Origin of the sequence: Actinosynnema sp. NPDC091369 (assembly GCF_044757065.1) — a bacterium.
In the GTDB taxonomy this organism is placed as follows: Bacteria; Actinomycetota; Actinomycetes; order Mycobacteriales; family Pseudonocardiaceae; genus Actinosynnema.
Genome location: NZ_JBIVUG010000007.1, coordinates 324,769 through 369,528 on the forward strand (window position 1 = coordinate 324,769; position 44,760 = coordinate 369,528).

Annotated in this window: 35 protein-coding genes (1 of these 35 only partly in view); 16 read left to right on the forward strand and 19 right to left on the reverse strand. The window is 73.4% G+C overall.

Features of this window, described 5'->3' with window-relative positions; all coding sequences use genetic code 11:
* Together ACIQMJ_RS27515 and ACIQMJ_RS27520 are read right to left on the reverse strand one after the other, a co-directional pair.
* Window positions 1-904, reverse strand: partial view of a C40 family peptidase gene (locus ACIQMJ_RS27515; RefSeq protein WP_499763881.1) — the 5' portion only. 617 nt of this gene lie to the left of the window's left edge; 904 of the gene's 1,521 nt are visible here — the first part of the coding sequence; it begins with the start codon at window positions 902-904; the stop codon falls past the left edge of the window.
* Between the two features lie 716 nt (window positions 905-1,620).
* Window positions 1,621-3,042: a hypothetical protein gene (locus ACIQMJ_RS27520; RefSeq protein WP_499763882.1), complete on the reverse strand. Its 1,422-nt coding sequence runs from the start codon at window positions 3,040-3,042 to the stop codon at window positions 1,621-1,623.
* 266 nt (window positions 3,043-3,308) lie between these two features.
* Between ACIQMJ_RS27520 and ACIQMJ_RS27525 the strand changes: the two genes are divergently transcribed.
* The 5 genes from ACIQMJ_RS27525 to ACIQMJ_RS27545 all read left to right on the forward strand — a co-directional run bounded on the left by ACIQMJ_RS27525 (window position 3,309) and on the right by ACIQMJ_RS27545 (window position 12,792).
* Window positions 3,309-6,623 (forward strand): AfsR/SARP family transcriptional regulator, encoded by a 3,315-nt coding sequence (locus ACIQMJ_RS27525; protein ID WP_499763883.1) that lies wholly within the window; start codon window positions 3,309-3,311, stop codon window positions 6,621-6,623.
* Window positions 6,624-6,638: 15 nt separating this feature from the next.
* On the forward strand, window positions 6,639-8,909 hold the full coding sequence (locus ACIQMJ_RS27530; RefSeq protein ID WP_499763884.1) for an alpha-N-acetylglucosaminidase: 2,271 nt from the start codon (window positions 6,639-6,641) through the stop codon (window positions 8,907-8,909).
* A 230-nt stretch (window positions 8,910-9,139) separates the two neighbouring features.
* Window positions 9,140-10,618, forward strand: a complete 1,479-nt coding sequence (locus tag ACIQMJ_RS27535; protein ID WP_499763885.1) for a hypothetical protein — start codon at window positions 9,140-9,142, stop codon at window positions 10,616-10,618.
* The gene (locus ACIQMJ_RS27540; RefSeq protein WP_499763886.1) at window positions 10,615-11,121 is read left to right on the forward strand and encodes an arsenate reductase/protein-tyrosine-phosphatase family protein; all 507 of its coding nucleotides are present in this window, start codon (window positions 10,615-10,617) and stop codon (window positions 11,119-11,121) included. Before ACIQMJ_RS27535 ends, ACIQMJ_RS27540 begins: the two co-directional genes overlap by 4 nt.
* Before the next feature lie 87 nt (window positions 11,122-11,208).
* Window positions 11,209-12,792, forward strand: a complete 1,584-nt coding sequence (locus ACIQMJ_RS27545) for a serine/threonine-protein kinase (RefSeq protein ID WP_499763887.1) — start codon at window positions 11,209-11,211, stop codon at window positions 12,790-12,792.
* Between the two features lie 9 nt (window positions 12,793-12,801).
* Here ACIQMJ_RS27545 and ACIQMJ_RS27550 read toward each other — a convergent pair whose 3' ends face one another.
* The 3 genes from ACIQMJ_RS27550 to ACIQMJ_RS27560 all read right to left on the reverse strand — a co-directional run bounded on the left by ACIQMJ_RS27550 (window position 12,802) and on the right by ACIQMJ_RS27560 (window position 15,714).
* Window positions 12,802-13,134 carry an ATP-binding protein gene (locus ACIQMJ_RS27550; protein WP_499763888.1) on the reverse strand — a complete coding sequence of 111 codons (333 nt, stop codon included), beginning with the start codon at window positions 13,132-13,134 and terminating at the stop codon, window positions 12,802-12,804.
* A gap of 232 nt (window positions 13,135-13,366) precedes the next feature.
* Window positions 13,367-15,040, reverse strand: coding sequence for a sigma-70 family RNA polymerase sigma factor (locus tag ACIQMJ_RS27555; RefSeq protein ID WP_499763889.1), 1,674 nt, complete (start codon window positions 15,038-15,040; stop codon window positions 13,367-13,369).
* Window positions 15,041-15,516: 476 nt separating this feature from the next.
* Window positions 15,517-15,714, reverse strand: coding sequence for a hypothetical protein (locus ACIQMJ_RS27560; protein ID WP_499763890.1), 198 nt, complete (start codon window positions 15,712-15,714; stop codon window positions 15,517-15,519).
* A gap of 30 nt (window positions 15,715-15,744) precedes the next feature.
* Between ACIQMJ_RS27560 and ACIQMJ_RS27565 the strand changes: the two genes are divergently transcribed.
* Together ACIQMJ_RS27565 and ACIQMJ_RS27570 are read left to right on the forward strand one after the other, a co-directional pair.
* Complete coding sequence (locus tag ACIQMJ_RS27565; protein WP_499763891.1) at window positions 15,745-16,326, forward strand: substrate-binding domain-containing protein; 582 nt, start codon at window positions 15,745-15,747, stop codon at window positions 16,324-16,326.
* 472 nt (window positions 16,327-16,798) lie between these two features.
* Window positions 16,799-19,051 (forward strand): M4 family metallopeptidase, encoded by a 2,253-nt coding sequence (locus ACIQMJ_RS27570; RefSeq protein WP_499763926.1) that lies wholly within the window; start codon window positions 16,799-16,801, stop codon window positions 19,049-19,051.
* Between the two features lie 51 nt (window positions 19,052-19,102).
* Here the strand turns inward: ACIQMJ_RS27570 and ACIQMJ_RS27575 are convergent, their stop codons facing one another.
* Window positions 19,103-20,260: a trans-sulfuration enzyme family protein gene (locus tag ACIQMJ_RS27575; RefSeq protein ID WP_499763892.1), complete on the reverse strand. Its 1,158-nt coding sequence runs from the start codon at window positions 20,258-20,260 to the stop codon at window positions 19,103-19,105.
* 63 nt (window positions 20,261-20,323) lie between these two features.
* Between ACIQMJ_RS27575 and ACIQMJ_RS27580 the strand changes: the two genes are divergently transcribed.
* A complete protein-coding gene (locus ACIQMJ_RS27580; RefSeq protein ID WP_499763893.1) occupies window positions 20,324-21,724 on the forward strand; it encodes an aminotransferase-like domain-containing protein in 1,401 nt (466 codons plus the stop codon).
* A gap of 16 nt (window positions 21,725-21,740) precedes the next feature.
* Here the strand turns inward: ACIQMJ_RS27580 and ACIQMJ_RS27585 are convergent, their stop codons facing one another.
* The 5 genes from ACIQMJ_RS27585 to ACIQMJ_RS27605 form a co-directional block, all read right to left on the reverse strand.
* Window positions 21,741-22,574 carry an inositol monophosphatase family protein gene (locus ACIQMJ_RS27585; RefSeq protein WP_499763894.1) on the reverse strand — a complete coding sequence of 278 codons (834 nt, stop codon included), beginning with the start codon at window positions 22,572-22,574 and terminating at the stop codon, window positions 21,741-21,743.
* A gap of 73 nt (window positions 22,575-22,647) precedes the next feature.
* The gene (locus tag ACIQMJ_RS27590; protein WP_499763895.1) at window positions 22,648-22,890 is read right to left on the reverse strand and encodes a heavy-metal-associated domain-containing protein; all 243 of its coding nucleotides are present in this window, start codon (window positions 22,888-22,890) and stop codon (window positions 22,648-22,650) included.
* 104 nt (window positions 22,891-22,994) lie between these two features.
* Complete coding sequence (locus tag ACIQMJ_RS27595; RefSeq protein ID WP_499763896.1) at window positions 22,995-23,600, reverse strand: response regulator transcription factor; 606 nt, start codon at window positions 23,598-23,600, stop codon at window positions 22,995-22,997.
* Window positions 23,597-24,730 (reverse strand): sensor histidine kinase, encoded by a 1,134-nt coding sequence (locus ACIQMJ_RS27600; protein WP_499763897.1) that lies wholly within the window; start codon window positions 24,728-24,730, stop codon window positions 23,597-23,599. The genes ACIQMJ_RS27595 and ACIQMJ_RS27600 overlap by 4 nt, the downstream gene beginning before the upstream one ends.
* Complete coding sequence (locus tag ACIQMJ_RS27605) at window positions 24,727-25,716, reverse strand: sensor histidine kinase (RefSeq protein WP_499763898.1); 990 nt, start codon at window positions 25,714-25,716, stop codon at window positions 24,727-24,729. The genes ACIQMJ_RS27600 and ACIQMJ_RS27605 overlap by 4 nt, the downstream gene beginning before the upstream one ends.
* 141 nt (window positions 25,717-25,857) lie before the next feature.
* Between ACIQMJ_RS27605 and ACIQMJ_RS27610 the strand changes: the two genes are divergently transcribed.
* Window positions 25,858-26,991, forward strand: a complete 1,134-nt coding sequence (locus ACIQMJ_RS27610; protein ID WP_499763899.1) for an epoxide hydrolase family protein — start codon at window positions 25,858-25,860, stop codon at window positions 26,989-26,991.
* Window positions 26,992-27,033: 42 nt separating this feature from the next.
* On the opposite strand, the gene ACIQMJ_RS27615 is transcribed toward ACIQMJ_RS27610, so the two are convergent.
* The 3 genes from ACIQMJ_RS27615 to ACIQMJ_RS27625 form a co-directional block, all read right to left on the reverse strand.
* Complete coding sequence (locus ACIQMJ_RS27615; protein ID WP_499763900.1) at window positions 27,034-28,272, reverse strand: sialidase family protein; 1,239 nt, start codon at window positions 28,270-28,272, stop codon at window positions 27,034-27,036.
* 275 nt (window positions 28,273-28,547) lie between these two features.
* Window positions 28,548-29,801, reverse strand: coding sequence for an SGNH/GDSL hydrolase family protein (locus ACIQMJ_RS27620; RefSeq protein ID WP_499763901.1), 1,254 nt, complete (start codon window positions 29,799-29,801; stop codon window positions 28,548-28,550).
* A gap of 11 nt (window positions 29,802-29,812) precedes the next feature.
* Window positions 29,813-30,484 carry a polysaccharide deacetylase family protein gene (locus tag ACIQMJ_RS27625; RefSeq protein WP_499763902.1) on the reverse strand — a complete coding sequence of 224 codons (672 nt, stop codon included), beginning with the start codon at window positions 30,482-30,484 and terminating at the stop codon, window positions 29,813-29,815.
* Window positions 30,485-30,709: 225 nt separating this feature from the next.
* Between ACIQMJ_RS27625 and ACIQMJ_RS27630 the strand changes: the two genes are divergently transcribed.
* From ACIQMJ_RS27630 to ACIQMJ_RS27640, 3 genes are read left to right on the forward strand one after another with little or no spacing between them, the layout of a single operon-like run.
* Window positions 30,710-31,252 carry a hypothetical protein gene (locus ACIQMJ_RS27630; protein WP_499763903.1) on the forward strand — a complete coding sequence of 181 codons (543 nt, stop codon included), beginning with the start codon at window positions 30,710-30,712 and terminating at the stop codon, window positions 31,250-31,252.
* The gene (locus ACIQMJ_RS27635; protein ID WP_499763904.1) at window positions 31,210-32,538 is read left to right on the forward strand and encodes a beta-L-arabinofuranosidase domain-containing protein; all 1,329 of its coding nucleotides are present in this window, start codon (window positions 31,210-31,212) and stop codon (window positions 32,536-32,538) included. The genes ACIQMJ_RS27630 and ACIQMJ_RS27635 overlap by 43 nt, the downstream gene beginning before the upstream one ends.
* A 23-nt stretch (window positions 32,539-32,561) precedes the next feature.
* A complete protein-coding gene (locus ACIQMJ_RS27640; protein ID WP_499763905.1) occupies window positions 32,562-33,053 on the forward strand; it encodes a hypothetical protein in 492 nt (163 codons plus the stop codon).
* 10 nt (window positions 33,054-33,063) lie between these two features.
* On the opposite strand, the gene ACIQMJ_RS27645 is transcribed toward ACIQMJ_RS27640, so the two are convergent.
* Window positions 33,064-33,849, reverse strand: a complete 786-nt coding sequence (locus ACIQMJ_RS27645; protein WP_499763906.1) for an endonuclease/exonuclease/phosphatase family protein — start codon at window positions 33,847-33,849, stop codon at window positions 33,064-33,066.
* A 55-nt stretch (window positions 33,850-33,904) separates the two neighbouring features.
* Here ACIQMJ_RS27645 and ACIQMJ_RS27650 point away from each other — a divergent pair, with 55 nt between their 5' ends.
* The 4 genes from ACIQMJ_RS27650 to ACIQMJ_RS27665 are packed head-to-tail and all read left to right on the forward strand — an operon-like array spanning window position 33,905 to window position 37,871.
* Entirely contained in the window at window positions 33,905-34,798 is an 894-nt protein-coding gene (locus tag ACIQMJ_RS27650) for a LysR family transcriptional regulator (protein WP_499763907.1), read from the forward strand.
* A 20-nt stretch (window positions 34,799-34,818) separates the two neighbouring features.
* Window positions 34,819-35,778, forward strand: a complete 960-nt coding sequence (gene kdgD / locus ACIQMJ_RS27655; RefSeq protein ID WP_499763908.1) for a 5-dehydro-4-deoxyglucarate dehydratase — start codon at window positions 34,819-34,821, stop codon at window positions 35,776-35,778.
* A 13-nt stretch (window positions 35,779-35,791) separates the two neighbouring features.
* Window positions 35,792-36,928: an L-talarate/galactarate dehydratase gene (locus ACIQMJ_RS27660; protein ID WP_499763909.1), complete on the forward strand. Its 1,137-nt coding sequence runs from the start codon at window positions 35,792-35,794 to the stop codon at window positions 36,926-36,928.
* A 13-nt stretch (window positions 36,929-36,941) separates the two neighbouring features.
* Window positions 36,942-37,871: an AEC family transporter gene (locus ACIQMJ_RS27665; protein ID WP_499763910.1), complete on the forward strand. Its 930-nt coding sequence runs from the start codon at window positions 36,942-36,944 to the stop codon at window positions 37,869-37,871.
* Between the two features lie 4 nt (window positions 37,872-37,875).
* Here the strand turns inward: ACIQMJ_RS27665 and ACIQMJ_RS27670 are convergent, their stop codons facing one another.
* From ACIQMJ_RS27670 to ACIQMJ_RS27685, 4 genes are read right to left on the reverse strand one after another with little or no spacing between them, the layout of a single operon-like run.
* Entirely contained in the window at window positions 37,876-40,455 is a 2,580-nt protein-coding gene (locus ACIQMJ_RS27670; protein WP_499763911.1) for a carbohydrate-binding protein, read from the reverse strand.
* Window positions 40,456-40,469: 14 nt separating this feature from the next.
* Window positions 40,470-41,156 carry a carbohydrate ABC transporter permease gene (locus tag ACIQMJ_RS27675; RefSeq protein ID WP_499763912.1) on the reverse strand — a complete coding sequence of 229 codons (687 nt, stop codon included), beginning with the start codon at window positions 41,154-41,156 and terminating at the stop codon, window positions 40,470-40,472.
* Window positions 41,153-42,505, reverse strand: a complete 1,353-nt coding sequence (locus ACIQMJ_RS27680) for an ABC transporter substrate-binding protein (protein ID WP_499763913.1) — start codon at window positions 42,503-42,505, stop codon at window positions 41,153-41,155. The genes ACIQMJ_RS27675 and ACIQMJ_RS27680 overlap by 4 nt, the downstream gene beginning before the upstream one ends.
* A complete protein-coding gene (locus tag ACIQMJ_RS27685; protein ID WP_499763914.1) occupies window positions 42,502-44,631 on the reverse strand; it encodes a glycoside hydrolase family 36 protein in 2,130 nt (709 codons plus the stop codon). The genes ACIQMJ_RS27680 and ACIQMJ_RS27685 overlap by 4 nt, the downstream gene beginning before the upstream one ends.
* Between the last annotated feature and the right edge of the window lie 129 nt (window positions 44,632-44,760).

Consider the following 44,760-nt stretch of genomic DNA (forward strand, 5'->3'; position numbering starts at 1 on the left):
ACACCGGCTCGGCGTCCAGACCGCCTTGCCTGACCCACAGCTCACCGTGGTCCAGGTAGCCGATCCGATCGCCCGACAGCTCGAAGTCCGTCACCGAGTCCGGGTTCACCACCTCCCAGCCGGGCCCCAGGTCACCTTCCTTCGCCAGCAACGCCCCCTGGTCGTTCAGCACGGCGATCCGGTTGCCGGACATCCGGAATTGCCGGACACCACCCTCCTGCAACACGGGGTCCGACCCCAGCTCGCCCTCGGCCACCCACAGCTCGCCGTGGTCGACGTACCCGACCCGGTCCGCGCCAGGCGTCGGCCCACTACCGGTGCCGCCGGGGAACAGCCTCAGCGCACCGAAGTAGTCGCGGTGCCGGGAGTGCTCGGAGACCTTCACCAGTTGCCCGGACTGCGGTGCCTCCACGATCCACCCGTCACCGAGGTACAGCGAGACGTGGTGGATCCGGCCCGCCGTCGCACCGTAGAACAGCAGGTCGCCCGGCACGAGCGGCCCCAACCCGTCCTCCCGCGAGAACCTCTCGACCGCCCGCGAACTCTGCCACTGGATCCGCGTGGTCCCGTTGATGATGTCCTCCCCCACCGCCAACGCGTACGCGAGCCGGACGAACCCGGAGCAGTCGAGGCCCCGCACGTTGCAGTCGTTGGGTGCCCCGTGGTCCGGATCGCAGATGCCGTAGGTGATCCCCGGCTCCGGGCCGTGCCCGCCACCCCACGAATAGGGCGTGCCAACCAACCCGCAAGCCTCCACCACGGCCCGCTCCGCCTCAACCGCCCCACCGCCGGCGAGCACACCACAATCCGGCGCGGCCCGCGTCGCCCGCCCGGCTTGCGCACTCGGCGCGACCCCGATCACGACGACAGCCGCGAGCAACAACCTCACCACTGCGTTGAACATGTAGTCCTCCCTTGTGTTTCAACCCAACGGACCGCTATTCCGCATCCCTTCACCGGGGCTACCTACATCCACGACGACTTGCCCGCGCCCTCGGCACCACCGGCAAGCCCCAACACCGGCCACGACGGGCCGCGCCTACACCGCCCACCAAGCCCTGTCGCCAACCAACTCCCCCCACCACCGCGACATCCCCGCGAAGACCGAACATCAGGTGGGCCGACCGGACCACTGCGTCGTCCGCTCCTCGGGACCTGCGGACGAGTTCCTCGGACTCGGCGACACCGAACGCCTCCCACCTAGGCGACAACGTGGCCTCGTCCATCCGAGCGCCGCCAACCAAGCCCTTCCGCCGAGTCCGAAACAGCTGTGCGCCGGCCGGAACGCTGCGTTGCCCCCGACCCGCCATCGAGACCACGCACGGAACGCGGTGGCTGGAACGCAGCGATGCTCGCGCCCCGCCCCAGCCCCGCCGAACGAAATCCGAACCCAGCCGACGCCCCAACGCGTCGAGGTCGGCCTGTCCGTGCGGGCAGTGGCGGCGCAGGGCAGGGCCGTGACCGGAGACCGGGCATCGGACGCGGTGGCCCGGTTGTGTTGCTTGCGGCCCGGCACCGGCGGGCGGTGGGGGGTGGGCCCAGGACGGGCGCCTCGCACGTGGCGGGGAGTAGGTCGGGGCCGTTCGGCAAGGGCGCAGTGGGTTGTCGTGGTGTCACCGGTCAACGGCGGTTGCAGTTGATTCGGGTTGGGGGGAGTTCGCCGCCGTTGAAGTGGCGCAGGGCTTCCTTGAAGTCGGCGCAGCGGCGTGGGTCTTCCTGGGCCGGGTTGGCGTAGCCGATGTTCTTGCTGACGCCGCCCATGTCCAGGGCGTCGGCGTAGTCGTTGGTGTTCGGCCGGGCGACGGTCCAGTAGTAGCGGGCGACCGGGGCGCTCCAGGCCAGAGTGGCGACGTCGTCCGGTGCGCTGACGAAGTCGTGGCCCAGGTGGTCGCCCGCGCCGCGGTAGTTGGCGACGCCGGTGAGCTGGATGTAGCCGCGACCGCGGTAGTTGCTCGGGTTGCCCGCTTCCTGGGCGTTGTAGCGGAACCCGCTCTCCCGGCGCAGGGTGGCGACGAACGCGGCGATGCGCGCGGGGTTGTCGATGCGGCCTTCGCGCATCTCCTCGTTCAGCTTGGGCAGCCCCTCCTCGATCAGGCGCTCGTCGCCGAGGTAGCCGAAGATCGCCTTCAGGTCCGCCAACGACACCAGCCCGGAGCCGCGCGGCGGCAGCACGAGCCGGAAACCGGTGACGTCGGCGGGTGCGGCGGTGTGCCAGCCCGGGCCCAGGTCGCCCGCCTTGACCAGCAGGGCGCCGCCCTTCACCGCCGCGACCCGGTCGCCGGCGAGCAGGAACGCGGACACGCCGTCCTCCTGGTGCACCAGCTCGGCGTCGAGCGGCCCCTCCTTCGCCCACAGCGAGCCGCCCTCGGTGAACGCGATGCGGTCGTAGTCGAGCTGGAAGTCCGTCACCGAGTCCGGGTTCACGGTGAACCAGCCCGGCTCCAGGTCGCCGCCCTTCACCAGCAGCGACCCGTCGGCTTTCAGCACCCCGATCCGGTCACCCGAGAGTTGGAACTTCCGCACGTCCCGCTCCTGGAACACCGGGTCCGCGCTCAGGTCGCCTTCCTTGACCCACAGCTCAGGACCCTCCGCGAAGGCGATGCGGTCACCCGACAGTTGGAAATCCGTCACCGAATCGGGGTTGATCACCTCCCAGCCCGGCCCCAGGTCGCCCTCTTTCACCAGCAGCGAGCCGTCGTTCTTGAGCACTCCGATCCGGTCACCGTGGAGCTGGAACTCCTTCACGTCCCGCTCCTGGAGCACCGGCTCGGCGTCCAACGCGCCCTCGGCCACCCACAGCTCGCCGTGGTCGAGGTAGCCGATCCGGTTGTCCTCCAACTGGAACCCGGTCACCGAGTCCGGATTCACGGTGTGCCAGCCCGGTTCCAGGTCCCCCTCCTTGACCAGCAGCGCGCCGCCCTTGACCACGCCGATCCGGTCGCCGAACAGGTCGTAGCCCTCGACCCCTTCCTCTTGCAGCACCCACGGCGCCGCTATGTCCCCCTCGTTGGCGTACAACCGGTCCCCCTGGAGCACGGCCATCCGCCCACCCGTGGGGCGGTCGCGCGCCGCAGCCGCCGGAACCGCCGTCCCGACCAGCGCCAGTGCCGCCACGACCAGCGAGAGGCCCGTTCGAGTGCGCGAAGTGCGCGAAGTGCGCGAAGTGCGCGACATGGTGTTCCCCCTCTTCCGCGATGTCGGGGGAACCGTCGCAAGTGGTGATGACGGCTCGTTGACTTTCAGTGACGGCGCGATGACGCGGAACCGGAAACCCGGTCGACGGCACCCGTACCATTCGACTACTCCGAATGGCGTATCAGGGTGGGGCGGCGGCGATGTGGGAGTTCGGTGTGCTGGGGCCGATGATCGCGCGACGGGACGGGACCGCGGTCACGCTGTCCGCGGCCAAGCACCGCGTGGTCCTGGCCGCGCTGCTGGTGCGCCCGGGCACGGTCGTGCCGGTGGACGCGCTGGTCACGGCGTTGTGGGGCGACGAACCACCCGACCGGGCCCGCAGCACCTGCCAGGCGTACGTGATGCGGCTGCGGCAGGCCCTCGGCGACGGCGCGGTGGTGCGCACCTGCCCCGGCGGGTACCTCCTGGACGTCACGCCCGAGCAGGTCGACGTCGGCCGGTTCACCGCGCTCACCAAGGAGGCGGGCGTCGCCACCCGGCCGGAGGACCGCGCCGAACTCCTGCACCGCGCGCTGGCGCTGTGGCGGGGACCGGCGCTGGTCGACGTGCCCTCGGAGTCCCTGCACCGCGACGTCGCACCCGCCCTGACCGAGCAGCGGCTGCGCGCGCTGGCGCACCGCGTCGACGCCGACCTCGCGCTGGGCAGGCACGAGGAGCTGGTCGGCGAGCTGACCGCGCTGACCGCCGAGCACCCGTTCCAGGAGCGGTTCTGGGCGCAGCTCATGCTGGCGCTGCACCGGTGCAACCGGCAGGCCGACGCGCTGCACGTCTACCAGGAACTCGACCGCACGCTGGTCGAGGAGCTGGGCTTGCGGCCCGGCGAGGAGGTGCGCGCCCTCCAGGAGGCGATCCTCAAGGAGGACCCGGCACTGGCCGCGCCGGCGGGCCGGGTGGTGCGCGTGCGGCCCGCCGTGCCGCCGGACATCGGCGACTTCGTCGGCCGGGACGAGCTGATCCGCGAGGCCGAGGACCGGTTGCGCGCCACCGGCGGGTCGGCGGCACCGATCGTGGTGCTGTCCGGGCCGCCGGGGGTGGGCAAGTCGGCGTTGGCGATCCACCTGGCGCACCGGTTGAACGCCGAGTTCCCCGACGGCGTCCTGCACGTCAACCTGCACGGGTACTCCAACACCCGCCCCGCGTCGGTGGCACAGGCGCTGGGCTACTTCGTGCGGGTGCTCGGCATGCCCGCCGAGCAGGTGCCGTTGGCGCAGGACGAGCTGGAGTCCCACTACCGGGCGATGCTGAGCGGTCGGCGGATGCTCGTGGTGCTGGACAACGCGGCGGACGCCGACCAGGTGCGGCCGCTGCTGCCCGCCGACGCGGCCTGCGCGGCGCTGGTGACCAGCCGCAGCGAGCTGCGCGGCCTCACCGCGTTGCAGGGCGCCCGCCGGCTGTCGCTCGACGTGCTGACCGAGGACGAGGCCCGGGACCTGCTGGTCGCGATCCTCGGCCCGGACGCGGTCGCGGCGCAGCCGGCGGCGAGCGGGCTGCTGGCCGGGCTGTGCGCGCGGCTGCCGCTGGCGTTGCGGATCGCCGCGGCCAACCTGTCCGCCCGCCCGCGGCCCGACATCGCCGACTACGTCGCCGAGCTGCGGCAGGACGACCGGTTGGCGGCCCTGGCCGTGGAGGGCGACGACAGCGCCGCGGTGCGCAGCGCGTTCAGCGCGTCCTACGCGGCGTTGACGGCGCAGGCGCGGGTGCTGTTCCGCCGGCTCGGCCTGCTGCCGGGCGCGGACTTCACCGCGCCCGCCGCCGCCGCGCTGCTCGGGGTGCCGTTCGGCACGGCCACGCGGCTGCTGGAGGCCCTGGCCGCGGCGAGCCTGGTGCAGCAGCACGCGCCCCGCCGCTACCAGTTCCACGACCTGCTGCGGCTGTACGCGCGCACGCGCGCCGCCGAGGAGGAGCCCGAGCCGGAGCGGAGGGCCGCGCTGCGCCGCTGGCTGGAGCACTGCCTGCACACCGCGGACGCGGCGGCGGAGCTGCTCAACCCGACGTTGAGCAGGCTGCCCCGCCCCGCGCCGAGCAGCGAGCCCGTGGTGCCCTACCTGGGCAACGGCGCCGAGGCCGCGGCCTGGTTCGCGGCCGAGCACGCCAACCTGGTGGCCGCCATCGAGCACGCCGCGACGGCCGAGCCCGAGCTGTGCTGGCACCTGGCCGACGCGGTGCGCGGATACCTGTACTCCCGCCGCCTGGACGCCGACCTGCTCGCCGTCACCGAGATCGCGCTGGCCGCCGCGCACGGGCACGGGCAGCGCGACGTGGTGCCGTTCCTGCGCAACAGCCGCGGGATGCTGCACTGGAGCCGCGGTGACTACGACTCGGCGATGCACGACCTCGACGCGGCGCTGGAAGGCCACCGGGCCGTCGGGTCCCGGACGGGTGAGGCCGTGGTGCTCAGCAACCTCGGCATCGTGCGCCTGGAGCTGGGCGAGGTCGACAAGGCCGTGGAGCACACCTCGCGGGCCCTGGAGCTGTGCCGGGAACTGGGCCAACGGCGCACCGAGGCCGCCACGCTGGTGAACCTCGGCTTCATGCACCTCGAACGCGGCGAGCTGGACCGCGCCGAGGAGCACCTCCGACTGGCGCTCACGTTGTGCGAGAGGCTCGACCTGGCGCACACGGGCGCGACAGCGCGCAACAACCTCGGCGGGGTGCGGCTGCGGCAGGGCAGGTTGAAGGAGGCCCTGGCGCACCACACGGCCGCCCTGGAGACGTACCGACGCCTGCACGCCCGGCACGACGAGGCGGAGGTGCTGCAGAACCTGGCTGCCACGCACCGGGAGGCCGGGCGCTACGACGAGGCGGTCGAGTGCGGCACGCAGGCGCTGGAGCTGGCCCGGCGGACCGGGAACATGCGCTACGAGGCGGACGCGTTGAACACGCTCGGCTCGACGGCGCTGCGCTCGGGCGACCGGGCCACCGCCCGGCGCAGGCACCACGAGGCGTTGGTGCTCTGCGCGCACGCCGGGTACGCGCAGGGGCAGATCACGGCCCGGATCGGGCTGGGCCGGGAGCTGCGCGCCGCCGGGCAGGCCGACATGGGGCTGTTCGAGTTGCAGGCGGCGCTGGCGCTCGCCCGGGAGTCCGGTTTCCGGCTGCGGGAGGCGCAGGCCCTGGTGGAGGCGTCGCTGCTGGAACTGGACCTGCGCCACCACGACGCCGCCCGCGAGCTGGCCGAGGAGGCGCTGCGGCTGCACCGGGAGATCGGTGACCCGTTCGGCCAGGCGCAGGCGTTGCGCCTGCTCGGTTCGCTGGCCCGGCGACCGGAGGAGGCCGCGGCGCTGTGGCGGGCCGCCCTCGGCCTGATGCGGCGGATCGGCGTCGAGGAGGTCACCGAGCTGGCGTTGCTGCTCCACCGGGTGGAGTCATCACGGCGTCAACCAGACGTCAACAACCTCCCGGAGGGTGTGCAGCGGACCGCCCCCTGACGAGAGGACCGCACCATGTCCGGCTTTCCCCGGCGCACGTTCGTGCGCGGCTCGCTGGCGGTGGTCGCGCTCGCCGGCGTCGGCGCCGCGGCCGGACGCGGGTCCGGCCCGGCCGCCGCGGCCGTTCCCGGGCCGCGGGACCTCGTCGCGGCGCGCGACGCGATCGCCAGGCTGCTCGGTGCGGGCGCCGCCGCCGGGTTCGTCCTCGACGGGCTGGTCCCGGAGCCCGGCGAGGCGGACGCGTTCGAGATCAGCGGCTCGACGGGCGCGGTGCGGGTCGCGGGCAGCGGTCCGGTCGCCCTGCTGTCGGGCGTGCACTGGTGGCTCAAGCACGTCGCGGGCGGCCACCTGTCCGGCAACGGCGACCGCGTCGCGCTGCCCGCGCGGCTGCCCGCGCCGGAGGGCCCGAGCCGGCAGTCGACCGAGCTGGTCGAGCGCTATGCGTACAACTTCACCGTCTTCGGTTACACCACGCCGTTCTGGGGGTGGCCGGAGTGGGAGCGGGAGCTCGACCTGCTGGCCGCGGCGGGCGTCAACCGGGCGCTCGCGCTGACCGGCCAGGAGATCGCCTGGTACGAGACGTTCCAGGACTTCGGGCTGTCCGAGTCGGAGGTCCGGCAGTGGATCGCGCAGCCGGCCCACCAGCCGTGGCAGTGGTACGGCGAGATCACCGGGTACGACGAGGGCGCGTCCGCCCACAGCGGGCCGGTGAGCGTCGGGCTGCTGCACCGGCGGCGCGACCTGGGCGTGCGCATCGTCGAGCGGATGCGGGAGCTCGGTATCACGCCGGTCTTCCCGGCGTTCGTCGGGCACGTGCCGGACGGGGTGTTCGCCGAGCGGCACCCCCGCGCCCACGTCGTCGCGCAGGCCGACTACGCGGGCCACCCCCGGCCGCGCTGGCTGGACTGCACCGATCCGCTCTACCCGGCCGTGGCGGAGCGGTTCTACCGCGCGCAGGCCGAGCACTTCGGCACCACCACCCACTACTCGAACGACCTGTTCCACGAGGTGGGCGACGACGAGCTGCCCTCCTTGCTCGACGGCGCCGACCTGGGCGCGGCGGCGGTCGCCGTGCAGGGGGCGTTGGCGCGGGCCGTGCCCGACGCGCGGTGGCTGGTGCAGGGCTGGCAGGCCAACCCGCGCCGCGCGCTGCTCGACGCGGTGGACGAGGAGCGCGTCGTGGTGCTCGACCTCGACTCCGACGACTCCCGCAAGTGGCAGGAGACCGACGCCTACTGGGGTGCGCCGTGGTGCTGGGGCACGATCGGGAACTTCGGCGGCCGGCTGGGCATGTTCGGCACGCTGCTCGAACCGGGCCGCACGCTGCCCGCCGTGCGCGCCGACCCGGCCCGCCGCAGGCTCGTCGGCACCGCGGTCGTGCCGGAGGGCATCCGCCACAACCCGGTCGTGTTCGACCTGCTGAGCGAGACGCCGTGGCGGCGTGACCCGGTCGACCTGGCGGTCTGGGTGCGCGCCTACGCCCGGCGGCGGTACGGCGGCGACGACCCGCACGCCGCGCGAGCGTGGGAGATCCTGCTCCGCACCGCCTACTCCTACGCCTCCACCGGCCACACGAGCGGTGAAGGCCCGCACGAGACGCCGTTCGCCGCGGAGCCCGCGCTGACCGTGGGCTCGGTGTCGCAGTGGGGCCCGGCGAACTGGCGTTACGACCCGGCCGAGTTCGCGCCCTGCCTGACCGAACTCCTCGCGGTCGCGCCCGCTCTGCGCGCGACCGCGACGTACCGGTACGACCTGGTCGACGTGACGCGGCAGGTGCTGGCCAACCGCGGGCGGATGCTGCTCGACCGACTGCGCGGCGCGTACGAGGCCGGTGATCGTGAGGCCGTGGTGCGGCACGGCGCGCGGTTCCTGAGGGCCTTGGACCTCTGCGACGAAGTGCTGGGCACGCACGAGGACTGGTTGTTGGGCCGGTGGTTGGCGCAGGCGAGGAGTTGGGGCGCCACCGAGGAGGAACGCGTCGCCCTGGAGTGGAACGCCCGCACGATCATCACCACGTGGAGCGTCCACGCCGCGCCGACGCTGCGCGAGTACGCCAACCGCGACTGGCACGGGCTGGTGGGCGGCTACTACCGGTCGCGCTGGCGGCGCTTCCTGGACGCGCTGCCCGCCACCACGGCGTCGGGCGAGCCGCCGGTGTTCGACGACTGGGCCGAGCACGGTGACGCTTGGAGCCGCGGCCGGGAGCCGCACACCGCCCGGCCGACCGGCGAGCCTTACGCCGTCGCCGCCCGGATCGCCGCCGACCTGGCCGCCGACCCGCTCTGACCCGCACCGAGGACCGGCCATGTGACTTCGAGGTCGCCCCCGGACCGGGGCCAAGCCGCAGTGAACCGCGAACCGGCGGGCGGTGCCGCGGAAGGGGCCCCGCGCGGTGCTTGCCGGCCGGCGCGGCGGCGTCGGAACAGCCGGCGGAGCGGTCACCGGCCACCTCTCCACAACAAGTCCGCCGGCAATCGCGGCCCCGCGCCGCCCAGAGCATCGAGAAGGGTGCGTTCATGCCCACCATCACCCGACGTGCCCTGCTGCGGGGCGGGCTGCTCGCCGCCACCGGCGTCATCACCACCCGCCTGGCGGGCACGACCGCCGCCGGTCCCCGCCCGGACGGGTTCGCGGTGGCCTACAACGACCTCGTCATCACGCCGCACGCGCCGCCGTGGCCGAGCCTGTGGATGGGCGGCTACGGCTGGGTGAAGCGCGGCAGCCGCGGCGACGTGGCACGCGACCTGCACGCGCACTGCCTGGCCCTGCACGACGGCGACCGCGGCGTCCGGGTGCTGGTGCGCGTCGACGTGGTCGGCATCCCGCGCGACGTGCACCAGGAGATCCGGCGCCGGGTGTGCGAGCAGGAGCGGCTGGTCGCCTCGCCGGACTTCCTCATCGTGGCCAGCCACACGCACAGCGGCCCGTTCCTCGGCGACACCCACCCGGACCCGTACGTGCTCATGGGGCTGGACGCGGCCGACATCGGCGCGGTCAACGGCTCCACTGCCCTGTTCGTCGACCTGGTGGTCGAACTGGTCCGCCGCACCGTGCGGGAGCAGCCCCTCGCCGCCACCCTGCACTACGCCGAGGGCGCGGCGGAGATCGGCTTCAACCGGGCCGGGCTCGCGCACGTGATCACCGACGTGCCGGTGCTGCTGGTCCGCGACACCGACGACGGCGCGCCGCTGGCCGTGCTGTTCGGCGCGACCTGCCACCCGGTGTGCCGAGGCCGTGACGAGGTCTTCGACAGCGACTTCGCGGGCGCCGCGGCCGAGGTGGTCGGGCGGGAGCTGGGCGTCGTGGCGATGTTCTTCCAGGGCACCGCGGGCGACCACGACCCGGTCGGCGGCCAGGGCCCGCACCGGCCGGCCGAGCTGGGGCAGGTGCTCGCCGACGCCGTGCTGGCGGTGGTGCGGCGCGACGAGTTCACCCCCGTGACGGGACCGGTGCGCGGCGAGCTCGTCGAGGTGCGGCTGCCGTTCTCGGTCGACCTCGGCGATCCCGGCGCGGTGGCGGAGCTGGAGCGCAAGTACCGGTCACGTCTGGACGGTCACCTCGGGCAGGCGGAGGTGCGGCACGCGGAGGTCGTGCTCCGGAAGCTCGCCGAGGGCGGTTTCCCCCGCGACTTCCCGATGCCGATCCAGTGTTGGAAGTGGGGCGGGTTGACCGTGCTCGCGCTGGCGCACGAAGTGCTCAGCACCTACCACGTGCTGCTCAAGCGGATGGCCGACCGGGTGGGCACCGGGAACCTGTGGATCATGGCCTACGCCAACGAGACGCAGGGGTACGTGCCCGCCGACGAGACGTCGTGGCGCGGCGGGTACGAGGCGGGCTGGGGCGACGGCGACCCCCACATCACCGGCGCGGGCAGCAACATGCTGGCCTACGGCTGGCCCGCGCCGCTGCGCGGATCGCCGGTCGGCGTCCACCCGCCCACGCCCGACAGCACCGAGGCGATCGTCCTGTCGGCGTGTGAAGGACTGTTGCGATGACGGGGCTGCACCTGACGTTCGTGGGGCGTGACAACGTCTGCCGCTCGCCGATGGCGGCGCTGGTGGTGCGGGAGCACCTGCGGCGCAACGCCCTGGCCGACCGGGTGCGGGTGAGCACCGCCGGGACCGAGCCGTGGCGGGTGGGGCAGCCCGCGGACCGGCGCGCGGTGCGGGTCCTCGCCGAGCACGGCTACCCCACCGGCCACATCGCGACCCCGATCGGAGCGCCGCAGTCGACCGCCGACCTGGTGCTGGTGCTGGACGCCGTCCCACCGCCGGCGCTGCTGAGACTCGTCGGGTCGGCCGACCTCGTCCGACCCCTGCGCTGCTTCGACCCGACCGCGGGTGACGACCTCGACGTGCCCGACCCCTACCACCGCGGACCGGAGGCGTTCCGGGAAGTCCTCGCCGTGATCGAGGCCACCGTGCCCGGTCTGCTCCGGTGGGTCCGCGACCACCTGCCCACGCCCGACCGCCCGACCGGGAAAGATCAACCGGCCTAGGCCCCGCGACGACCAGTGCCTCACGCCGCACCGCCCGGTCCGTATGGTTGTCCGGTCGGTGCCGGACAGGGGCGGGGTTCGCTGGTGATGGACGTGGGGCGCTTGGTGGCCGGTCGGTACCGGCTGCGCGGGCGTGTGGGTGCGGGGGCCATGGGCGTGGTGTGGCAGGCGCTGGACGAGCGCCTGGACCGCGTGGTGGCGCTCAAGCAACTCGTGGTGCCCGAGGGCGCCGACCCGGTCGCGGCCGTGGCGCGGGCGGCGCGGGAAGGCCGCATCGCCGCCCGGTTGCAGCACCCCAACGCGGTGACCGTCCACGACGTCGTGGAGGACGACGGCAAGCCGGTGCTGGTGATGGAGTACCTGCCCGCGCGAACCCTGGCCGACCGCATCGCACAGGGCCCGTTGCCCGCCGAGCACGTGCTGCGCATCGGGGCGCAGGTCGCCGGCGCGTTGGCGGCGGCGCACGCGGCGGGCGTGGTGCACCGGGACGTCAAGCCGGGCAACATCCTGCTGACCGAGGACAGCACCGCCAAGATCACGGACTTCGGCATCGCCCGCGCCGTCGGGGACGTCACCGTGACCAGGACCGGCCTGCTCGCGGGCACCCCCGCGTTCCTGTCGCCGGAGGTGGCGCGCGGCGGTGAGCCGGGACCGGCCTCCGACGTGTTCGCGCTCGGCGCGACGCTGTACGCGGCGGTGGAGGGACGGCCGCCGTTCGGCGACGGGGACAACGCCATCGCCCTGCTGCACGCCGTCGCGGCGGGCCGCTTCGCCCCGCCGACCCAGGCCGGACCGCTGACCGACGTGCTGCTGGACCTGCTGCGCACCGACCCGGCCACCCGGCCGACCATGACGCAGGCCGCCGACCGACTCCGCGAGCAATCCCATGCGGCCCGCCCCCCGGCCACCAGGCTGGACCTGCACCCGGCGGACCTCCCGCCCGCACCGACCGGCTCCCGGACCACGCCACCACCGCCGACCGATCCGACACCCCCACCAGTCGGTCAGACGCCGGGACCTGCGACGCCCTGGCCACCCGGCCACACCCCGACACCACCCGCCGGGCACGGGCACCCCACCACCGTGGCACCACACCCGACCGCCCTCGCACCCCGTCCGGCTCACGGCACGCGGGCCGGGCTCGTCGCGGTGGCAGCGGCAGCCGTGGTCGGTTCGGTCGTCCTGGTGCTGGTGCTGACGAACGGCAGCAAGCCCACCGACAGCGCGGCCGGCGCGGTGACGACGACCACCACCACGACGTCCACCACCGCACCCTCCCCCGCACAGCTGGAGCAAGCGGTGGCGGAGTACTACGCGTTGTTGCCGAAGGATGTCGCCCGGGCGTGGGAACGGCTCGGACCCGGCCTGCGGGCGCAGGGCCGCCAGGAGTACGAGAGGTACTGGCGGAACGTCAAAGACCTCGCCGTCAGCTCACCACCCACCGCCGCCGGACCGGACGCCGTGACGGTCGGCGTCGACGTCACCGGAGCGGACGGCAAGAGGCTCCGCACAGCGCACCGGCTGCGGCTCGTCGTCCGCGACGGGACGCCGTTGATCGACTCCGACGAAGTGCTGTCGTCACAACGCCTCGACAAGGAACACGGCGACAAGGACGACGAGGACAAGAAGGACGACCGGAAACGCGGTGGTGGCAAGAACGGCGAAGGCTGAGCACCCGGCTCACGCGACGACTTCGCCCCACACCGCCTTGTAGCTGTGCTCGGGGTCCACGCCCCACCGGAAGGCCAACCGGTTCACCAGCAGCAGTCCCCGGTGGCGCAGCCCGCGCCCACCCGGCTTGCCGAGCACGGGCAGCAGTTCGGGGCTGGAGTCGTGCACTTCCACCCGGACGATGTGACTGTCGCGGTGGTGGCTCAACCGCAGCCGACGTGGCGCGATGGCGTGCTCGAACGCGTTGGTCAGCAACGCGTCGGCGATCAGCAGCAGGTCGAGCAGTTTGTACTGGTCCAGTTCCGGGACGTTCTCAATGATCCACCTGCGTGCGCGACGCACCGGTGGAACGGTGTCCTCCAGATCGAAGTCGACGGGGTCAGCGGACCGTTCGACGACGTCCACAACACGAGCCTTCCAGCAATCGGCACTCCCTCTCGGGCCCAGGGCGTAGGTGCCGGGTTCCCCACACCCCCGGCGCCAAACAGTGACCCCGACCTCATGGGGCCTGCCGTGTCGGACGTGAACGATTCAGAGCACCGGCCGCGCAGGGCGAGCGGCCATCCGCACGCACTCACTTCGGCGTGACCGCGAACGGCACCTCGACCGGTACGGGTTGCTCGGAGCCGCTGCTGACCGTGCCGCGGATCGTGCCGGCGACCGCCTTCGGCCCGGCCAACAGCCGGAACACGAACGTCACCGACCCGCCGACGGGGATCTCCGCGTCCGCCGTGCACGTGACCGTTCCCCTGCCCGCGGGACACCCGGTCGTCTGCTGCGCCGCGCCGTCGAACCGCACCAGGTCCCGGCCCCGCAGCTTGTTGCCCTTCCCCACCACCTGCACACCGTCGGGCAGGGACAGCACCACCGCGGTGGGAGCGAGGGGCGTCGAGCCGGTGTTGCGGACGATGACCGGCAGGTCGACGGGCGGCCCACCGGTGGGCACGGCGAACCCGTCCGGCACGACCGGGGTCAGCGGTTGTCCCACCGGTGCGGCGGTCGTGGTCGTCGGCGCCTCGCCCGACAGGACCGACGGCGACGGCTGGGCACCGGGTTCGGTGGCCGTGCTGCCGGCGGACGGCACGTCGGCTCCCGACTCGGGGACCACCGACGTCCCCGACACGACCACCGACGTCCCGGGGTCCGCTGCCGTGGCGGGCGGTTGGGCGTCGACCGGCGGCACGCCCGCCTGCTGCCCCGCGTTCACCCCGAGCACGACGGCCGCGACCACCGCCGTGGCCGACGCCGCCACGCCGAGCCACTGCGCCGTCGTGGTCACGGAGTTGACCGCCGCCCCCGCGCCCGCCGCCACCGCGCCCGCCTTGGCCGTGCCCGCCGTCGCGGCCAGGTAACCGGACACGCCCGCGCCGAGCACCAGCGGCGCGACGACGGCGCGCAGCGTGCCGTTCACGTCGGCCAGTTCGGCGGCCATGGCGCGGCACGTCCCGCACTCGTCCAGGTGCGCCTCGACCTGCGCGGTCTCCCGCTTGGTGAGCCCGCCCCTGGTCCACGCGGCCAGCTTCGCGACGGTGGCGCGGCAGCGGTTCGTGGGGTTGTCCGCCAGGTGCGCCTGGAGGTAGGCGGTCTTGAGGCCCTCGCGCGCCCGGTAGGCCAACGCCGACGCGCCGTTGGCGGTCAACCCCAGCAACTTCGCCAGCTCGGACGCCGACTGGCCCTCGATCTCGGTCTGCCACAACACCGTCTGCCACCGCTCGGGCAGGCTGGCGAACGCCCGGGTGGCCAGCGACCGCTCCAGCGTCGCCAGGGCCGGGTCGTGGAACGGCACCGTGGTGACCTTCTCCACGCCCGACACGGCTTCCACGTCGTCGGCGAGCTTGAGCTTCTTGTCCCGCCGAGTCTTGTCGTACGCGGTGTGCCGCAACGCGGTCAGCAGGTACGCGCGGAACGCCGATTCGGGACCGCCACCGGCGCGCAGCGTGTCCAGCACCTTGGCGAAGGCGTCCGACACCAGGTCGTCGGCCTCCGCGCCCGACCGGGCCAGGTGCCGGGCCAGGTTGCGCGCCGCACGCACGTGCCGTTCGAACAGCTGGCCGTAAGCCTCGATCTCCCCGCCGCGCACGGCTTCGATCAGCTCGGCGTCCGACGGCGGCCGGGAGGACGCCGGCACGCCCGACGCGCCCGACGAGGCGGAGTCGGCGTTGAGCACGTGATCGAGGTCGTCGCGCAACGCGGCCAGGTCCGCGGTCGCCCACCGCTCCAGGTCGCGCTCGTCGGGATGTCCGATCACCGGACGTCTACCTCCCAGCACGGTATGTGAGCGATTCCCTGCGGACCATACTGAACGCCCGATCACCGTTCGCACCGCCACGCCACTCCGGGCGAGCCGATCCGACCTCATCGTTTGCGCGTTTCGGTCGCGAACCCGAACCGTTTCCACCGGGACGCCGCTTCGGTAACCCGAAGGGTGGGCGCGCGGGCGTGTCCGGGTGGAGCAAGATCGGCCCGTGCCCGCCGCCTCCGTACACTTCGGGCCGTGGCGGGGAGCATCGCGGACGGTCAACGGCGTGGGCGGCGACGCGGCGAGTTGACGGTCGGCACCATCGCCGAGCTCGCCGGTGTTTCGAAGCCCACCGTGTCGAAGGTGCTCAACGGTCGGGCGGGTGTGGCGTCGGAGACGCGGCAGCGGGTCGAGGCCCTGCTGCGCGAGCACGGCTACCGCCGACCGGACGCCATCGCGCCCGCCGCCCTGCTCGAAGTGGTCTTCTACGGGCTCGAACGCCACATGGCGGTCGAGATCATGCGCGGGATCGAACCGGTGGCGCGCGAGCACGAGCTGGCCGTGGCGTTCACCGAGGTGGTGGAGCCGACGTCACCGGGCCGGTCGTGGGCCGAGCAGCTGCTCGCCCGCCACCCGCTCGGGGTGATCGCGGTGTACTCGGCGTTCACGCCCCCGAGCAGCACGCCCTGCTCGCCGCCAGCGCGATCCCGCTGGTGGCGCTGGACCCGTCCGGGGAGCCGCTGCACGCCATCCCGTCGGTCGGCGCGACGAACTGGAGCGGCGGCATCGCGGCCGCGCGCCACCTGCTCGACCTGGGTCACCGCCGGATCGGCGTGGTCGGCGGGCCGCCCGACTCCCTGGGCGCCCGCGCCCGGCTGGAAGGCTGCCGCGCCGCGCTGGACGCTGCCGGCGTGCGGCTGGACGACCGGCTCGTGCGCACCGGCGGGTTCACCTTCGAACAGGGCCAGGAGCTGGGCCGCGAGCTGCTGGAACAGCCCGACCGGCCGACCGCCGTGCTGTGCGGCAACGACCTCCAGGCGCTCGGCGTGTACGCGGCGGCGTGGCGGCTCGGCCTGCGCATCCCGCACGACCTGAGCGTGGTCGGCTTCGACGACATCGACAACACGCGGTGGTGCTGCCCGCCGATGACGACCGTGCGGCAGCCGTTGGCCGAGATGGGCACGACCGCGGCCCGGATGCTGCTCACCCTCGCCGGCGGCGGCGTACCCGACCAGCCGCGGGTCGAATTGGCCACTGCGCTCGTAGTGCGCGAGAGCACCGCCCCACCCGCCTGACCCCGGCAGCGTCCGCACCGCGAAGAAGTTCCACTCCAATGGGATGCCGCACATTATCCGCGACCACATCGGCGACGGTTACCGAATCAACTTCTGGGTCATCTGCGACGCCGCCGAGTGCCACCTGCGGTTCCTCAGCCAGGGCATGGACCCAACGCGGGCGGTGACCACAACCGGCTGCCCTGGCGGCTCCGCTTGCCGGCCCAGGCCGACTCGACCCGCTGACCGTCGCCGGGAATGCCGGGCGAACGGCGGTATAACAAAAAACAGATGATATCCGCGATATAGCCGGAAAAATTCGCCGAAATTCCTCTGGCAACGGTCAATCCTCGATGACGAGGCCGTCGAGGCGCTAGACACTGAGTTGTCATCGAGGCCGCCACTCGGGATTCCCCTGCATGCCTGAGGAGCTGGCGTGAAACGCAGATTCGGCATATACCTCGCCGTGTGCCTGACGGCCCTGTCCGTCGAAATGGCCACGGCGCAAGCAGCACCCGCCGCACCGGCGAGCCCCCTGACGCTCGCCGTGCGGTCGGCCGACCAGGCCGCCGCGTCCGGGCTGGACGCGCTGGCCAAGGGCCCGCGCGAGCAGTTCCACCGGCGGGCGGTCTACCAGGGCGGCGTCCCCGGCCGGAAGGACCTGTTCTACGTCTCCTACGACCGCAGCTACGAGGGCCTGCCGGTCATCGGCGGTGACGCCGTGGTGGCGACCGACGCGGCCGGCGCGGTGCTGGACACCGTCGCCGCCCCCCTGGGCGGCCTCGCGGTCGACCCGAAGCCGACCATCACCCCCGCGCGGGCCGCGGCCGTCGCCAGGGCACAGCTGTCCTCTGTGGACGAAGTGGGGAGCACGACGCTGTCCGTCCTCGCCGGCGGGCACGGCACGCTCGTCTACGAGACCGTCGTCTCCGGTCGCAGGGACGGCGCGCCCAGCCGCCTGCACGTCTACGTCAACGCCCGCACCGGCGCGGTCGAGGGCAGCCGGGACGACGCGCGGGCGGGCACCGGCACGAGCCAGTGGAACGGGCCGAACCCGCTGTCCATCGACACGAGCAACAACAGCACGGTCGACGACACCCGCCCCGGCCTGCGGTGCGTGGACTACGCGACCAACGCACCGTTCACCAAGGCCACCAACTCCTTCGGCAACGGCAACGCGACCAGCAAGGAGACCGGCTGCGCCGACGTGCTCTGGTCCACCCAGAAGCAGTGGGAGATGATGAAGACCTGGCTGGGTCGCAACGGGATCGACGGCAACGGCCGCGGCGTCACGGTCAAGGTCGGGCTCAACGCGGTCAACGCCTACTGGACCGGCCAGCACATCGAGATCGGCCGCAACAACGCCAACCAGTGGATCGCGTCCATGGACGTGGTGGCCCACGAGCACGGGCACGCCATCGACCAGTACACCCCCGGCGGCGCGGCGCGCGAAGCCGGCCTGGGCGAGGCCACCGGTGACATCTTCGGCGTGCTGACCGAGACCTACGCCAACGAGCCGACGCCGTTCGACACACCGGACTACCTGGTCGGCGAGTCGGTCAACCTGGTGGGGCGCGGTCCCATCCGGAACATGGCGAACCCGTCCGCGGTCAGCGGTCACCCCAACTGCTGGTCCAGCGCCATCCCGGGCACCGAGGTGCACGCCGCGGCCGGTCCGCTCAACCACTGGTTCCACCTGCTGGCCGAGGGGTCGAAGGCGAGCCCGACGTGCGACGGCTCGACCGTGACGGGCATCGGCATCCAGGCCGCGGGCCGGGTGTTCTACAACGCCATGCTGCTCAAGACCTCCGGCATGACGCACTTCCGCTACCGCGTCGCGACCCTCACCGCGGCGAAGAACCTCGACCCGACGTGCCGGCAGTTCACCGCGGTGAAGGCGGCGTGGAACGCGATCAGCCTGCCCGCCCAGGCCGGTGAGCCGACGTGCGTCGGCGTGCCGGACGACGACTTCACCCTCGCGCTCGACCCGGCCTCGGGCACCGTGGAGCCGGGTGGGAAGGCGCAGTCGACCGTCCGCACGACCACCACGTCCGGTGAGCCGCAGGCGGTCGCGTTGAGCGCCACGGGCCAGCCCTCGGGCGTGGCGGTGCAGTTCACGCCGTCGTCGGTGACCTCGGGCGGGTCGTCGACCATGACCGTGTCCACCACCTCGGACGTCGCGCCGGGCACGTACCCGATCACCGTCCAGGGCGCGGGGTCCGCCAACCACACGGTGACCTACACCCTCACCGTGGGCGGCGAACCACCGGCCGACGACTTCGCCCTGGCGCTCGACCCGACCGCAGGCTCCACCCGGCCCGGCGGCGCGGTGACCTCCACCGTCGGCACCACGACCACGGCGGGCGACGCGCAGAAGGTGTCGCTGTCGGCTTCCGGCCTGCCGGCGGGCGCGACGGCGACGTTCGACCCGGCCACGGTCGCGTCGGGTGAGTCGTCCCGGTTGACGGTCACCACGTCCGCCACCACCCCGGCGGGCACGTACAGCGTCACGGTGACCGGTGCGGGCCCGGCGGTGTCGCACTCGGCGACGTTCACCCTGACCGTCGAGGAGGGGACGCCGGGCGGGTGCGCCGGGATGCCCGCCTGGAGCGCGACCCGGGCGTACGCGCCGAACGACGTGGTGTCGCACAACGCGCACAAGTGGACGTCGACGTGGTACTCCACCGGCGCCGAGCCGGGTGCGCCCGGTTCGTGGGCCGTGTGGCGGGACGAGGGCACCTGCTGATCCGCTGATCGCGTCACGGGACGGGTGGCCGCCGCGTTCGGCGGCCACCCGTCAGCGTGCCAGGGCCTGGGCGATGTCGTGCCACAGGTCGTCGACGTCCTCGATGCCCACGGACAACCGGATCGTGCCGCCGGTGATGCCGCTCGCGGTCAGCTGCTCCTCGTCCAGCTGGCGGTGCGAGGTGCTGGCGGGGTGCAGGACCAACGTCTCCGTGCCGCCCAGCGACGGCGCGAGCCGGACCAGCTCCACGGCGGTGACGAACTTCCGGCCCGCTTCCACGTCCGCGAGGTCGAACGAGAAGGAGCTGCCGAAGCCGTCGAGGACGCGGGTCGCGACGGCGTGGCTGGGGTGGGTGTCCAGGCCGGGCCAGTGCACCACGCGCACCGCCGGGTGCTCGGCCAGCCGACGGGCCAGGACTGCGGCGTTCTCCTCGTGCCTGCGGACCCGCAGCGCCAGGGTGCGCAGGCCGCGGAGGGTCAGCCAGGCCGCGAACGGGTCCGGGGTGACGCCCAGTTCGATCGCGTGGTGCCACACCGCGCGGTAGCGCGCGTCGTCGGCGAACACGGCCACGCCGCCGGTCACGTCGCTGTGCCCGCTGAGGTACTTGGTGGTCGAGTGGATCACGACGTCCGCGCCGTGCTCGATCGGGCGGCACAGCAGCGGTGACGCGAACGTGTTGTCCACGACCACCAGGACGTCGTCGCCCACGACCGCGCTCACCGCGGGCAGGTCGCTGACGTGCCCGGTGGGGTTGGCGATGGTCTCCAGGTACAGCACCTTCGTCTCCGACCGCAGCGCCGCGCGGACCTCGTCCGGCTCGTGGCCGCCGACGTACGTGACCGCGATGCCCCAGCGCTCCTCCAGGTCGCGCAGCAGGGCGAGAGTGCCGCCGTAGAGCGCGCGCTGGGCGATCACGTGGTCGCCCGGCCGCAGAGTCGCGAGCAGCGCCGCGTTGATCGCGCCCATGCCCGACGCCGTGGCCAACGCCGCCGTGCCGCCTTCGAGGGACGCCACGGCGTCCTCCAGGGCCCGGACCGTGGGGTTGCCCAACCGCGTGTAGACGAACGGGCCGTCCGGCCTGGTCATGCCGTCCGCGAACGCCTCCGGGTCGTCGAACGAGAAGCCGGAGGTCTGGTACAGCGGCACGGACAGGGGCCTGCTGGTCAACACGGGGATCTCGGTGTGCACAACGCGGGTGTCAGGCTGCATGAACCGAGCATCTGTCATCAAGCGGTCCGCTGGGAGATCCAATTCGACTAGATTGGTCTTATCATGAAGCCAATCTCCGTGGACGACCTGGCGGGGCGGCTCGGGCGCTGGTCGGCCGGCCGCGGCTCGCTGTACCTGCTGCTGGCCGCGCGGCTGCGCCAGCTGATCGACGAGGGGTCGCTGCCGGCGGGGACGGCCCTGCCGCCGGACCGGTCGCTGGCCGCCGGTCTCGCCGTCGGCCGCACGACCGTGATCGCCGCGTACGACCTGCTGCGCGAGGAGGGCCGGTTGACCCGCCGGCGCGGCAGCGGCACGTGGGTGTCGCCGGGCGGGCGGGCGCCGGCGGCCCGCGTCGAGACCGCGAACCCCATGTTCGTGAACCTGCTGGAGCCGCCGGACGGCGTGCTCCAGTTCGCCTGCGCCGGGCCGATGGCGCTACCCGCGCGGGTGGTCGAAGCCCACCGGCGGGCGGTCGACCGGCTCGCGGTCGACGACCTGGGCTACCACCCGTCCGGGCACCCGGCGCTGCGCGCGGCGCTCGCCGCCCGGTACCGCGACCGCGGCGTGCCGACGACCCGGGACCAGGTCCTGGTCACGACCGGGGCGCAGCAGGCGTTGGCGCTGATCACCCGCGCGCTGGTGCGGCCGGGTGACGAGGTGCTGGTGGAGGCGCCGACGTACCCGGGGGCGCTGGACCTGTTCCGGGAGGTCGGCGCGGTGGTGCGGGCGGCGGGCGACCTGGCGGGCGCGCTGGCCCGGTCCACCCCGGCGCTGGTCTACGCGATGCCCGCGTTCCGCAACCCGACCGGGTCGTCCCTGAGCCCGTTGGAGCGCGCCCGGCTGGTGCGGGCGGCCGGGACCGTGCCGCTGGTGTTCGACGAGGTGCTGGCCGACCTGGACCTGGCCGGTGCGCCCGTGCCGGCGTCCGAACCCGGCGCGATCACGGTGGGGTCGTTGAGCAAGGTGGTGTGGGGCGGGCTGCGGGTCGGCTGGGTGCGGGCCGACGCGGCGTTCGTCGCGCGGCTGGCGCGGTTCAAGGCGGTGCACGACCTCGGCAGCGCGGTGCTGGACCAACTGGCGGCGGTGGAGTTGCTGGCCGACTACGCCGCCGTGCGGTCGGAGCGGGTGGCGGTGTTGCGGCGGCAGCACGACCACCTGTGCGCGCGGCTGCGCGCGGAGCTGCCCGAGTGGGAGTTCACGCCCGCCGAGGGCGGCCAGACGCTGTGGGTGCGGCTGCCCGACGCGGACGCCGCGTCCTACGCCCAGGTGGCGTTGCGGCACGGGGTGGCGGTGCTGCCCGGCGGTTCGCTCGACCCGACCGGCGGCAGCGCGGACCGGCTGCGGGTGCCGTTCACCGCCACGCCACCGGTGATCAGCACCGCCGTCGCCGCTCTCGCCGCCGCGTGGCGCGCGTTCGGCGCCGAGTCGACCCGCCGCCCGCTCGTGCCGTCGATGTCGGTCTAGGCAGGTGCCGCGGTGGTCAACGGGGATCGGCCGCGCGCAGCGCCTTCCAGTCGCGGGCGTGCGGGAGGCCGCGCGTCACGTCCAGCAGGGCGTCGTGCAGCAGGCCGTTGGTGGCGAGCACCGTGCCGTTGCCGGTGAGCAGCGGGTCGCCGTCGAGGTCCGTGACGCGCCCGCCGGCCTCGTGCACGATGACCGGCAGCGGGGCGAGGTCCTCGTAGCCCATCGGCGCCCCGGCGACCACGAACGCGTCGACCTGCCCCGAGACCAGGCCGACGACGTCACCGCTGGGGAACAGGAACACCCTGCGGTGCAGTGCCGCCAGCAGTTCCCCGGACCACGTGCCGGGGTTGGCCACGCCGGTCACGGCACCGCCGACCCGGTCCTGGCCGTTGACCCGCACGGGCGTCGAGCGCCCGCCGGTCGACTGCCGGCAGCCGCGTCCGCGACCGGCGAAGACGGTCCGGCCGGTGACCGGTTCGTGGATCACGCCGATGGCCGGGCCGTGCTCGTCCTCGACGGCCAGGGTCGTGGTGAACAGCGGGATCCCGCGGGCGAAGTGGTAGGTGCCGTCGATCGGGTCGACCACCCAGCGCCGACCCGAGGTGCCGCCGGTGGTGCCGCCCTCCTCGCCGTGGACCTCGTCGTCGGGCGCGTGCCGGGCGAGCTCCGCGCGGACGAACTCCTCGACGGCCCGGTCGGCGGCGGTGACCTCGCTGCCGTCCGCCTTGAGCGAGGCAACCGTGTCACCGCTGAAGAACCGGTCGCGGGCCAGCCGACCGGCCCGTTCGACCAGGCGCACCGCGAAGTCCAGCTGTTCCCGGTCGACCGGTGGACCGTCGAGGAGGCTCATGTCCAGGGGACGTCCCGGGCACCCGACGGGTTGTCCGGCCTCCCATCCCGGCCGACGAAGGCACCGGCCGGCGTCACGCGCGTTCGAGGACGTAGCCGGCGCCCTCGACCGCCGCGGTGATCGCCTCCACGTCGGCCGAGCCCACCACGCGCAGCGTGGCGGCGTCGAGGTCGAGCCTGACCCGGGTGACACCGGAGACGCGGCGGGCCGCGTTGGTCACGGTGGCCGCACACCCCTCGCAGGTCATGCCCTTGACCACGAACTCCAGCCCGGCCTGCTGCTCCTGGTCGGACGGCGCGCCATTCCTGTCGGACATGCGGTTCCCACCCTCCGGTTCCCTACCCGCCAGGGGTATGAGCGGAGCCTAACGACGCGCGTCGCGGCCGGACCTCTCGCAGATTGCCCTGTCGGCGGGCGCGGTCACATCCACCCGGCGTTGCGCGCGATGCGGATCGCGTCGATGCGGTTGCGCCCGCCGACCTTGCCGATCGCGTTCGACAGGTAGTTGCGCACGGTCGCGGGCGACAGCGACAGGCGGGCCGCGATCGCGTCCACCGCCAGGCCGTCGGCCGCGACGCGCAGCACGTCGGTCTCCCGCGGGGTGAGCGGGCTGCCGCCCGTCTCCAGGGCGTTGGCCACGAGCACCGGGTCCACCACGCGCTTGCCCGCCGCCACCTGCCGGATGCCGTCGGTGAGGGCGTCGCCCGGAGCGTCCTTGACGATGTAGCCGCGCACGTGCGCCTGCAACGCGCGCAGCAGGTTGCCCGGCTTGCCGTGCCCGGTGAGCACCAGCACCCGGCACCCCGGCAGCGCTTCGTGCAGCCGCTCCGCCGCGGTGAGCCCGTCGAGGCCGGGCAGGTCGATGTCCAGCACGGCGACGTCCGGGCGGGTGCGCAGCGCGGCGTCCACGACCCCGTCGCCGCGGTCCAGTTCCGCGACCACCCGCATGTCGTCCTCCAGCTCGATCAGCGCCACCAGCGCGCGGCGGATCAGGTGCATGTCCTCGGCGATCAGCACGGTGATCATCGGTCCTCCCCCGGCAGGTCCACGACGAGCTCGAACACGTCGCCGTCCAGTCGCGCGCCGTGCGCGTGGCCGCGCCGCTCTCCCGCCCGCGCGGCGAGCCCGGTGAGGCCGTTGCCGGCGTCGCCCGCCGGCGGGTGCGCGCCGTCGTTGCGGACGACCAGGCGCGCCCCGCCGTCGTCCCCTACCCGCGCGGTGATGGAGCACCACCGGGCGTCGCTGTGCCGCAACACGTTCGTCGCGCCTTCGCGCACGGCCCACGCGAACACCTCCGCGTCACCCGCGGCCACACCGGCGTCGTCCACGTCCACCGCCACCTCGATCCCGGCGGCGGTCAGCAGCGCCTCCGCGCCCTCCACCTCGGCGGGCAGCGTCACGCGGTGCCGGTCGTAGGTGACGGCACGGACGCCGTGCAGCGTGGTCCGGGCCAACGCCGTCAGCTCCTCCACCCGGGCGCGGGCCGCGAGCGGGTCCTTGTGCAGCAGCCGCAGGGCCAGCTCGCCTTGGAGCGAGACGGCCGCGAGGTTCTGGCCCAGCACGTCGTGCAGGTCCTGCGACAGCCGCAACCGCTCCCGTGCGACGGCGAGCGAGGCCAGCTCCTCCCGCTTGGCGTGGAGCTGGTCCAACGCGCGCGCCAACCGCACCGCGCCGACGAGCACCAGCGGCGGGACGACGCTGGTCACCGCGTACAGCACGGCGTAGGCCACCCCGATGCCCGAGGTCGCGTCCAGCAGGTACAACGCGAGGTCCACGGCGAAGAACACGCCGAAGACGCCGATGCGGAGCCCGCCACGCAGCAGCAGGAGCGCGGACGCCATCGCGCACCACGACGCCGACAGCCAGAAGTAGGCCCACCCCGGCAGCAGGAACGGCCCGTAGGCCAGCGCGGTGACCGCCGCCAGCGTCCACTTCCACCCCGCCGGACGCCGTTCCCTCGCCGCCGCCGTGCTGTGCCGCAGTTGCAGGGCCCCGAGCGCCAAGCCCAACGGGACCGCGGCGAACGAGTGCGGCGCACGCGGCAACCCGGCCGTGCCCAAGGAGGTGAACAGCACCGGCACGGCGAGCATCGGCACGTGCAGCACGACCAGCAGCCAGGCGGCCTGCCGGGCGGTCGGCGGCTGAGGGGCGGTCACGACGCGACCACCTCCCGCGCGCCGGCACCGCCCTCGGAGCGGATCTCCACCCGGACACCCGGCCCGACGAGGCTGATCGTGCACGCCCGGACGTCGTCGTCCTGCAACAAGCGCACGACCTCGGCGCGCAACGCCGGCAGCAGCGTGTCGGCGGGCGGCCCGGCCGGCCCGTCGGGCGGCAGCACCAGCCGCACGTCGATGCCCGCAGTGCCGAGCACGGCCGCCGCCGACGCCAGCTCCGCGCGCAACCCGCCGGACTGGAACCGGGCGGCCAGCGCGCGTCCGTCGGCCAGCGCTCCGCGGGCGGTGCCGATCATCGTGCGCACCCGGTGCTCCGCCAGCTCGGGTGCGGTCACCGCCTGGCGCGCGGCCAGCTCGCCGTCGTGCACGATCGAGGTCAGCGCCACGCCGAGCGTGCGGCGCAGCTCCTGCTCGACCCGCACCCGTTCCCGGACGATCGCCTGACCCGCCACCGCGGCGGAGGCGGCGCGCAGCTCGCGCACGGTCGCGATGAGCCACACCGGGACGGCCAGCACCAGCCCGTACAGCAGCACGCCCGAGGAGAAGTAGACGCCCCAGTCCTCCCCGCCCACCACCAACGAGGCCGCGCTCGGCAACGCGACCAGCGCCCCGAACAGCGGCACGGACCACCGCGGGCGCAGCAGGACCAGGACCGACGCGCCCAGCGGGTACAGCGCGCCGAACCACTGCACGCCGACCAGGGGCAGCGTGGCGAAGACGATCACCGCCATCGCGGCCAGGCTCCAGCCCGTGCCCGCCGGGCGTCGTCCGCGCATGGCGTGGTGGATGTGCCAGAGGTGCAGCGGCAGGTACGCGCACGTCGCCGCCACGGCGGTCGCCACGGCGTCCGGTTGGGCCAGCGCGACCCGGAAGACACCGAGGGCGACCAGGGACGCACTGGCCGTGACGACACCCCGTGCGGCCGAGCGGAGCGATCCGCCGTCGCCGTCCGATTCCACCCTCACCGCTGACCGTGCCACTGGCGATCACCGTAGCGGCCGCGCCAGATGCGGATGTCACGACTATCCGTCCACATCGGCGTCTGCCCCGCGCGACCTCCTCCGACCAGGCTGGGCACCACACGCCGAGCGACAGAGGGAACGACGATGCACGAGACGATCCACCCGTACAAGATCGATATTCCGCAGGAGGTCCTGGACGACCTGCGCGACCGGCTGGACCGCACCCGGTGGACCGACGACACGCCCGGCGACGGCCAGTACGGCGTCGGCGTCGACTACGTGCGGCGGTTGGTCGACCACTGGCGCGGCGGTTACGACTGGCGCGCGTGGGAGGACCGGCTCAACGCGCACCCGCAGTTCGTCACCGAGATCGACGGGCAGCGGGTCCACTTCCTGCACGTGCGCTCCCCCGAGCCGGACGCGTTCCCGCTGGTCCTGACGCACGGGTGGCCCGGCTCGGTGGTGGAGTTCCTGGAGCTGATCGGCCCGCTGACCGACCCCCGGTCGCACCACGGCGACCCGGCCGACGCGTTCGACCTCGTCATCCCGTCCCTGCCCGGGTTCGCGTTCTCCGGCCCCACCACCTCCCCCGGCTGGGACACCGCCCGCGTCGCCCGCGCGTGGGCCGAGCTGATGGGTCGGCTCGGGTACGAGCGCTACGGGGCGCACGGCAACGACGGCGGCTCGATGGTCTCGCCCGAGCTGGGCCGCGTCGACGGCGAGCACGTTGTCGGCGTGCACGTGACGCAGCTCTTCTCGTTCCCGTCCGGCGACCCGGCCGAGTTCGAGGGCCTGTCGGCCGAGGACGTGGCGGCGTTGGAGACGCTGAAGTGGTTCTACGAGAACAAGTTCTCGTTCAACACCCTGCACTCGCAGCAGCCGCAGACCCTGGCGCACGCGCTGGCCGACTCGCCCGCCGGGCTGCTCGGCTGGAACGCCCAGCTCTTCGGCGAGGACTCGATGGACAGCAAGCAGCTGGACGACGATTTCGTGCTGACCAACGTGGCGCTCTACTGGCTGACCAACACGGCGGGCTCGTCGATCCGCTTCTACTACGACAACGCCAAGGCGCAGCCCCCGACCGAGCCGACCACCGTGCCGATCGGGCTGGCGGCGTTCGACGGCGACTTCCGGTCGATCCGCCGCTTCGCCGAGCGCGACCACCACAACATCGTCCAGTGGCACACCTACGACGCGCCCGGCGGGCACTACGCCGCGCACCTCGAGACGGGGCTGCTGGCCGACGACATCCGGGGATTCTTCCGCGGCCTGCGCTGAGGGCCGATCGGTGGTCGCCGCACGGTGGTGCGGCGACCACCGTCAGGAGATGCCGCCGTCGCAGCCCGCGTCCCGGACGCCGCCCTGGATCCAGGGCAGGTTCACCTTGCGGAACGCGATCGAGCGGTGCGAGGTCGAGCTGGACGAGGTGTTCTCGTTGACCTCGACCAGCGCGCCCACGTGGTAGTCGGCGGTCTTGACGATGCTGGAGTAGCCGCCCTCGCGGTAGCTGCCGCCCTCGTCCGGCAGCGGCGCGTCCGAGAACGGCCGGCTGTAGGCCCAGGTGCGGCCCTCGTCCTCGCTCATCCGGATGCGCATCCTGGTGCGCGTCTCGGTGCTGGCGGAGTTCACGAACGCCAGCCGCGCGGGGGCGTCGGCGTTGTAGCGCATGGTCGAGCCCTCGTTCACCGGGTCGAGCAGGCAGCTCGCCGGGGCGAACGCCCGGAAGCCGTTCTCGATCGTGCCGCGGGTGACCCAGCGCCGTTCCCGGACCTGCGCGGTGGCGGAGGTCGGCCGGTCGTTGCGGTAGAGCTCGCCGTTGGCCAGCTCCAGCACGGTGGACTCGCCGGTCTCCTCCATCGCCGCACCCGCGGTGGTGCGCAGTGTTGCCGACTTCCACGTCACGCCGTGGTCGTCGCTGTAGATGTTGCGGTGCTGCGCGGGGATCACCAGGCGGCCGGGGTCGCGGTACGTGGTCTGGATGCCGACGCCGGGGCCGACCGCGTCCCAGTTCCAGCTGCGGCCGTTGGCCAGCGTGCGCGGCTTCAGGGTGTCGGACATGTTCACCGGTGCGGCCCAGGTGGTGCCGTTGTCGGCGCTGGAGGTCAGCCAGACCTGCCGGTCGTCCCACGAGTCGACCGGCGAGTGGCCCTCGGGCTGGAAGTTGAGGAACAGCCAGATCCGGTTGTTCGACCGGTCGACCGCGGCGGTCGGGTTGCCCCACGTGCCCTGGCCCGCGCCGACCACCTCGCGGAGGTTCGACCAGGTCGCGCCGTTGTCGTCGGAGACCTTGTAGACGAGGTTGATGTTGCCGAAGTCGGCGTTGTCCGCGGCCCGCCCCTCGACGAACGCGATGAGCCGGTCGGTGTTCGTGCGGATCAGCGACGGGATGCGGAACGAGTGGTAGCGCAGCCCGTTGAGCACGTCGTCGCCACCGCCGTCGAAGATGATCTTCTCGGAGTGGGACTGCGCCGCCGCGCTCGCCTCGGGCGGCCCCGACACGGGCGCGGCGGTGGCGGCTGCCACCACGACGAGCACGGCGAAGATCCGCGACAGCGACATCTGGGCACTCCCCCGGTCGGGCTCAGACGAAACTCCTCACCCAACCTAGCCAAGATCGCGAAAGTTCGTCATCAACGGCCAGTGGTCCAGCACATGAACACCAACCCCGAGAGTCCTACGTTCGCGTCGCGTGAGTCCTACGTTCAGGCACCCCGAGTTGAACGCTCATGACGAACGGCGTTAGGGCTGAGCGTTCAACTCGCCTGTTCTGAACGTAGGACTCACGCGTTCTGGACGTAGGACTCACGCGGTCTGGACGTAGGACACTCGGGTGGTCAGCGGAACAGGCGCAGCGGCACGGCGGCGGCCATCGCGGCCATCCCCGCGTCGTTCGGGTGGAGGTGGTCGCCGCTGTCGTAGGCGGCCAGCAGGCGGTCCGGTTGGTGCGGGTCGCGGACGGCGCGGTCGAAGTCGATCACGCCGTCGTACTCGCCGCCGGTGCGGATCCACTGGTTCACGGTCTGGCGCGCGGCCTCGTTCTCCGGGCTGAAGTAGCCGAACGTGTCGCCGCGGAACGGCGTGATCGTGCCGCCGTGGATGCGCAGGCCCGCCGCGTGGGCACGGGCGATGAGCTGCCGGTGCGCGCCGATGATGTCCTGCGCGGTCACCTTCTCCGACAGCGGCGCGCTCGTGCCGGGGTGGCCGAGGTCGTTCACTCCCAGCAGCACGACCACGTGCCCGACGCCCGGCTGGGCCAGCACGTCGCGGTCGAAGCGGCGCAGCGCGGCCTGCCCGAAGTACGCCGCGTAGCCCTCCGCCGGGTGGCCGACCGGCGGGTTCGGGTCGTGCAGCAGCCGGTTGCCGCTGATGCCCTCGTTGACCACGCCCAGGTGCCGCAGGCCGCGGTCGGCCTGGAAGCGGCGGGCCAGGACGTCGGGCCAGCGCCGGTTCGCGCCGCGCGTGGTCTCCGCGCCGTCGGTGATGGAGTCGCCGAACGCCACCACGGTCGACCCGCGCTTGCCGCCCGTGACGCTGACGCCGGTGAGGAAGTGCCACTTGCCGAGCACGGCGGTCGGGGTGATGTCCGCCCGGCCCGTGACGTTGCCCGCCGCGACCCACCCGTCCTGGTACGGGAAGGCGTGCACGGTGTTCCCGGGCGTGCGCTGCGGCAGGTGGATGCTGACCACCAGGTCCGAGTCGGCCGCCACGGGCAGCGTCACGGGGTCGCTGAGCAGCGGCGTGCCGGGCGGCAGGGTCGCCGACGGCCGCCCGCCGAAGGTCAGCCGCCGGTCGCTGCCCGGCTCGATCGCCGACGCCGCGCCCGCCCGTCGGGCCACCCGGGCCTCGCCGACCACCAGCGGCGCGGTGCCGAACTCGTTGGACAGCCGCACGCGGACCGTGCTGCCGCCCACGCTGAGGTGCACGACCTGGCGCAGCGTCTGGTCCTCGAACGACGTGGTGTCCGAGGCGGGCACGGTGGTGGGCGAGGTCGCCCACGCGCCGACCCACGTGGCGCGCGGTGACGCGGACGCCGCGGTCGGCAGCAGGAGCAGCAGGGCGGCCAACGCCGCCGTCGTGGTGCGCTTCACGTTCGAACCCTTCAGCGACGGGCGGGACGGTCGAAGCGCCAGCCGTCGGCGCGCAGTTCGGGGATGAGCCTGGCCACCGCGTCCACGGTCTGGCCGCGCTCGTTCGGGCCGTCGTGCATCAGCACCACCGCGCCCTCGGTGAGGCCGTCCTTGACCCGGCGCACCAGCTCGTCCACGCCCGGCGGTTCCCAGTCGCCGATGGCGAGCTTCCAGCCCAAGGAGGTCATCCCCAGCTTCGCCGCGACCTGCGGGGTCTGCCCCCAGCTGCCGTAGGGCGCGCGGAAGTAGCGGATCGGCACGCCCGGCGCGGCGCGGTGGATGGCGGCGCTGGTCTGCCGCAGGTCCGCCTCGATCTGCTCGGGCGTCCACTGGCCCATGTCGTCGTGGTGCATGCTGTGGTTGCACAGGGTGTGCCCGCCGGCGACGATCCTGCGCACGAGCTCCGGGTTGGCCTCGACGTAGTCGCCCCACAGGCAGAACACGGCCTTGACGTGGTGGCGGCGCAGGACTTCGAGCAGGCGCGGCGTGTCGGCCGGGTTGGGGCCGTCGTCGAAGGTGAACGCGACCGTGCGGCCACCGTGCTTGGTGGAGTCGACGATGACCGGTTCGCCGGCCGCGCCCGCCGGCGCCGAGCTCAGGCCGAGCACCAGCCCCGTGGTCAACAACACCGTTCTCCACCGCATCGCGGAACCCCTTCCGTCGGACGAGCGCTTGCCACTATCAGCGCGGGATCAAGCCGCTACCAGACGTTTCGCGGATGTTTCGAGTCTCAACTGGCCGACCCGGTGCGCGCCGTGCGCCGGCGGTGCCTGCCGCACGCGCACACCGTCGGGTGGCCGATTTACCTCGTTGAATACAACGTTGTAAAACTGACTGGAGCCCAGGTCGTCGACGACGGGAGCCGAGCAATGGCGATGCGACGCCGCACGTTCCTCACCGCAACCACGGCGACGGCGCTCGGCGCGACCCTGCGCCCCGCCGACGCGGCCGCGCAGCCCGGTCCGCACTACGCCCCGCACCGGGCGCCGTTGCGGCCCGCCGCGTTCCTCCGGTTGCCGCCCGGCGCGGTGCGGGCGCGGGGCTGGTTGGCGACGCAGCCGGACAAGCACCTCAACGGCCTGAACGGGCGCCTGCCGGAGATCTCGCACTTCCTGCGCTTCGACGCCACCGGGTGGGTCCGGCCCGAGCTGGGCGGCTGGGAGGAGGTGCCGTACTGGCTGCGCGGCTACGGGGACCTCGGTTACGTCACCGGGGACGCCCGCGTCCTGGACGACACGCAGCGGTGGGTCGAGGCGGTGCTGGCGACCCAGGCGGCGGACGGGTTCTTCGGCCCGTCGGCGCTGCGCGGCTCGCTCAACGGCCACGCCGACCTGTGGCCGCACATGCCGATGCTGCACGCCCTGCGGTCGTGGGCGGAGTTCCACGACGACACCGGGTCGACCGGGCGCTGACCCGGTTCTTCGCCTTCACCGCACGTCAGCCCGACGCGGTGTTCTCCGACGGGTGGGGCGCCACGCGCTGGGGCGACGCGATGGACGTGGTGCTGTGGCTCTACAACCGCACGGGTGACACCGCGCTGCTCGACCTGACCCGGCGCATCCACCGGCTCTCCGCGGACTGGACCGGCGGCCTGCCGAGCCTGCACAACGTGAACATCGCCCAGGGCTTCCGCGAGCCGGCGCAGTTCTCGGTGCTCTCCGGCGACGACGCCCACCGGGCGGCGTCCTACCGCAACTACGACACCGTGATGGCCCGGTACGGCCAGTTCCCGGGCGGCGGGTTCGCGGGCGACGAGAACGCCCGCCCCGGTTACGGCGACCCGAGGCAGGGCTTCGAGACCTGCGGCGTGGTCGAGTACATGGGCAGCCACGAGCTGCTCACCCGGTTGACCGGCGACGCGGTGTGGGCCGACCGCACCGAGGACCTGGCGTTCAACCTCCTGCCCGCCGCGCTGGACCCGTCCGGGCGGGTGGCGCACTACGTCACGCCCGCCAACGCGGTGCGGCTGGACGACGCGCCCAAGCGCCGCCGCCAGTTCCAGAACGGCTTCGCGATGCTGGCCTACAAGCCGGGCGTCGACCAGTACCGCTGCTGCCCCCACAACTACGGCCAGGGCTGGCCGTACGTCGTCGAGGAGATGTGGCTGGCCACGGATGACGGCGGGGTGGCCGCCGCGTTGTACGGCCCGTCCGCGGTCACGGGTGAAGGTCGCCCACGGCACCGCGATCACGATCACGGAGGACACCGCGAACTCCGCGCAGGTCGTGCAGTTCGACGACAACGGCACCGCCGACCACCTGTGGCGGGTGACCCCGGAGGCCCGGTGAAGATCCAGAACCTGAACTCCACCAAGGTCCTCGCGGTGGACCGGATGTCCACCGCGGACTCCGCGCGCGTCGTCCAGTTCGCCGACGTGGGGACCGCCGACCACCGCTGGCAGTTCCTGCCCGACGCCGACGGGTGCTTCCGCATCCGCAACGCCCACTCCGGCAAGGTGCTCGGCGTGGACCGGATGTCGACCGCCGACTCGGCGATCGTCGTGCAGTTCTCCGACACCGGCACGGCCGACCACCTGTGGCAACTGCGGGCCGGCACGGACGGGCTGTGGCGGATCCAGAACGGGCACTCGGGCAAGGTGCTCGGGGTCGACGGCATGTCCTACGCCGACTCGGCCCAGGTGGTGCAGTTCGGCGACACGGGCACCCCCGACCACCTGTGGCGGTTGCTGCCCGCGTGACCGAGCCGTGGTGCAATCACGGCGTGACGACCTTCGACCAGCTCCAGAAGACCGCGCTGTCGCTGCCCGAGGTGGCCGCGCACGACGGGGCGTTCACCGTGCGGGGCGAGCGGTTCGCCTCGGCGGACGAGCACGACCGCGTCCACCTCCACCTGCCCGCCGCGGAGGTGGACGCGGTGCTCGCGGCCCACCCGACCGCCGAGCGGCTGACCGGTGGCGTGCGCGTCCCGCTCGGCGACGTCGACGGTCAGCGGCTCGACCACTGGGTGCGGCGGGCGTGGCTGTCGCGGGTCCCGCAGGACCTCGCCGCGCGGACCGTCGCGGCCGAGACCGCCGAGCCGGGAGAGGTCGGCGACCTGCCCCAGGGCATCGGGCGACCCGCCACCCGGGCGCTCACCGCCCTCGGCGTCACCACGCTCGCCCAGGTCGCCGAGCTGAGCGACGCCGAGCTGCTCGCCGTGCACGGCGTCGGCCCGAAGGCCGTCCGGGTGCTCCGCGAAGCGCTCGACCGCTGAACGGCCGGCCTCAGAACGTGTAGTTGACCACGAACGCCGGGTGGTCCGTGCGGAACATGGCGTACTCCTGCGTCGACACGAACGTCAGCGTGCGGGCGATGACGTGCTGCACGTCGCCGTCGCCCTTGCGGAACCACCCCGACGGCACGCAGTTCTGCGCGCTGGTCGCCGAACCCGGGCTGTACCTCAGGTTCAGGTCGCCCGCCACGACGTGCCGGGTCGTGGCGGAGCCGGTCGGGTCGTGGCCCAGCACGATCGCGGGCACGAGCTCCTTGCACTGCGCCAGCGCCGTCGTCGCGGTCGTGCTCAGGTGCGTGGTGCAGGCGGTGAACGCGCGCACCTCGCTCAGCGCGCACGCCCAGGCCCGGACCTCGGTGCCGCTGTCCTGCGCGGTGTAGACGCCCTGGCCGCCGGAACGGATGCCCTCCTTGACGATGATCGCGCTGCCGTACGCGCCGCGGCCGTCGGTGCACTCGATGTTCGCGCCCGTGGTCTTCCGCAGCGCGAACGCGAACCGGTACTCGGCGGTCGTGCCCACGGCGGCGGTCAGCCGGGGCAGGTCGGACAGGCACACCTCGTTCACCGACACCACGTCCGGCAGTCGGCGCTGGATCATCGTCACGGCCTCGCCCACGGCCTGCCCGCCCTGGTAGCAGCCGGCGACACCGCTGTTGCACAGGTTCAGCTGCAACACCTTGAACGCGGTGGCGGCGGTGGCGGGCGGCGTCACCAGCCCGCAGAGCAGGAGGACGGCCAGGGCGGCGCCGGCGGCCCGGCGGGAACGGAGAAGGCCCATGCCGACCATCCTCGCCCACCCCACCGGCCGTGACCAGGGTTGATACCTTCCCCGCATGGCGTTCACGCTGGAGCAGCTACGGGGTTTCGTAGCCGTCGCCGAGGAGCTGCACTTCAGCCGTGCCGCCGCCCGGCTGGCGATGACGCAGCCGCCGCTGAGCAGGCAGATCCAGAAGCTGGAACGGGCCGTCGGCGCGCAGCTGCTGGTCCGGGACAACCGCCGCGTCACGCTCACCGCGGCGGGCGAGGTGTTCCTGGTCGAGGCGCGGCGGCTGCTGTCGCTGGCCGACACCGCGCCCGAGCTGGCCCGGCGGGTGTCCTCGGGGTCCAGCGGCGTGGTGCGCGTCGGCTTCACCGCCGCGGCGACCTACGGCGTGCTCGGCCGGCTGCTGGACGAGCTGGCCGGGCACCTGCCGGACGTGGACGTGGAGCTGGCCGAGCTGGTGACCCGCGAGCAGGTCGCCGCGCTGGTGAACGAGGAGATCGACCTGGGGCTGGGCCGGCCGCCGTTCGACGAGGCGACGTTCGGCTCCCGGCTGCTGCACCGGGAGGGGCTGCTGGTCGCCGTGCCCGGCGGGCACCCGCTGGCGGCGCTCGGGCGGGACGCGACCGCCGCCGACGTGGTCCGCGAGCGCGTGATCATGCACTCGCCCACGGACGCGCGGTACTTCTACGACCTGGTCGTGCGGACCGTGCCGGTGGCCCCGGAGCACGTCGTGCACACGGTCGGCCAGGTGCTCACCATGCTCTGGCTGGTCGCGGCGGGCCGCGGGGTCGCGTTCGTGCCGGAGTCCGCGGCCCGGCTGCGCATCGACGGCGTCGAATTCGTCCGGCTGGAGACCGCGGTGGCCCGGCCGGTGGAGCTGCACCTGGTGTGGCTGCGGGCCTGCGCGAACCCGGCGCTGTGGCGGACGTTGCGCGTCCTGGAGGACCGCACGCCCTTCGAGTGATGCACGCCGAGCATCACGCCATGCCAAAGAACTCTTGGACATGCATCACCGCTGGTCCATACGGTGTGGTCGTGACGAACCCCGCCGCTCTCGCCGACCGACTCGCCTCCGGGTTGCTGTCCTTCCCGGTCACCCACTTCGACGCCGAGCTGCGCTTCGACGAGGCCCGCTACCGCGAGCACCTGGCCTGGCAGTCGAGCTTCGACGTGGCCGGCCTGTTCGCCGCCGGCGGCACCGGCGAGGGGTTCTCGATGACCCCCGACGAGGTGGACCGGGTCGTGCGCGTCGCCGTGGACGAGGTGGGCGGCAAGGTGCCCGTGATCGCGCCGGCGACCGGGGCCACCGCCGTGTCGGTGGCGCAGGCGCGTGCCGCCGAGGCCGCGGGCGCGTCCGGCGTGCTGCTGTTCCCGCCCTACCTCACCGAGGCCAGCCAGCGCGGGCTGGTCGAGCACGTCTCCGCGGTGTGCCGGGCCACCGGGCTGGGCGTGATCGTCTACAGCCGCGCCAACGCCGTGCTGACCGACGCGACCGTGGCCGAGCTGGCCGACCGCAACCCCAACCTGATCGGCCTCAAGGACGGGGTCGGCGACGTCGAGCAGCTGACCCGCACCTACGCCCGCGTCGGCGACCGGCTGATCTACATCGGCGGCCTGCCGACCGCGGAGACGTTCGCCCTGCCGCTGCTCCAGCTCGGCGCGACCACGTACTCGTCGGCGCTGTTCAACTTCGCGCCCGCGTTCGCGCTGCGGTTCTACGCCGCCGTCCGCGCGCAGGACCGGGCCGCCGTGTACGGGATGCTGCGCGACTTCGTCATCCCCTACCTGGACATCCGCGACCGCGCCCGCGGGTACGCGGTGTCGATCGTGAAGGCCGGCCTGACCGCCGTGGGCCGGGACGGCGGCCCCGTGCGCCCGCCGTTGAGCGACCTGACCGACGACGAGCTGGCCCGGCTCACCACCCTGGTCCAGCGCGTCGCCTGAGCGAAGGAGTCCGATGTCCGCCAGTTCCGACCGGATCAGCGAGGTCGCGCTGTCGTCGGTGACCCTGCCGCTGCCCACCGCAGTCAGCGACGCCAAGGTGTTCACCGGAAGGCAGCGGCCGATGACCGAGGTCGCGGTGCTGTTCGCCGAGATCCGCACCGAGGCCGGGCTGGAGGGCGTCGGGTTCGGCTACAGCAAGCGCGCGGGCGGGCCCGCCCAGTTCGCGCACGCCCGCGAGGTCGCGCCCGACCTGATCGGCGAGGACCCCAACGACATCGGCCGGCTGTGGACCAAGCTGGTCTGGGCGGGCGCGTCGGTCGGGCGCAGCGGCGCGGCCACGCAGGCGCTGGCCGCGTTCGACATCGCGCTGTGGGACCTCAAGGCCAAGCGGGCCGACCTGCCGCTGGCCAAGCTGCTCGGCGCGCACCGCGACTCGGTGCGCTGCTACAACACCTCCGGCGGGTTCCTGCACGAGACCGTCGAGCAGATCAAGGACAACGCGACCCGCACGCTGGAGTCCGGCGTCGGCGGCATCAAGATCAAGGTGGGCCTGCCGGACCGGGCGGAGGACCTGCGCCGGGTCGCGGCCGTCCGCGAGCACCTCGGCGACGGCGTGCCGCTGATGGTCGACGCCAACCAGCAGTGGGACCGCCCCACCGCGATGCGGGTCGGCCGGGCGCTGGACGAGTTCGACCTGGTGTGGATCGAGGAGCCCCTGGACGCCTACGACGTCGAGGGCCACGCCGAGCTGACCCGGTCGCTGACCACCGCCGTCGCCTCCGGCGAGATGCTGACCAGCGTCGGCGAGCACTACGAGCTGATCCGCGCCGGGGCCGTCGACGTCCTGCAACCGGACGCGCCGCGCATCGGCGGCATCACCCAGTTCCTCAAGCTCGCCGCGCTCGCCGACCACCACCACCTCCAGCTCGCGCCCCACTTCGCCATGGAGATCCACGTCCACCTCGCCGCGGCCTACCCGCGCGAACCGTGGGTCGAGCACTTCGACTGGCTGCACCCGCTGTTCGAGGAGCGGCTGGAGACCCGCGACGGCCGGATGCACCTGTCCGACCGGCCCGGCCTCGGCATCACGCTCACCGACCAGGCCCGGGCCTGGACCGTCGAGACCGCGAAGGTGGGCTCACCCCGGTGACGGGGGCCCGCGGGTGAACGCGGTCCTGTCCGGTTTCGCGACCCTCGTCGCGGTGATCGCGGTCGGCTGGATCGCCGGCCGCGCCCGCGTGCTCGGCGAGGGCGCGGCCGTCGTGCTGTCCCGGCTCTCGTACTTCATCGCGACGCCGGCGCTGCTGCTGCTCACCCTCGCCGACGCGGACCCGTCCACGATGCTGTCCCCCACCCTGGTGGCCACGGCGGGCAGCGCGGTGCTGTGCGCGCTGGTCTACCTCGTCGTCGCGTGGTGGCGGTGGCGGCCGCGCGCCGGCCACCTGGCCACCGGCGCCCTCGCCACGTCCTACGTCAACGCGGGCAACCTCGGCATCGCCATCGCGGTGTACGTGCTCGGCGATGCCTCCCTGGTCGCGCCCGTGCTGCTGTTCCAGGTGCTGGTGCTGGCGCCGATCGGGCTGACCGTGCTGGCCGCGTCACGCGACGCGGGCCCGGACGGGCCGTCCCGCGCCCACCTGCTGACGCAGCCCTTCCGCACACCGCTGGTGATCGGCTGCGCGCTGGGGCTGGCGCTGTCCGCGCTCGACTGGATGCCGCCCGCCCCGGTGCTGCGGCCGGTCGAGCTGCTCGCCGACCTCGCCGTCCCGGCCGCCCTGCTCGCCTACGGCGCGAGCCTGCACGGCGCGCCGCGTCCCGCCTCCGGCGGCACGGCCGGGCAGGTGTGGCTGGTGGTCGCGCTGAAGACCGCGGCGCAGCCCGCGCTGGCCTGCGCGCTGGGCCGCTGGGTGCTCCACCTGGACGACCCGGCGCTGCTGGCCGTCACCATCGCCTCGGCGCTGCCCACCGCGCAGAACGTGTTCGTCTACGCCACGGCCTACGACCAGGGCACCGAACTGGCGCGGGACGCCGTGCTGATCACCACCGTCCTCTCGGTGCCGGTCCTCGCCGGCATCGCCATCGCCCTGGGCTGAACCCTCACCGTCCCGGCGTCACCGAGGACGCCACGACGAGCGGTGCGAGCTGGACCCAGTCGACGTTCGGGCCCCACGCGGCCGGGTTGCCGAACGTGAGCGCGCCGTCCTCGGTGACCAGGTCGAGCGGCGAGGTCTCCGGCCAGAAGCCGTCCCAGGTGTAGTTGTGGCGGTACGGCGCGCTGGTCGCGCGACCCCCTTCCTCGGTGGCGACGAGCGTCCGGGTGATGGTGTCCGTGTTGTACGGGTGGCCGGTGTTCTTCTCCGCCTGGGCGTAGGCCACCGTGAGGTTGTACCGGCCGGCGCCGAACCCGGCCGGCCGCGGGACGGTCAGCGTGCCGCCGTGGCCCAGCCGGCCGACGTACTCGCCGCCGGAGGCCCACGGCCCGGGGACCACCACCGCTCCCCCGTCCAGCCTGCCCACCTCGGCTTCCACGCGGACCGCCCGCCGGTCCGACGCGGCGTCGCGCACGGAGGTCAGCGTGCCGAGCACCAGCGGCGTGCGGCCCTGGTTGGACAGCACGACCTCCGTGACGCCGGCCTTGAGGTGCGCCGTCACGCGACCCGACCACGTGCCGGCGCGGTCGGTGGTCAGGTCGTCCACCCGGCGTCCGGACAGGGCGAGGCCGAGCGCGTCGCGCCCGGCGCCGAGCCAGGTGGTGGACAACGCGTAGTAGCCGTCCTCGGCGGCCGACACGTACGTGGTCACGGCGTCACCCGGGCCCAGGACGACCGCACCGGGCACGGCGAGCCGGAGCGCGCGTGCGCCGCGGTCGACCGTGCCGCCCGACCGGCGCGCCTCGGTGAGCGGGTACACCGCCCGCTCCGGGCCGGTGACCTCGGTCAGGTCGAACCGGTCCAGCGTCACGTCGGACGGCGCGCCCAGGAAGCCGCCGGGTCCGCTGGTGCGCAGCGAGACGCGGTGCCGGCCCGCGGCCAGCGTGACCGGTGTGTCGAGCCGACCGCGGTACACCCGGTCCAACGTGGCCGGGAAGGTCAGGTCGGCCACGTGCGCGTCGTCCACGTACAGCGCCTGCCTGCCCACGAACCCGTCGGTCCCGTAGAACACGCCCAGCCGGTACGTCCCGTCCCGCGGCACGTCCACGTCGACCGTGACGCGGGAGCCCGGGTCCTGCATGAACCCGACGTCCTTGCCGCCCGACGTGGTGTAGCGCTGGGCCATGTCGTGCGAGCCCGAGCCGTCGTCCTGCGTGACCACGACGGCGTGCTCAACCGCGCCCGACTCGGCCTCGTAGCCCGCCTGCCACGGCGCGTCGGCCGCGGGCGGGGCACCGAGGCCCGCCCGGGTGATCACCACCTGGTAGGCGGCCAGCGGGTCACCGCCGGGCACCGCGATCGTCGCCCGGCCACCGACCACCCGGACCCTGGCCGCCGCGATTACCGGCGGCTGCCCCGCGTCACCCTCGTAGCCCGACCAGGTGGTCTTGGAGACCCGCACGTCGACGTGGTCGCCGAACACCCGCCGGTCCAGGCCCGTCACGGCGACGTCCACCGGGTTCGCGGTGCCGCCGAGCAGAACGGTCGCCTTGGCGTCGTCACGGTCGAGCGCGGCCAGCCCCTGCACCGTGTCCCTGGTGCTCGGCCGCGGCGGCGTGACGCGGACCGTGTCGCCGGACAGGTCGGCGTACCACTTGGTCAGCCACCAGCCGCCGTTGGCCCGGCTCGCGCGCACGGCGTGGTCGCTGAGGTTGCCCGCCATGGTCCAAAACGCCATCTGCCCGTCGACCTTGGTCTCCTCCAGCATGGCGATCCACTGGACGAGTCGGCCGGGCACGGAGGTGTCACGCCGGTTGGAGTACTCGTTGACGGTGATCGGCCGCGGCTCGATGCCCAGTTCCCGCTCCAGCGCCCGGTAGTCCCGGTGGTGCTCGCGGTAGGTGGTCAGGGAGTCCGGCCCCAGCTCGTGCCAGGTGACGATGTCGGGCAGCACGTCGTGGGCCTTGGCGTGGGTGAGCAGGTCGCGCAGGTGGTCGTGGCGGTACCGCGTCTCGCCCGGACCGGTGATGCGGGCGTCGGGCAGCACGGACTTCACCACCCGGTACACCCGCGTCCAGTCGGCGAGGAACCGGTCCTTCCCCGCGGCCCAGTCGCCGTACCAGATCCAGTCCGGCTCGTTGAAGATCGTCCACGCGAACCGGTCGCGGTCCGGCCGCGCGGCGACCGCCTCCAGCTGGGGCCGCAGCCGTGCGACGTAGTCGTCGATGCCCAGGTCCTGGTACGGCCAACCGCTGTAGACGTCCTGCGCGTAGACGTGCAGGTCGGTGCCGCCGGCGGCGAAGAAGCCGTCCGCCACCTCCAGCGCGTCGCCGTTGGGGTGCTGCTCGCCGCCCGGCGCCTTCTGGGAGACCGTGCGCGGGCGCATGCCGGCGATCAGGTCGTGCGACGGCACGCCGGGGTCGCCGAGGCCGTAGAGGATGCCGGTCGCGCCGCCGTGGAACGCGCCCGTGGGCGAACCCAGGTCGACCCGCAGCGTCTCGGTGGCCGCGGCTGTCGCCGACCAGGCGGTGGCAGCGGTGGGGACCGCCGGGACGGCCGGTGTGCACGCCGGGGGTCGGTGTCGCATCGGTGCTCCCGTTCTCACTTGACCGCGCCGCTGGTGATGCCGGCGATGATCCGCCGCTGCGCGATCACCAGAACGGTGACCAGCGGCAGGCTCATCACGGTCACGTAGGCGAAGACGAGGTGCCAGTTGTCGAGGTGCAGCCCCGCGCCGGCGACGCGGAACAGGTTGAGCGGCAACGTGTCCAGCCGCCCGCCGATCACGAAGAACGCGTAGAACACGTCGTTCCACACGTAGAGGCAGATGAGGATCGTGGCGGTGGCCAGCACCGGCCGCAGCATCGGCAGGACCACCCGCCGGAACACGGTGAACGGCCCCGCGCCGTCGATCCGGGCGGCCTCCTCCAGCGCCACCGGGATCGTCCGCACGAACCCAGTGACGAAGAAGATGACCGTGGACATGTAGATGCCCGTGTAGACGCCGATCATGCCGATCGCGCTGCCCGCCAGACCGAGGTGGCGCAGCAGCAGCACGACCGTGACGACGGCGGGCGGCAGCACGATGCCGCTGATGCCCAACGCGTACAGCGCGGCGGTGAGCCGGGTGGTGCGCCGGGCCAGCACCCACGCGGCCATCGACCCGAACACGAGCAGCGCGAACACCGCGGGCACCACCACGAGCCACAGCGGAACGCCGATCACGCCCAGGGCGAGCATTGTCGCGACGAACGGTTGCAGCCTGGTCCAGACGCGCGCGTCGCTCACAGGACCTCCTCTCGCCCGCGCAGCAGGCGGATCAGCGGGAAGGCGAGCAGCGCGACGAGCAGGAACAGCACCAGGCTCATCGCGGGGTCCTGGGTCGCCTCGGCCACCTCTTCCGGTGACATCGTGCCGACGACCATGTCGGCGAGGTTGAGGTACAGGTCCGGGTTGGCGACCGCGTGGACCTGCATGGACCCGACCGCGGTCGGCAGGGCGGCGTGCACGTCGAGCAGGGCCCGCGGCACACCGGGCGGGTTGGGGATTTCCGGCTGGAGCGACACCGTGTTGCGGGAGGCGATGAAGTCCGGGTAGCCGGGCCCCATCCAGAACGCCAGCAGCTGCCGCGCGGCGGCCTCCCGCCGGGCGTCACCGGTGCGGAACCCGACCAGGGCGTTGGACTGGTCCGGGATGAACGTGCCGACCCGGCCGGACGGCGAGATCGGGAAGAACCCGATCCGGCGGTCCAGCGTGGCGGTGTCGGCCTTGGCCTGGAGCTGGCCGAAGAACGAGTCGACCTGCACCACCATGGCGGCCTCGCCGTCGAGCAGCGCGGTGCCCTGGTCGGTGAACTTCGCGGTCTTGATGTCGGCGTTGAACAGGCCCTCGTCGATCAGCGACTCGTACTCCTTGATCGCGTCGAGCACGACCGGGCCGGAGAACGTCTCCTGCTTGGTGTTGATCCGGTCCCAGAGGCCGTCCGCCGCGGCGTCGGCGAGCTGGACGTGCACCCACCACTGGGTGGCCCACCGGTCGGCGGCCATCTCGAAGAACGGCCTGACGCCCCTGCCCTTGAGCGTGCGGGCCAGGGTGACCATGTCGTCGAAGTTCTTCGGCAGTTCGGTGACGCCGTGCGCCGCCAAGACCTCCTTGTTGTAGTAGACGCCTTCGACGGCGGGGCTGGTGACGAGCGCCGCGTACCGCGTGCCGTCGAGGATGCCGGTGAGGTCGCGCAGCTCCGGCGCCACCTTCGGCAGCCAGGGCGCGTCGTCGAGCGGCTGGAGGTTGGCCTTGGCGTTGACGGCGGTGAGCATGGAGGCGGTGGGCCGCCAGAACGCCAGGTCCGGCTTGTCGCCGGTGGCGACCTTGGTCTGCACGCCCTGCTCGTAGGGGTCGAGGATGGTCACCACGTCCACGGTCGCGCCGGTGGCCTGCTCGAACGCGGCCACGACCCGCTCCGGCACCGCGGTGCTGTTCTGCGCCGCCCAGACGGTCAGCCGCACGCCGTCGAGCGACGCGGTGGGGTCGGCCCAGCCGACCGCACCGCCGGCGGGCGCGTCCGCGGCCGGGTCGCTGCACGCGGCGAGGCCCAGCGCGAGCGCCGCGGCGGTGGCGACCCGGATCCATCGGTTCATCGTGCTGATCCTCCCGTGGGTGGGGTGGCGGTGATCCGGAAGAGCCGCGCGGAAGCGGTGTCGTGCCGGGTGGGCGCCAGCGTCAGCACCCCCGCAGCGCGGTCCCAGGTGCGGGTCCACGCGGGCAGGTGGCGCGGGTAGAGCACGTCCACGTCGACGTGCCGCCCGCGCAGGTGGGGCAGCGACAGCGGCACGTCCGGGCCCGCGCCCTCGCGCCGCCACACGGCCACGTGCGTGACGTCGCCGGAGCGCAGGCCCAGGCTCAGCCACGGGTCGCTCCACCCGGGCAGGCCCAGCGGCCACACCGGGACCGAGGTCGCCAGGTCGGCCCGGATGTCCCGGAACACGCGCACGGCGTCGCGCACCGACCGCAGCTGGTCGGCGGTCATCAGGTCCAGCCGACCGGACAGGTACAGCCGGCCGAGCATCCCGGTGCACAGGGTGTGGGCGACCAGCTCGTCCGCCATGTCCGGCTGCGGGTAGGCCCAGCTCGCCGACTGCTCCGGCAGCACCGACAGCGGGGCGGCGACCGCGATCGGCGGGTAGCGCAGCGGGTCCTGCTGGTCGCTGGTGGACTGGAGCTGCATCCGGGACAGCAGCGCGTAATCCATCCGCATCGCCCCGGACGCGCAGTTCTCCAGGACCAGGTCGGGGTGGCGGTCCAGGAGCCGGTCCACCCACCGCAGGTGGGCCCGGTTGTGCGCGAGCAGGCCCGCCCCGGCGCTGTCGGCGGCGAAGTCCGTGCCCGGACCCGGGTCGACGTTGTAGTCCAGCTTCAGGTAGCCGACGCCCAGGTCCCCGACCAGCCGGTCGACCACGCCGTCCAGGTGCGCGACGGCGTCCGGGTGGCGCAGGTCCAGCACGTACCGGCCGTGCTCGACCAGCCGGACGCCGCCCCGCTGGAGGAACGCGGCGGCCGGGAGCTCGTCGGCCACCGGGCTGCGCACCCCGATCACCTCGGGCTCCAGCCACAGGCCGGGCACCATGCCGCGCTCGCGGATGCGGGTGAGCACCTCGGCGATCCCGCTCGGGAACCGGGTCCGCGACGGCTGCCACGCGCCCACGCCGTCCCACCAGCCCGTGCCGTCGTCGTACCAGCCGGCGTCGACGCAGAACACCTCCGCGCCGACGTCGGCCGCGGCGTCGACCAGCGGCAGCAGCTTGGCCGTGGTCGGGTCGCCCATCAGCGTGTTCATGTAGTCGTTGAACACCACCGGCAACGCGGTCCGGTCGCGGTGCGGTCGGACGAGCTCGCGCCGGTGCGCGGTGAGCGCGGCGACCGCGCCGTCCACACCGGACTCCGACACGGCCACCGAGACCGGGACGGTGGTGAACGACCCGCCCGGCGGCAGGGAGTGCTGCCACTGGTGGTCGACGTCGGTCGGCCCGAGCAGCGCGAGGTACGCGCCGCCGAGCCGTTCGCCGACCTCCCACCGCCACGCGCCGTTGTGCTCGACCTGCCACAGCCACGACTGCCCGCCGGCGCGGTCCACCAGCCCGGCGGTCGGCAGGTGCGTGCCGGTGGACCACGTGCCCGTGCTGACGGCGGCGAACCGGCCCCGGCCGTCCTGCCCGTGCAGCCCGAGGTTGAGGTCGGGGGTGACGCCGTCGCGCAGCGGGTGGCGCGTCCACCGCCCCTCCCCCAACCACTCGCTCTCGCCGCGCAGCAGGTCCACGTCCTCGACCCGGGCTCCCGGGAACCCGGCGGCGAACGACGTGACGCCCTGCACCAGCACCGGCGCCGGGCCGCGGTTCGTCACCGTCGTGCGGACCTGGCAGGCCGCGACGCCCTCCACCGACCGGAACGACGTGCGCGCGACCAGCCCGGTCCGCTCGTCGCGCAGGTCGACGTGCAGCTCGCTCCACCCGCCGTCCCGCGTGCGGGCCGAACCGGCGTAGGTCATGCGGGTGCCGAGGGCGGTCTCGGAGAACCGGTGCGAGGCACGGGCCCGCCCCTCCCCGGCCACCAGCACCTCCACCAGCGGCTGGGTGGCCCTGGGGTGGTCGGGTCGCGGACCGGTGGCGAGCGTGCGGACGCCGACCGGGCCGTCCGGGGACACGTCCACGACGAGTTCCAGCGCCGAGTGGCCCCAGACCACGGTCGTGGCGGACTCCAACGAGATCACGGTGCTCCTGTCGTGTGGTGGCGAGGACCGGGCGGCTAGTGTCCTGCGCCTGAAGTTCGTTGATGAATTGTAGGGTTGTCGGGTGGCTCGTAGGGGTCGGCCGGTGGCCGCGGTGGTGTTGACGGACGA

Coding starts and splice junctions, on each gene's coding strand:
- ACIQMJ_RS27545 (WP_499763887.1), top strand. CDS start 11,209: ATGGACGTGGGGCGCTTGGTGGCCGGTCGGTACCGGCTGCGCGGGCGT.
- ACIQMJ_RS27580 (WP_499763893.1), top strand. CDS start 20,324: ATGAAGCCAATCTCCGTGGACGACCTGGCGGGGCGGCTCGGGCGCTGG.
- kdgD (WP_499763908.1), top strand. CDS start 34,819: ATGCCAAAGAACTCTTGGACATGCATCACCGCTGGTCCATACGGTGTG.
- ACIQMJ_RS27650 (WP_499763907.1), top strand. CDS start 33,905: ATGGCGTTCACGCTGGAGCAGCTACGGGGTTTCGTAGCCGTCGCCGAG.
- ACIQMJ_RS27680 (WP_499763913.1), bottom strand. CDS start 42,505: ATGAACCGATGGATCCGGGTCGCCACCGCCGCGGCGCTCGCGCTGGGC.
- ACIQMJ_RS27645 (WP_499763906.1), bottom strand. CDS start 33,849: ATGGGCCTTCTCCGTTCCCGCCGGGCCGCCGGCGCCGCCCTGGCCGTC.
- ACIQMJ_RS27670 (WP_499763911.1), bottom strand. CDS start 40,455: ATGCGACACCGACCCCCGGCGTGCACACCGGCCGTCCCGGCGGTCCCC.
- ACIQMJ_RS27570 (WP_499763926.1), top strand. CDS start 16,799: ATGGCCACGGCGCAAGCAGCACCCGCCGCACCGGCGAGCCCCCTGACG.
- ACIQMJ_RS27595 (WP_499763896.1), bottom strand. CDS start 23,600: ATGATCACCGTGCTGATCGCCGAGGACATGCACCTGATCCGCCGCGCG.
- ACIQMJ_RS27535 (WP_499763885.1), top strand. CDS start 9,140: ATGCCCACCATCACCCGACGTGCCCTGCTGCGGGGCGGGCTGCTCGCC.
- ACIQMJ_RS27610 (WP_499763899.1), top strand. CDS start 25,858: ATGCACGAGACGATCCACCCGTACAAGATCGATATTCCGCAGGAGGTC.
- ACIQMJ_RS27660 (WP_499763909.1), top strand. CDS start 35,792: ATGTCCGCCAGTTCCGACCGGATCAGCGAGGTCGCGCTGTCGTCGGTG.
- ACIQMJ_RS27630 (WP_499763903.1), top strand. CDS start 30,710: ATGGCGATGCGACGCCGCACGTTCCTCACCGCAACCACGGCGACGGCG.
- ACIQMJ_RS27575 (WP_499763892.1), bottom strand. CDS start 20,260: ATGCAGCCTGACACCCGCGTTGTGCACACCGAGATCCCCGTGTTGACC.
- ACIQMJ_RS27540 (WP_499763886.1), top strand. CDS start 10,615: ATGACGGGGCTGCACCTGACGTTCGTGGGGCGTGACAACGTCTGCCGC.
- ACIQMJ_RS27525 (WP_499763883.1), top strand. CDS start 3,309: ATGGCGTATCAGGGTGGGGCGGCGGCGATGTGGGAGTTCGGTGTGCTG.
- ACIQMJ_RS27530 (WP_499763884.1), top strand. CDS start 6,639: ATGTCCGGCTTTCCCCGGCGCACGTTCGTGCGCGGCTCGCTGGCGGTG.
- ACIQMJ_RS27615 (WP_499763900.1), bottom strand. CDS start 28,272: ATGTCGCTGTCGCGGATCTTCGCCGTGCTCGTCGTGGTGGCAGCCGCC.
- ACIQMJ_RS27590 (WP_499763895.1), bottom strand. CDS start 22,890: ATGTCCGACAGGAATGGCGCGCCGTCCGACCAGGAGCAGCAGGCCGGG.
- ACIQMJ_RS27625 (WP_499763902.1), bottom strand. CDS start 30,484: ATGCGGTGGAGAACGGTGTTGTTGACCACGGGGCTGGTGCTCGGCCTG.
- ACIQMJ_RS27520 (WP_499763882.1), bottom strand. CDS start 3,042: ATGGCCGTGCTCCAGGGGGACCGGTTGTACGCCAACGAGGGGGACATA.
- ACIQMJ_RS27585 (WP_499763894.1), bottom strand. CDS start 22,574: ATGAGCCTCCTCGACGGTCCACCGGTCGACCGGGAACAGCTGGACTTC.